This is a genomic window from Streptomyces sp. NPDC015532 (genome assembly GCF_043078065.1).
Taxonomy (GTDB): Bacteria; Actinomycetota; Actinomycetes; order Streptomycetales; family Streptomycetaceae; genus Streptomyces.
The window spans coordinates 1-57,671 of the sequence record NZ_JBIBSY010000001.1 but is presented as its reverse complement, the minus strand read 5'-3'; the positions used below and the strand labels follow the sequence as shown (position 1 = coordinate 57,671).

At 72.0% G+C, this 57,671-nt stretch carries 39 protein-coding genes (1 of these 39 running past the window's edge); 20 read left to right on the top strand and 19 right to left on the bottom strand.

All coding sequences use genetic code 11. The features are described 5' to 3' along the window. Both ftsX and ftsE read right to left on the bottom strand, forming a co-directional pair. Window positions 1-734, bottom strand: the 5' portion of a protein-coding gene (gene ftsX / locus ACF07B_RS00195; RefSeq protein WP_369486508.1) for a permease-like cell division protein FtsX. The gene continues 187 nt to the left of window position 1, outside the view; the window shows 734 of its 921 coding nt (coding positions 1-734); the start codon lies at window positions 732-734; the stop codon falls past the left edge of the window. A 33-nt stretch (window positions 735-767) separates the two neighbouring features. Further along, on the bottom strand, window positions 768-1,457 hold the full coding sequence (gene ftsE, locus ACF07B_RS00190) for a cell division ATP-binding protein FtsE (protein WP_362389590.1): 690 nt from the start codon (window positions 1,455-1,457) through the stop codon (window positions 768-770). A 301-nt stretch (window positions 1,458-1,758) separates the two neighbouring features. On the opposite strand from ftsE, the gene ACF07B_RS00185 reads away from it, so the two are divergent. Next, the gene (locus ACF07B_RS00185; protein ID WP_326787440.1) at window positions 1,759-1,950 is read left to right on the top strand and encodes a hypothetical protein; all 192 of its coding nucleotides are present in this window, start codon (window positions 1,759-1,761) and stop codon (window positions 1,948-1,950) included. Between the two features lie 96 nt (window positions 1,951-2,046). Here ACF07B_RS00185 and ACF07B_RS00180 read toward each other — a convergent pair whose 3' ends face one another. The 4 genes from ACF07B_RS00180 to ACF07B_RS00165 all read right to left on the bottom strand — a co-directional run bounded on the left by ACF07B_RS00180 (window position 2,047) and on the right by ACF07B_RS00165 (window position 7,416). Then, window positions 2,047-2,670: a hypothetical protein gene (locus ACF07B_RS00180; RefSeq protein WP_392177211.1), complete on the bottom strand. Its 624-nt coding sequence runs from the start codon at window positions 2,668-2,670 to the stop codon at window positions 2,047-2,049. Window positions 2,671-3,006: 336 nt separating this feature from the next. Further along, entirely contained in the window at window positions 3,007-4,113 is a 1,107-nt protein-coding gene (gene prfB / locus ACF07B_RS00175; protein ID WP_392177210.1) for a peptide chain release factor 2, read from the bottom strand. Window positions 4,114-4,366: 253 nt separating this feature from the next. Then, the gene (locus ACF07B_RS00170; protein WP_392177209.1) at window positions 4,367-5,608 is read right to left on the bottom strand and encodes a serine/threonine-protein kinase; all 1,242 of its coding nucleotides are present in this window, start codon (window positions 5,606-5,608) and stop codon (window positions 4,367-4,369) included. Window positions 5,609-5,745: 137 nt separating this feature from the next. Then, complete coding sequence (locus ACF07B_RS00165) at window positions 5,746-7,416, bottom strand: serine/threonine-protein kinase (RefSeq protein WP_392177208.1); 1,671 nt, start codon at window positions 7,414-7,416, stop codon at window positions 5,746-5,748. A gap of 502 nt (window positions 7,417-7,918) precedes the next feature. On the opposite strand from ACF07B_RS00165, the gene ACF07B_RS00160 reads away from it, so the two are divergent. The 9 genes from ACF07B_RS00160 (at window position 7,919) to ACF07B_RS00120 (ending at window position 26,105) form a co-directional block, all read left to right on the top strand. Then, window positions 7,919-11,878 (top strand): FHA domain-containing protein, encoded by a 3,960-nt coding sequence (locus ACF07B_RS00160; protein ID WP_392177207.1) that lies wholly within the window; start codon window positions 7,919-7,921, stop codon window positions 11,876-11,878. A 268-nt stretch (window positions 11,879-12,146) separates the two neighbouring features. After that, window positions 12,147-13,553, top strand: coding sequence for an ABC transporter substrate-binding protein (locus ACF07B_RS00155; RefSeq protein ID WP_392177206.1), 1,407 nt, complete (start codon window positions 12,147-12,149; stop codon window positions 13,551-13,553). Window positions 13,554-13,560: 7 nt separating this feature from the next. Beyond that, window positions 13,561-14,901 (top strand): carbohydrate ABC transporter permease, encoded by a 1,341-nt coding sequence (locus ACF07B_RS00150; RefSeq protein ID WP_369486122.1) that lies wholly within the window; start codon window positions 13,561-13,563, stop codon window positions 14,899-14,901. Window positions 14,902-14,989: 88 nt separating this feature from the next. Then, the gene (locus ACF07B_RS00145) at window positions 14,990-15,901 is read left to right on the top strand and encodes a carbohydrate ABC transporter permease (protein WP_369486123.1); all 912 of its coding nucleotides are present in this window, start codon (window positions 14,990-14,992) and stop codon (window positions 15,899-15,901) included. 151 nt (window positions 15,902-16,052) lie between these two features. Beyond that, window positions 16,053-18,335, top strand: a complete 2,283-nt coding sequence (locus tag ACF07B_RS00140; protein ID WP_392177205.1) for a CDP-glycerol glycerophosphotransferase family protein — start codon at window positions 16,053-16,055, stop codon at window positions 18,333-18,335. A gap of 123 nt (window positions 18,336-18,458) precedes the next feature. After that, window positions 18,459-20,618: a CDP-glycerol glycerophosphotransferase family protein gene (locus ACF07B_RS00135; protein ID WP_392177204.1), complete on the top strand. Its 2,160-nt coding sequence runs from the start codon at window positions 18,459-18,461 to the stop codon at window positions 20,616-20,618. A gap of 1 nt (window position 20,619) precedes the next feature. Continuing rightward, window positions 20,620-22,830, top strand: coding sequence for a CDP-glycerol glycerophosphotransferase family protein (locus ACF07B_RS00130; protein ID WP_392177203.1), 2,211 nt, complete (start codon window positions 20,620-20,622; stop codon window positions 22,828-22,830). Window positions 22,831-23,078: 248 nt separating this feature from the next. After that, window positions 23,079-24,335, top strand: coding sequence for a hypothetical protein (locus tag ACF07B_RS00125; RefSeq protein WP_369486651.1), 1,257 nt, complete (start codon window positions 23,079-23,081; stop codon window positions 24,333-24,335). 84 nt (window positions 24,336-24,419) lie between these two features. Further along, the gene (locus ACF07B_RS00120; RefSeq protein WP_392177202.1) at window positions 24,420-26,105 is read left to right on the top strand and encodes a hypothetical protein; all 1,686 of its coding nucleotides are present in this window, start codon (window positions 24,420-24,422) and stop codon (window positions 26,103-26,105) included. A gap of 33 nt (window positions 26,106-26,138) precedes the next feature. On the opposite strand, the gene ACF07B_RS00115 is transcribed toward ACF07B_RS00120, so the two are convergent. After that, the gene (locus ACF07B_RS00115) at window positions 26,139-26,552 is read right to left on the bottom strand and encodes an organic hydroperoxide resistance protein (RefSeq protein WP_261709466.1); all 414 of its coding nucleotides are present in this window, start codon (window positions 26,550-26,552) and stop codon (window positions 26,139-26,141) included. 123 nt (window positions 26,553-26,675) lie between these two features. On the opposite strand from ACF07B_RS00115, the gene ACF07B_RS00110 reads away from it, so the two are divergent. After that, complete coding sequence (locus tag ACF07B_RS00110) at window positions 26,676-27,173, top strand: MarR family winged helix-turn-helix transcriptional regulator (protein WP_384237065.1); 498 nt, start codon at window positions 26,676-26,678, stop codon at window positions 27,171-27,173. Here the strand turns inward: ACF07B_RS00110 and ACF07B_RS00105 are convergent. Further along, window positions 27,067-28,728, bottom strand: a complete 1,662-nt coding sequence (locus ACF07B_RS00105) for a hypothetical protein (RefSeq protein WP_392177201.1) — start codon at window positions 28,726-28,728, stop codon at window positions 27,067-27,069. The genes ACF07B_RS00110 and ACF07B_RS00105 overlap by 107 nt on opposite strands. Before the next feature lie 93 nt (window positions 28,729-28,821). Here ACF07B_RS00105 and ACF07B_RS00100 point away from each other — a divergent pair, with 93 nt between their 5' ends. From ACF07B_RS00100 to galE, 3 genes are all read left to right on the top strand, one after another. After that, the gene (locus ACF07B_RS00100) at window positions 28,822-30,090 is read left to right on the top strand and encodes a glycosyltransferase 87 family protein (protein WP_392177200.1); all 1,269 of its coding nucleotides are present in this window, start codon (window positions 28,822-28,824) and stop codon (window positions 30,088-30,090) included. 55 nt (window positions 30,091-30,145) lie between these two features. After that, a complete protein-coding gene (locus ACF07B_RS00095; protein ID WP_392177927.1) occupies window positions 30,146-31,741 on the top strand; it encodes a glycosyltransferase family 2 protein in 1,596 nt (531 codons plus the stop codon). A 118-nt stretch (window positions 31,742-31,859) separates the two neighbouring features. Then, window positions 31,860-32,840, top strand: coding sequence for a UDP-glucose 4-epimerase GalE (galE, locus tag ACF07B_RS00090; protein ID WP_392177199.1), 981 nt, complete (start codon window positions 31,860-31,862; stop codon window positions 32,838-32,840). A 141-nt stretch (window positions 32,841-32,981) separates the two neighbouring features. On the opposite strand, the gene ACF07B_RS00085 is transcribed toward galE, so the two are convergent. Continuing rightward, the gene (locus ACF07B_RS00085; RefSeq protein ID WP_384237055.1) at window positions 32,982-33,650 is read right to left on the bottom strand and encodes a TetR/AcrR family transcriptional regulator; all 669 of its coding nucleotides are present in this window, start codon (window positions 33,648-33,650) and stop codon (window positions 32,982-32,984) included. A 159-nt stretch (window positions 33,651-33,809) separates the two neighbouring features. Here ACF07B_RS00085 and ACF07B_RS00080 point away from each other — a divergent pair, with 159 nt between their 5' ends. Further along, window positions 33,810-34,730 (top strand): ABC transporter permease, encoded by a 921-nt coding sequence (locus tag ACF07B_RS00080; protein ID WP_392177198.1) that lies wholly within the window; start codon window positions 33,810-33,812, stop codon window positions 34,728-34,730. 76 nt (window positions 34,731-34,806) lie between these two features. Continuing rightward, window positions 34,807-35,568: an ABC transporter ATP-binding protein gene (locus tag ACF07B_RS00075; protein WP_392177926.1), complete on the top strand. Its 762-nt coding sequence runs from the start codon at window positions 34,807-34,809 to the stop codon at window positions 35,566-35,568. Between the two features lie 116 nt (window positions 35,569-35,684). Here ACF07B_RS00075 and ACF07B_RS00070 read toward each other — a convergent pair whose 3' ends face one another. The 4 genes from ACF07B_RS00070 to ACF07B_RS00055 all read right to left on the bottom strand — a co-directional run bounded on the left by ACF07B_RS00070 (window position 35,685) and on the right by ACF07B_RS00055 (window position 45,521). Next, window positions 35,685-36,836, bottom strand: coding sequence for a glycosyltransferase (locus ACF07B_RS00070; protein ID WP_369481810.1), 1,152 nt, complete (start codon window positions 36,834-36,836; stop codon window positions 35,685-35,687). After that, window positions 36,833-39,826 carry a CDP-glycerol glycerophosphotransferase family protein gene (locus ACF07B_RS00065; protein ID WP_392177197.1) on the bottom strand — a complete coding sequence of 998 codons (2,994 nt, stop codon included), beginning with the start codon at window positions 39,824-39,826 and terminating at the stop codon, window positions 36,833-36,835. The genes ACF07B_RS00070 and ACF07B_RS00065 overlap by 4 nt, the downstream gene beginning before the upstream one ends. A gap of 37 nt (window positions 39,827-39,863) precedes the next feature. Then, window positions 39,864-40,358, bottom strand: a complete 495-nt coding sequence (locus ACF07B_RS00060; RefSeq protein ID WP_392177196.1) for a GtrA family protein — start codon at window positions 40,356-40,358, stop codon at window positions 39,864-39,866. Between the two features lie 225 nt (window positions 40,359-40,583). Next, the gene (locus ACF07B_RS00055; RefSeq protein WP_392177195.1) at window positions 40,584-45,521 is read right to left on the bottom strand and encodes an NAD-glutamate dehydrogenase; all 4,938 of its coding nucleotides are present in this window, start codon (window positions 45,519-45,521) and stop codon (window positions 40,584-40,586) included. Window positions 45,522-46,169: 648 nt separating this feature from the next. Here ACF07B_RS00055 and ACF07B_RS00050 point away from each other — a divergent pair. After that, window positions 46,170-46,733 (top strand): DJ-1/PfpI family protein, encoded by a 564-nt coding sequence (locus tag ACF07B_RS00050; RefSeq protein ID WP_369481814.1) that lies wholly within the window; start codon window positions 46,170-46,172, stop codon window positions 46,731-46,733. Between the two features lie 49 nt (window positions 46,734-46,782). On the opposite strand, the gene ACF07B_RS00045 is transcribed toward ACF07B_RS00050, so the two are convergent. Together ACF07B_RS00045 and ACF07B_RS00040 are read right to left on the bottom strand one after the other, a co-directional pair. After that, a complete protein-coding gene (locus ACF07B_RS00045; protein ID WP_392177194.1) occupies window positions 46,783-47,448 on the bottom strand; it encodes an HAD family hydrolase in 666 nt (221 codons plus the stop codon). A 58-nt stretch (window positions 47,449-47,506) separates the two neighbouring features. Further along, window positions 47,507-48,022, bottom strand: coding sequence for a DUF6912 family protein (locus ACF07B_RS00040; RefSeq protein WP_369481816.1), 516 nt, complete (start codon window positions 48,020-48,022; stop codon window positions 47,507-47,509). Window positions 48,023-48,362: 340 nt separating this feature from the next. On the opposite strand from ACF07B_RS00040, the gene ACF07B_RS00035 reads away from it, so the two are divergent. After that, window positions 48,363-48,947, top strand: a complete 585-nt coding sequence (locus tag ACF07B_RS00035; protein ID WP_392177193.1) for an Rv3235 family protein — start codon at window positions 48,363-48,365, stop codon at window positions 48,945-48,947. 370 nt (window positions 48,948-49,317) lie between these two features. On the opposite strand, the gene secA is transcribed toward ACF07B_RS00035, so the two are convergent. Then, on the bottom strand, window positions 49,318-52,158 hold the full coding sequence (secA, locus tag ACF07B_RS00030) for a preprotein translocase subunit SecA (RefSeq protein WP_392177192.1): 2,841 nt from the start codon (window positions 52,156-52,158) through the stop codon (window positions 49,318-49,320). A 244-nt stretch (window positions 52,159-52,402) separates the two neighbouring features. Here secA and ACF07B_RS00025 point away from each other — a divergent pair, with 244 nt between their 5' ends. Together ACF07B_RS00025 and ACF07B_RS00020 are read left to right on the top strand one after the other, a co-directional pair. Further along, window positions 52,403-52,969, top strand: a complete 567-nt coding sequence (locus ACF07B_RS00025; RefSeq protein WP_369485728.1) for a GNAT family N-acetyltransferase — start codon at window positions 52,403-52,405, stop codon at window positions 52,967-52,969. 134 nt (window positions 52,970-53,103) lie between these two features. After that, window positions 53,104-54,357, top strand: coding sequence for a winged helix-turn-helix domain-containing protein (locus tag ACF07B_RS00020; protein WP_392177191.1), 1,254 nt, complete (start codon window positions 53,104-53,106; stop codon window positions 54,355-54,357). Between the two features lie 166 nt (window positions 54,358-54,523). On the opposite strand, the gene ACF07B_RS00015 is transcribed toward ACF07B_RS00020, so the two are convergent. The 3 genes from ACF07B_RS00015 to ACF07B_RS00005 all read right to left on the bottom strand — a co-directional run bounded on the left by ACF07B_RS00015 (window position 54,524) and on the right by ACF07B_RS00005 (window position 57,410). Continuing rightward, window positions 54,524-55,270, bottom strand: a complete 747-nt coding sequence (locus ACF07B_RS00015; protein WP_369485730.1) for a response regulator — start codon at window positions 55,268-55,270, stop codon at window positions 54,524-54,526. Window positions 55,271-55,475: 205 nt separating this feature from the next. Then, window positions 55,476-56,168, bottom strand: coding sequence for a ribosome hibernation-promoting factor, HPF/YfiA family (hpf, locus tag ACF07B_RS00010; protein ID WP_382790406.1), 693 nt, complete (start codon window positions 56,166-56,168; stop codon window positions 55,476-55,478). Window positions 56,169-56,483: 315 nt separating this feature from the next. After that, entirely contained in the window at window positions 56,484-57,410 is a 927-nt protein-coding gene (locus ACF07B_RS00005; RefSeq protein ID WP_392177190.1) for a ComF family protein, read from the bottom strand. Window positions 57,411-57,671 lie beyond the last annotated feature (261 nt).

Below are 57,671 nucleotides of genomic sequence, written 5' to 3'. Positions count from 1 at the left end.
CAGGCGACACCGCCGCCGATGAGTCCGGCGACCGCGGCCTCGGCGATGAACGGCGCCTGGATGTAGAAGCCGGAGGCGCCGACGAGCCGCATGATGCCGGTCTCGCGCCGCCGGCTGAAGGCCGAGACGCGCACCGTGTTGACGATCAGCATGAGGGCGACGACGAGCATCATCGCCATCACCGCGCGCGCGGCCCAGTTCATGCCGTTGAGCAGCCCGAACAGGTTGTCCAGGATGCCCTTCTGGTCCTGAACGGACTGCACGCCGTCACGGCCGTCGAAGGCGGTCGCGATGACCTGGTACTTCTCCGGGTCCTTCAGCTTGATCCGGTACGACTCCTGCATCTGGTCCGGCGTGAGGGAGCTGGCCAGCGGGGAGTCGCCGAACTGCTCCTTGTAGTGCTTGTACGCCTGGTCCGAGGACTCGTAGGTGACCTTCTGGACGACCGTGGACATCTTGTCCAGGTCGGCGATGATCTGCTTCTTCTGGTCACTGGTCACCGCGCCCCTGGCGCAGTGCGGGTCGGACTCGGCGTCGCTCTTGTTGCAGAGGAAGATCGAGACGTTGACCTTGTCGTACCAGTAGCCCTTCATGGTGTTCACCTGGTCGCTCATCAGGAGCGAGCCGCCGAACAGGGCGAGCGAGAGGGCGACCGAGACGACGACCGCGAAGGTCATGGTCAGGTTGCGGCGGAGACCGACACCGATCTCCGACAGAACGAACTGCGCGCGCATGGCGTCTTCCTCAGACCTTTCCGTGGACGATGATCAGTGCTGGTAGCCGTAGACGCCGCGCGCCTGGTCGCGGACGAGACGGCCCTTCTCCAGCTCGATGACGCGCTTGCGCATCTGGTCCACGATGTTCTGGTCGTGCGTCGCCATCAGGACCGTGGTGCCCGTCCGGTTGATCCGGTCGAGCAGTTTCATGATGCCCACGGAGGTCTGTGGGTCGAGGTTTCCGGTCGGCTCGTCGGCGATGAGGAGCTTGGGCCGGTTCACGAAGGCTCTCGCGATGGCCACACGCTGCTGCTCACCACCGGACAGCTCGCCGGGCATCCGGTCCTCCTTGCCGCCCAGGCCGACGAGGTCGAGCACCTGGGGCACGGACTTGCGGATCTCACCGCGGGACTTGCCGATGACCTCCTGGGCGAAGGCCACGTTCTCGGCGACCGTCTTGTTGGGCAGGAGGCGGAAGTCCTGGAACACGGTCCCCAGCTGGCGGCGCATCTGCGGCACCTTCCAGTTGGAGAGGCGCGCTAGGTCCTTGCCCAGAACGTGCACCTGGCCTTGGCTGGTCCGCTCCTCGCGGAGGATCAGCCGCAGGAAGGTGGACTTTCCGGAGCCGGAGGAGCCCACGAGGAACACGAATTCTCCGCGCTCGATCTCCAGGGAGACATCCCTGAGAGCGGGGCGGGTCTGCTTGGGGTAGACCTTGGAGACATTGTCGAATCGGATCACGGGTGCACCACGGGTCGCCGGGGGTAGGTGTGCGTGACCATACGCGAACCGGGTGTGCGAGCGCAGTCGGCGTACGGGGTTGCGCACGGCTTGCACGATTTGTCACGGATCCGGGGCGCGATTCACCCCCGGCCGGACGGGCTGAGGGTACTCCGGGCGGGGCAGGACAAGGAGGGCCGCGCCGAATTCCGCGGAACCTGGCACAGTGGTAGGGGAACGGTTGCGTTCGCCGCAGCGTTAAGGAAGCGATGTGTACGCGAGAGTGCTGCGTACGCGGAGACGTCGCAAGGAGGGCCGGCGCATGACGTACGACCGACTGGTATGCGCTAACTGCGCGGCACCCGTCAGCGAGGGCCGCTGCCGCGTCTGCCGCGCGAACCGGGAACGGCTCCAGCAGGAGAGCCCCTTCGCGGGACTCAACCCCATGGCACTGATCGCTCTGCTCGCGGTACTGATCGCAGCACTGGCGCTGGTGGCCCACCAGACGGTGTGAGAGCCACGGGGACGGTCCGGCACGGCCGCCGTCACACCTGAACACGGGAAGGGCCCGGAGCGAGCTGCTCCGGGCCCTTCGTCGCGTGGGCGCGCGTCAGGCGGCGGCACCGCCGCGGCCGCCGGACAGGCGCGGCAGCAGGCGGAAGCCGATACCACCGGCGATCATCGTGGCGGCACCGATGAGCAGGAACGCGGTCTGGCCGGCACCCGTCTCGGCCAGCGCGCCGTCCTTGCCCTGGGCCTGGGTGTCCGAACCGGTGTCGGTGAGGGCGGAGGAGCCCTCCTCCTGGGCGCTGGAACCACCGTTGGGGTCGGCGTCGTTGCCGCCGCTTCCGGTGCCGCCCGTGCCGCCCTCCGAGGGGGCGGAGGTGCCGGAGGTGGGCTCGCCGGTGGGCTCCGTGGGCTCCTCGGTGGGCTGGGTCGGCTCCTCGGTGGGCTCCGTGGGCTCCTCGGTGGGCTCGGTCGGCTCCTCCGTGGGCTCGGTCGGCTCCTCGGTGGGCTCGGTCGGCTCCTCCGTGGGCTGGGTCGGCTCCTCGGTGGGCTCGGTCGGGATGCCCGTCTCGGTGGGCGTCGGGGTCGGGTCGTCAGCGGTGGTCGCCGTGAGACCGACCTTGAGGTCGAGCGCCGAGGCGGCACCTGCCGCCGTCAGCGAGGCACCGGCGGCGATCACAGCGCAGGCGGCTATGCGCGCCACGCGGATCCGCGTCTTCTTGGTCATGTTCCTGCTACCCCCAGTAGCTGATCGTCAATGGAGCAGCGCCCGGAGCCACGGCGTCACAGGAGATTGCGTTCGACCCCCCGGTTCACATGCGCCCCGGTGATACGCATGCCACACGTCACCCTTCCCAGTTTTCAAAGCAGCGTCAAGGTCGTTGCGTACGCGATGTCCGGAACACCATCGTTTGCCTGGCCTGAGGACATGTGACTGTGACGGAAAACCCAGACAACCCCCACAACGAAGGCAACTGCCGTCCGATGGACGGCAGTTGCCTTGTCGACAAAGAGGTTTCAGCGGGGGCGGAGAAGGTCCGCCCGCACCGCTTCTGTCGTGTGCTTACTTCTCCTGCTGCTTGCGCCAGCGAATTCCGGCCTCCAGGAAGCCGTCGATCTCGCCCCCGAACACGGCCTCGGGGTTGCCGACTTCGTGCTCCGTGCGCAGGTCCTTGACCATCTGGTACGGGTGCAGGACGTACGAACGCATCTGGTTTCCCCAGGAGTTGCCGCCGTCGCCCTTGAGGGCGTCCATCGCGGCCTGTTCCTCCTGCCGGCGCCGCTCCAGGAGCTTGGCCTGCAGAACGTTCATGGCCGAGGCCTTGTTCTGGATCTGCGACCGCTCGTTCTGGCACGAGACGACGATGCCGGTGGGGAGGTGGGTCAGGCGCACCGCGGAGTCGGTGGTGTTGACGCCCTGGCCGCCGGGGCCCGACGAGCGGTACACGTCGATCCGGAGCTCGGACTCGTCGATCTCGATGTGGTCGGTCTGCTCGACGACCGGCAGGATCTCGACACCGGCGAAGGAGGTCTGGCGGCGCCCCTGGTTGTCGAAGGGCGAGATGCGCACCAGGCGGTGCGTGCCCTGCTCCACGGAGAGCGTGCCGTACGCGTACGGCACGTGGACGGCGAAGGTGGTGGACTTGATGCCCGCCTCTTCCGCGTACGAGGTCTCGTAGAGCTCCGTCTTGTAGCCGTGGCGCTCGGCCCAGCGCAGGTACATGCGCTGGAGCTTCTCGGCGAAGTCGGAGGCGTCGACGCCGCCGGCCTCGGCACGGATGGTGACGACGGCCTCACGGGAGTCGTACTCGCCGGACAGGAGCGTGCGGACCTCCATCTCGTCCAGCGCCTTCTTGACGGAGACGAGCTCGGCATCGGCCTCGGCACGGGTGTCCGGGTCGTCCTCCTCCTCGGCCATCTCGAAGAGCACGCTCAGATCGTCGATGCGCCCGCGGAGCGCCTCGGCCTTCCTGACCTCCGCCTGGAGGTGGCTCAGCTTGCTGGTGATCTTCTGCGCCTCGTCCGGGTCGTCCCACAGGGACGGCGCGGCCGCCTGCTCCTCGAGCACGGCGACATCTGCCCTCAGCTTGTCGAGGTCCAGGACGGCCTCGATCGACTCCATGGTCGAGGAGAGGGACTTGAGCTCTTCGGATACATCGACGACTGCCACGCCTCCAGCGTAACGGTTACGGCAACCGGGCCCGCCCTCGTCCCCTGGGGCCCGCACCGCGGTGACCGCCGAAGATCTTCCTCGCCCCCTCCGCCCCTTCCCGTCCCGAACCCGGGGCTCCGCCCCAGACCCCGCTCCTCAATCCCCGGAGGGGCTGATTCTCAGCGGGGGTCTGGGGGCGGCAGCCCCCAGGTACGGGACGGGTAGGGGCGGAGGGGGCGGAAAAAGGCCGTTCCCGGGGCGCCGGCCGGGGTCAGGGTGAGGCCGGGGCCGAGTTCTTCGTGTCCTGGGGGGCCGCGTCGTCGTCGCCGGAGGTGGCGAGCCAGGTACCGACACCCACCGCGGCCACGAGGGCGACCGCCGCCACCCCCAGGGTGATCCGCCGCCGCCGGGCGGAGGCCCGGTGCCGGGCGGACCCGGGACGGGGCGCGCCCGCGGCCCGGGGCGCGCGAGCCGTCCCCCGGGCCCCGCCGGCCAGCTCGTCGGGGGCCGGTACCCGCATCGAGGTGTGGGTGTCCCGGTTCGAGTCGGGCGCGGCCCCCGGCACGAGGGGCACGGCCCCGCGCCGCTCGCGCGCCGCGGCGGGCGCCGCCGGCTCCGCGCTCTCCTCGTACTCCTCGTCCCCGTCCGCGGAGTCCGCGTCCGGGGAGTCCACGTCCAGCGGCGGCATCCCGGCCAGCAGCGGGAGCTGCTCCCGCAGCCGCGCGCCCAGCTCGGAGGCCCGCAGCCGGGACGCGGGCGCCTTGGCCAGACACTGCACGAGCAGCTGCCAGAGCTCGTCCGGGATGCCCGGGAGCGGGACCACGGTCTCGGTGACATGGCGGCGCAGGACCGCGCCGGGGTGTCCGCCCCCGAAGGGCGTGAATCCGGCGAGCAGTTCGTAGAGCACGGTCGCCAGCGCGTAGATGTCGACGGCGGCCCGCGGCGGCAGGCCCTCGACGATCTCGGGCGCGAGGTAGTCCGGCGTGCCGATGATCTTCGTGACCCGGGTCCGGCGCGGCGAGTCGATGAGCTTGGCCACTCCGAAGTCGGTCAGGAGGGCCGGGTGGGAGCCGCCGGGGCCGAGCGGGCCCTGCATGTCGAGCAGGACGTTCTCGGGCTTCACGTCGCGGTGGACGACCCCGGCGGCGTGCGCGGCGGCGAGTCCGTCGGCCACGTCGGCGACGATCGCGACCGCGGCCTCCGGGGCGAGCCGGCGCTCCCGGTCGAGCCGGGTGCGCAGGTCGGTGCCCCGGACGAGGTCCATGACGAGGGCGAGGTCGTTGCCGTCCACCACCAGGTCGCGCACCGCCACCACGTGGGGGTGATCGAGGCCGAGCAGCGCGGTGCGCTCCTGCACGAAGCGCCCCACCAGCTCCTGGTCGGACGCGAGGTCCTCGCGCAGCAGCTTGATGGCGACGGGTCCCTCGGGACCCTCGCCCAGCCACACCGTGCCGGCGCTCCCCCGCCCCAGGATCTGGTGCGCGGTGTACCTGCTGCCGATCTTGCGTGCCAAGACTGCTCCTACAGACGCGTGTTGCCGCTTAAAGTACGCGCCCGCGGAGCCAACCTTCACGCCCGAGACCGAAATCACCCGTCAGATGTCGACAAGTCCCCAGAGTCGGCGTTCCGAGGGGGCCCGGATCAGCTGCCCTAGCCGCCCGTGGGGTCCTTCGAACCGAGATCCTCGATCCAGCCGCTGACTTGGTCGTACCAGTGGGTGATCTGGCCCCAGAAGCTCCTGGTCGATCCGATCCAGTCCTGGAGGGGGCTGAATTCCCAGATCAGCCAGCCGGCCACGAAGAAGATGACGATCGTGAACAGGCACCCCTTGAGGCAGCCGAGTCCCGGGATCTTCATCGGGTTGGCGCTGCCCTGGCGGGGCTCGCGCTGACGGGGGGCGGGCTGCTGGGGCCGCTGCGGTTCGGGCGCGTACCGCTGCGGCTGGGGCTGCTGCTGGGGCGCGGGGGCGTAGCGCTGCGGCTGCTGGTGCTGCGGCGCGTACTGCTGCGGCTGCCCGCCCTGCTGCGGATAGCCGTATCCGGGCGGCGGCTGCTGGCCCTGCTGCGGACGCTGCCGCTGGGGCTGCTGCGGCTGCTGCGGACGGGCGACCTGGCGCTGCGGGCGGCGGCGCAGCGGGTCCTCGTTCGGGTCGAGGTACTGGACCTGCGTCTGTTCGTTGCGGTCACGGGCCGCGCGCATCTGGCTCTGCCAGGGGTGCGGGTCGTCACCCTGGCCGGGCTGTCCGCCCGGCTGGTTGTGGGGCACGGGCGGCAGCACGGCGGTCGGGTCGGCGGCGCCGGAGGTGTGCGGGAGCACGCTGGTGGCGCCGTACGGGTCGTAGGAGCCCGCTCCCTGCGGCAGCACCTGGGTGGCGTCGGCCGCACCGGGGACGTCCGGGACAGGGGCCGGGGCCGGGTCGGGGGCGAGCAGGGCGCCGACGCCCTCGGCGGCGGTGATCTGCGCCGGTGAGGCGTGCACCCCGATGCCCGAGGCGACGGCACGCAGTCCGCGCGCGAGGTTCTCGGCGCTGGGCCGTTCGTCCGGGTTCTTGCGCAGGCAGCGCTCTATGACGGTCCACAGCGGGTCCGGGACGGTCGAGGGGCGGCGCGGCTCGGCGCTCAGGTGCTGGTGCAGCACTTCGAGGGCGGACCCGCCGGAGAAGGGCGGGCGCCCGGTGACCAACTCGTACATCAGGATGCCGGCGCCGTAGATGTCGACGGCGGACGTCTGGGGGCGTCCCTCGGCGGACTCCGGGGCGACGTACGCGGGCGTGCCGACGAATTCGTGGGTCCGGGTGAGGCCGGGGGAATCGGCCAGCCGCGCGATGCCGAAGTCGGTCAGCATCGGGTGCATCTGGCCGGCGTACTGCTTGAGCAGGACGTTCGCGGGCTTCAGATCGCGGTGCACGACGCCGTCGGCGTGGCTGGCGGCGAGCGCGTCGGCGATCTGGGCGGTGAGCAGCGAGGCCGCGACGGGCGAGAACGGTCCGTTCTCGCGCAGGTAGCGGTGCAGGTCGGGGCCGTCGACCAGGTCCATGACGAGGGCGAGGAGATCGCCTTCGACGACGAGGTCGCGCACGCGCACGATGTTCGGGTGGGTCAGGCGCAGCAGCACCGACCGTTCGCGGAGGAACCGCATCACGATGTCGGCGTCGCTCGCGAGCTCTTCCTTCAGGACCTTGATCGCCACGGTCTCGCCGGGCTGTCCCGCTACGGCCGCCTCGGCGCCCGCGGTCTCCCGCTGGCGGGCCCGCCAGACCGTGCCTGTGGCGCCGCGCCCCAGCGGCTCCTCAAGGAGGTACTTGCTCCCTACCGGCCGCACGTCATGCGCTCCCTGTTGCTTGCTTGCCTGGTCCGTCCACCGTGATCACCGTGGTACAGGAGTTTCCGACCCACTGTAGTGCCGCCCTGCCTGGCGAAGGGCTGTCCCGCCCGTGTGCTTTCCCATAGGTCCCGTGCGCACCTGTGGTTCGCATAAACGCTTACGTGGGCGCTCCCGTCCACGTTCGACAGAAAGTCGACGGAAAGTCGCTCGCATGTGTACGACGGAAAGACGCTCACTCCGGTCGCTTGGTTGCCGGGACCGGGCGTGAGCGATCTCAAGCCGACATCGGGCAGGCACGGGTCAGGAACTTTTACGGGCAGAGCCGACCAATCAAGATCACTTACAGGTGGGGGGCGGGCGTGTTGTCAGCGGCAGGTGCGAGGATGCCTCCAGTTACTGGCCGACGTGCCCGTGCGCGGTGGGGGGATCTGCGGTGGGGGACCGCAGCGCAGCCTCGTCCTCGTCGCGGACACCTGCGCGGAAGGGACCCCTGACGGCGATGCAGATCCGGCTGACCGTCGTAGACCCGCTGGGCCCGCCCTCGGAGCCGCGGGGGCGAGCCACGGCCTGCGATGTGCTGGTGACCGCGCCCGCCGGGACGGCGCTGGCAGCGGTCGCCTCGGGGCTGGCCTCGGCGGTCGGGGGAAGCGGGGGCACCTCCCAGGGGGAGCGGGGCCGTGAGTCGGGCGGGGGCCAGGTCGTGCTCTACGCGGGCGCGGAGCGGCTCGACGCCCAGCGCTGCACCCTCGGCGAGCCTCCGCTGACCGACGGCGCCGTGCTCTGTCTGGGCGCGCCCGCCGAGCCGGGTCCCGATCTGGACGGCGTCTCGGCCCAGCTCCATGTGGTCGCGGGGCCCGACGCCGGCGGGGTGCACCTGCTGCACGGCGGCCAGATCCGCATCGGGCGCTCCGCGGACGCCGACGTGCCCCTGGACGACCCCGACGTGTCCCGCCTGCACTGCGCGGTCACCGTCACCCCCGAGGGCCGTGTCTCGGTCGCCGACATCGGCTCCACGAACGGCACGACACTGGACGGCTCCCGGGTGGGCGGCCGGCCCGTCCCCTTCACCGCGGGCGCGCTGCTGCGCGTCGGCGAGTCCGCCCTGCGGCTCTCCCCTCCGGGCGGCCCGGACCTCGTGGAGACGGCACCGGACGGCGAGGGCCATGTGAGGGTGCGGACCGGGTCCCCCGGGGACGCCCCCTCCCGGGCCCGTGGCACCGACCGGCCCGGCGCTCCGGCCGCCTCCGGCGCCACCGCCCGGCGGGACACCTCCTCCGCGTCCGCCGGCGGCTTCGCGTCGGAGACCTCACCGGGCGCTTCGGCCACCGGAGCGGGCGCGGACTCCCCGGAGCCGCAGGATTCCCCGCAGAGCGCGTCGCACCCGCGCGGTGCCGTGCCCCACGCGCGCGGCGAGAGCCCCTCCTTCGCCCCGGGGAGCGTCGTGCCGCCCGCGGGCGAGACGCATCACGCCTACGGGACCGCCGAGTGGGGTGCCTCCGCCGGCGTCCCGGGGGCGCTGGAGTACGGACGGACGGTGCCCCCCGCCGTGCCGGAGCAGGGCGGGGCGCCCCGGAGCGAGAGCGGGCCGCGGGGCTCGACGACGGAGGGCCGCGGGTCCGGCACCGGCGCGTCCGCGCGCGAGGCGGGCCGCCCCGGCGGGCCCGGGAGGACGTCCGGCGACCGTGCCGGAACGCGGGCCGCGCGCGCGGAGACGTACGGCGCGGGGGCCGGACCGCGGGCCGTACGCCCCGAGACCTTCGGACCCGGCGCCGCCGACGCGGCCGGCACCCCCGGGGCGGACATCCCAGGCGCGCGCGCAGGCACCCCGGCCGCGGGCACGGACCTCCCGCCGGGGTCGCGCAGGCGGGGCGGTATCGGCGCGTGGGCCCGGCGTCTGGCCGGCGGCCGGGGAGGACCGTCCCCCGCCGCGCCAGAGGCGTACGAGGACGGAGCCGTCGCGGTGGAGGAGCTCCTTCCCGCCGTGCACCGCTCTCCCGAGAGCTGGCCCGACCCGGCGACCCTGCTGCTCACGGCGCTGGGCCCCGGCCCGCGGCTGTGGGAGCGCGGACCCGGCCACCCCGAGGCACTGACGGTACGGCTGGGCACGGCCGACCGGGCGGCACCGGACGGCTCGGGCCTGCTGCCCGCGGTGCCGGTGACCGCCGGACTGCGGGAGGCCGGCTCCCTGGGCCTGGCCGGACCGCGCGCGCGTCTGTCGGGGCTGGCCCGCGCGGTCGTCGCGCAGCTCGCCGCGCTGCACTCCCCCGACACCCTGGAGATCGTCCTCGTCAGCACCGACCGGGCCCGCCCGGTGGAGGAGCGCACCGCCGAGTGGTCCTGGCTCGGCTGGCTCCCCCATCTGCGTCCCGCGCACGGCCAGGACTGCCGTCTGCTGCTCGCGTACGACCGCGAGCAGGCGGCGGCGCGCACGGACGAGCTCCTGCGCCGTCTGGAGGACCACCTGGCGGAGGCGGAGGGCACGCCACGCGTCCGTGGTCCGCTGCCCGGGAGCGCCGGTGCCACGGTTCCGGCCGCCCGGTCCGCGACGCACGACGCCGACGCCGCACGCGTCGCCGCACCCGGCGGGAGCGGTGCGCGGGACACGCCGCGCAGGCCGTCCTGGGCGCGGGCGGACGACGCGTCCGACGGGTACGACGGCCCGTACACGGTGGTGATCGTGGACGGGGACCCCGGGGGCGCCGATGTCCGGGAGGCCTTGACGCGCCTCGCGCACGACGGCCCGCGGGCCGGAATCCATCTGCTGTGCCTCGCCGAGACCGCTGCCGCCTCGCCCGCGTCACCGGTGAGCGAGACCTACGAAGCGGCGTGCGAGGCGTCGCCGGCGTTCCGCGAGTGCGGGGCGGTGGCCCTGCTGAGCGGGGACGTGGCCACGGCCCTGCGGCTGCTGCGGGTGGCGCCGGGCGGCAGCGGCGAGCTCGCCCCGGACGGGGCCCGGCACGCCGGGTCGTCCCCGGCCGGCTCCCGGCACGGCGGACCCGACGAGGCCGGACGGGGATACCCCGGAGCCGCCCACACCTCACCGGCGCACTCCGGTCCCCACGACAGCGGAGCCACTCACACGGGCGTCCCGCGCCCCGCCTCCGGACGGCACGACGGCACGGGCGGGCGCGCCACCACCTCCCGTACGGGCCGGTTGCCGCGTGGGCCCCTGGGGCACGGCACCGTCGCCGCCGTGGACGCCGTGTCCCTGGCCTGGGCCGAGCGGTTCGCCCGGTCCCTCGCGCCCCTGCGGACGGACGGCGCGCTCGGGGACCGGCACACACGCGTGTCGGCGCCCCTGCCCCAGACGGCCCGTCTGCTCGACGAGTTGGGGCTGGCGCGGGCCACCCCCGCCTCCCTGATGGCACGTTGGGCGGACGCCGCGGACGACAGCGAGGCGTTCGGCGGCCGGGCGCGGGCGGTGCTCGGCGCGGGCCCGCGCGGACCCGTCTCCGTGGACCTGCCCGTCGAGGGCCCGCATCTGCTCATCGAGGGCCCGCCGGGCAGCGGCCGTACGGAACTGCTGCGCTCGCTCGCCGCGTCCCTCGCCGCCGCCGAACGGCCCGACCGGCTCGGGATCGTCCTGATGGACGGCCGCGACGGAACCGCGGCCCATGGCGGCGCGGGCGGCGGGGAGGGCCTTCAGGTCTGCACCGACCTGCCGCACGTCACCACGCACCTGACGGCCAACGACCCCGTGCGGATGCGGGAGTTCGCCCAGTCACTGAGCGCCGAGCTGAAGCGGCGTTCCGAACTGCTGGGGCGCCTCGGCTTCGCGGAGTGGCATGCCGGGAGGACGGTCCCCGGCCGGATCGTGGCCCAGCGCTCGGGCGGCAGCTCGTCGGGCGGGACCTCGTCCCTGGGGGCCTCTGACCTCGACACCCCGTCCAGCTCGACGCTGCGGCTGCGCCCCGCCGCCGCCCGCCGGCAGACCGAACCGGGGCCCGCGCTGGCCCGGTTGGTCGTGATCGTCGACGACCTGGACGCCCTGCTGGCACCGCCGCTGGGCTCCCCGGGACGCCCGGCGGCCGGTTCGGTCGTACGGGCGCTGGAGGCCGTCGTCCGGGAGGGCGACCGGCTCGGGGTGCACCTCGTGGCGGCGTCCGGCGCCGACGGCCGTACGGCGGCGTCGGAACTGGCGCGTTCCGCCGCGCTGCGCGTCACCCTCGACGCTCCGTCGCCCGGCCCCGAGGAACCCGCCCCCGGGCGCGGCCGGCTGCTGCTCCCGGACGGCCGGGAGACCTCGTTCCAGGGTGGACGGGTCACGGGCCGCATCCCCCGGACGGCGACACTGCGCCCCACGGTCGTTCCCCTGGAGTGGCACCGCATGGGCGACCCGCCGGCCCGGCGCCCGGTCCGCGAGCTGGGCAACGGGCCCACGGACCTGGCCCTGCTCGCCAGTGCCCTGGAGCGAGCCGCGCGTTCCGTCTCCGCCACCGAGACGCCCTCGCTCCTGTAGCCCGCGCCCGCGGTGCCCCCGCCGCTCCGGTCCGCTCCCGCGAACGGCCCTGGCCGCGCACGTCACCGGGGGTGGCGCCGCCCCGGCCCGGGGCGGCCGGGCGGCGTCGGCGTGCCCGGCGGGCCATGACGTGACGTCACGACCCCGTCACGATCGCGCACTTGACACCACCGGCGGTCTTGCCGCCCCCGAGTGGGCAGGCGTAGACCGGAGTGATCCGGGCAGCAGCCGCTTTGACGTTCGACGAAGAACGAAGAACGGGGCAGTGATGCGCAGCATTCCTCAGATACGAAGGTCGCCCGATCGCTTCACCCGCCACTCTCGCAGAGCCGCACAGGCCGCCGCGGCCGCGGTCGTCGCGGGTGCGCTCACGCTGACGGCATGCGGTGGCGGTGGCGACGACGACAAGGGAAGCGACGGCGGCAAGGCCACGGAGAGCGGCGGCGCGGGCTCCGTCACCCTGCCCAGGCTCGACGGGGCCACCCTGGAGGTGGCCGCCGTGTGGACCGGCGCGGAACAGGCCAACTTCAAGAAGGTGCTGGCGGAGTTCGAGAAGCGCACCGGCGCGAAGGTCACCTTCGTACCGGCGCAGGACCCGATCATCAACTTCCTCGGTTCGAAGATCGCGGGCGGCGCGCCCCCGGACGTGGCGCTGCTCCCCCAGGTCGGCGCGGTGCGGCAGGCCGTCGACAAGGGGTGGGCGAAGCCCGCCGGCCCGAACGCGCAGGCGCAGTTGACGAAGAACTACGCGCAGGGCTGGCAGGACCTCGGCAAGGTCGGCGGCAAGCAGTACGCCGTGTACTACAAGGCCGCCAACAAGTCGCTGGTCTGGTACAACACCAAGGTCTTCGAGAACGCGGGGGCCAAGGAGCCCAAGACCTGGAAGGAGTTCCTGGCCACCGCGCACACGGTCTACGACTCCGGTGTCACCCCCGTCTCGGTCGGCGGGGCCGACGGCTGGACGCTCACCGACTGGTTCGAGAACATCTACCTCTCCCAGGCGGGACCCGAGAAGTACGACCAGCTCGCCCAGCACAAGATCAAGTGGACGGATCCGTCCGTGAAGGACGCGCTGACCACGCTCGCCCAGCTCTGGGGCGACAAGAACCTCATCGCGGGCGGTCCGGACGGCGCGCTCCAGACGGAGTTCCCGGCCTCGGTCACCCAGACGTTCACCGGCGGCGACCAGCCGAAGGCGGGCATGGTCTTCGAGGGCGACTTCGTGGGCGTCAACATCGCGGAGACGAAGGCGAAGATCGGGACGGACGCGAAGGTGTTCCCGTTCCCGGCGGTCGGCGACAAGGCGCCGGTGGTCAGCGGCGGTGACGCGGCGGTCGTCCTGAAGGACTCGAAGGCGGCGCAGGCGCTGCTGGCCTTCCTCGCCTCGTCCGACGCGGCGACCGTCCAGGCCAAGCTCGGCGGCTATCTGTCGCCCAACAAGAACGTGGCCGGCTCCGCCTATCCGAACGCCGTCCAGCAGGCCATGGCCAAGGCGCTGATCGCGGCCGGCGACGACTTCCGCTTCGACATGTCCGACCAGGCCCCGCAGGCCTTCGGCGGGACGCCCGGCAAGGGCGAGTGGAAGGACCTCCAGGACTTCCTGAAGAACCCGAAGGACGTGGCGGGGACGCAGGCGAAGCTCGAATCGGACGCCGCAGCGGCCTACAAGGGCTGATCCGGCGATGACGTCCGCGACGGCCGGGGGCACCGCACCGGTGCCCCCGGCCCGTACACGCAAGAGCGTGACCGGGACCCGCAAGGCGGTGGTGGCGCTCTTCCTGCTGCCCGCCCTGGTGCTGCTCGGCGCGCTCGTGGTCTACCCCATCGGGTACTCGGTCGTGCGCAGCTTCTACGACCAGCAGGGCGACGGTTTCGCCGGGTTCGACAACTACAGGGCGCTGTTCACCGACGACGGCATCCGCACCGCGCTGAAGAACAACATCGTCTGGGTGGTGTTCGCCCCGACGGTCGCGACCGCGCTGGGGCTGGTCTTCGCCGTGCTCACCGAACGGGTGCGCTGGGGAACGGCGTTCAAACTGGTCGTCTTCATGCCGATGGCGATCTCGATGCTCGCCGCCGGCATCATCTTCCGGCTGGTGTACGACCAGGACCCGGACAAGGGCGTCGCGAACGCGGTGTGGGTGGGGGTGCACGACACCTTCGCCCCGGCGTCGGCGTTCCCGAAGGCCCACCCCGGGCGGGAGTCGCCCCTCACGGCCGAGAAGGGCGGGTTCATCACCCGGGACGCCGTGCGCGCCGGACAGTCCGTCGCCCTGCCGCTGGTGGGCGTCGCCCCGGACCAGATGCCGGGCAGCGCGAAGAAGGCGGTGCGGGCGGGCACGGATCCCGGCAAGGTCACCGGCACCGCCTGGCAGGACTTCACCCGGGGGAAGGGCGTGGGCAGGCTCGGCCAGGTCGACCCGAGCGAGCTGGGCTACTCCGGGATGACGATCGAGGCGGTCAAGGACGGCGAGGTCGTCGACTCGGCGACGGTGGGCGACGACGGTACGTTCTCGCTCTCGGGCAAGGCGGACGGAGCCCGGCTGCGGCTCCCGGCGGGCAACTTCGCGGAGCCGTACAACGGGGTCGACTGGCTCGGCCCGTCCCTGGTCACCCCCGCCATCATCGGCTCGTACGTCTGGATGTGGGCGGGCTTCGCGATGGTGCTGATCGCCGCGGGTCTGGCGGGGGTGCCGCGCGAACTCCTGGAGGCCGCACGGGTCGACGGGGCGAACGAGTGGCAGGTGTTCCGCCGGGTCACGGTGCCGCTCCTCGCGCCGGTGCTCGCGGTCGTGGCCGTGACCTTGATGATCAATGTGCTGAAGGTCTTCGACCTGGTGTTCATCATCGCGCCGGGCTCCTCCCAGGACGACGCGAACGTGCTGGCCCTGGAGCTGTACCGCAAGGGCTTCTCGGAGGGCCGCCCGGGCGTCGCGAGCGCGATCGCGGTGTTCCTCCTCCTGCTGGTGATCCCGGTGATGCTCTTCAATGTGCGCAGGCTCAGGCGGGAGGTGCGGCGATGAGCTCACGCCTGTCGTCCGGCCGGGGGTCCGGGGGTTGCCCCCCGGGACAACACAGCAACGTGCGCAGGCTCAGGCGGGAGGTGCGGCGATGACGGTCCATGCCGGAAGTCTCACGAAGACGGCGTCCGCGCCCGAGGTGAACACGGCCCGCCGGTCGCTCGGTTCACGGATCGCGGGCGTCGTCAGCGGTGGCGCGGTCCGCGTCCTCCTGCTGCTCGTCGGCCTGTTCTGGCTGGTGCCGACGATCGGGCTGCTGCTGTCCTCGCTGCGCAGCTCCGAGGACATGAACGGCAGCGGCTGGTGGAAGGTGTTCAGCGCGCCCTCGCAGCTCACCGTGGACAACTACCAGAAGCTGCTGGAGAACAGCGACATCACCGGCTCGCTGCTCAACACGGTGCTGATCACGGTCCCGGCGACGCTGCTGGTCGTCGTGATCGGCTCGCTCGCGGGCTACGCCTTCGCGTGGATGGAGTTCCCCGGCCGCGACTGGTGGTTCCTCGGCGTGGTCGGCCTGCTGGTCGTTCCGGTGCAGGTGGCCCTGATCCCGATCGCCGAACTCTTCGGAAAGCTCGGCCTCTTCGGGTCGGTGGCCGGCGTGGTCCTCTTCCACGTCGGATACGGCCTGCCCTTCGCGGTGTTCCTGCTGCGGAACTTCTTCGCGGAGATCCCGAGGGAACTCCTGGAGGCGGCCCGGCTGGACGGCGCGGGCGAACTGCGCCTGTTCGCCCGGGTCGTGATGCCGCTCGGCGGCCCCGCGATCGCCTCGCTGGGGATCTTCCAGTTCCTGTGGGTGTGGAACGACATGCTGGTCGCGCTGGTGTTCTCCGACTCGGGGAGCCAGCCCATCACGGTCGCGCTCCAGACGCAGGTACGCCAGTTCGGCAACAACATCGACGTGCTGGCGCCGGGCGCGTTCATCTCGATGGTGATCCCGCTGGCCGTGTTCTTCGCGTTCCAGCGGCAGTTCGTCTCCGGAGTGATGGCGGGCGCGGTCAAGTAGGCAGGTCGTGGGGGTGTTCGAGGGGCGGGCCGGTCACCGGCCCGCCCCTCGCCGTTCACCCCGCGTCCCCCGGATGCCACATCTGGCGTAACCAAGTCACCCCTTCGGCCGTTCCCGGGCAGGTATGCCCGCGCCGACCCATGGATGTCCCGTGCCCAGGTTCAGTGTCATCGTCCCCGTGTACAAGGTTCAGGCGTACCTGCACGAGTGCCTCGATTCCGTGCTCGGACAGTCCTGCCCGGACCTCGAACTCATCGCGGTCGACGACTGTTCACCCGACGGCTGCGGGGCGATCATCGACGAGTTCGCGGCCCGCGACGCCCGGGTGCTCGCCGTGCACCTCCCCGAGAACGTGGGACTCGGGCCCGCCCGCAACGCCGGTCTCGAACGCGCCACCGGCGACTACCTGATCTTCCTGGACAGCGACGACACGCTCACCCCGGACGCGCTGCGGGCGGTCGCCGACCGGCTCAAGGAGACCGGCGACCCGGACGTCCTGGTCTACGACTACGCCCGTACGTTCTGGTCGGGCGAGGTGGTACGCAACCAGGTCTCGGCGCAGCTCGCCGAGGAGGGCCCGGCGCCCTTCCGGCTGGACGAGCGGCCCGGACTGCTGCGGCTGCTGATGGTGGTGTGGAACAAGGCGTACCGCCGGGAGTTCGTCGAGCGGGCGGGCTTCCGCTTCCCGCCCGGCTACTACGAGGACACGCCCTGGACGTATCCGGCGCTGATGTCCGCCGAGACGATCGCGACCCTCGACCGGGTCTGCGTGCACTACCGCCAGCGGCGCCACGGCAGCATCCTCGGCACCAGCAGCCGCAAGCACTTCGACGTCTTCGAGCAGTACGACCGTGTCTTCGCGCATGTCGCCGCGCACCCGGAGCTCGACCGGTGGCGCCCGGTGCTGTTCCGGCGCATGATCGACCATCTCGCCACGGTGTTCGTGAAGCGGGGCCGGCTGCCGCGCGCCGCGCGGGCCGAGTTCCTGCGCAAGGCCCGCGCGTACTACCGCCGTTACCGCGTCCCGGGCGCGCCGGCCGACCCGCGCACCCGGCTGCGCCACGCGCTGGTCGGCCTCGGCACGCATCGCACGTACCGTCTGCTCTCCTTCCTGTCGCGGATCCGCAGGAGAGCCGTACGGCGGGCCGCCGGGCTGCGGCGCGCGGTGCGCGGGGCCGCGCTCCGGTTCCACTACCGCGTGCAGCTGCGTCTCCCGCTGCGCGCCGACCGTGCCGTCTTCTCCAGCTACGGGGGCCGCGGCCACGGCTGCAACCCGGGGGCCCTGGAGTCCGCGTTCCGCAGCTTCGCCCCGCACATCCGCACCGCGTGGATCGCGCACGCAGAACACCACCACTCGATCCCGGAGCGGACAGTGCGGCTGCGTCCCGGCACGGCGGGGTACTGGACGGCGCTCGCCCGCTCCAAGTACCTGGTGAACAACGTCGACTTCGACCGGCGCATGGTCAAGCGGCGCGGCCAGATCATGATCCAGACGCAGCGCGGGACACCGCTCAAGCGGATGGGGCTCGACCTCCAGGACCGCCCGGCCGCCGCGCGGGACACCGACTTCGCCGAGCTGCTGCGCGGTGCCGACACGTGGGACTACTGCCTGTCCGCCAACCGCCACTCCACCCTGGTCTGGGAGCGCGTCTTCCCCTCCTCGTACACGACGCTGGAGTACGGGCTGCCCCGCAACGACGTCTTCCATCACGCGACGCCGGCGGACGTGGACCGGCTGCGCGCGTCGCTCGGCATCCCCGCGGACACGGTCGCCGTGCTGTACGCGCCGACGTTCCGGGACTACCGGCGCACCCAGCCGCGCAGCCTGGACCTGGAGCGGGTGGTACGCCGGCTGGGCCCGCGCTTCGTCGTGCTGGCCCGTGCCCATCACCTCCACGGAGCACCGCTCGCCGAGGCGGCGGGCGGCCGGGTCATCGACGTGTCCGGCCATCCGAGCGTCGAGTCGCTGTGCCTCGCCTCGGACGCGCTGGTCACCGACTACTCGTCCCTGATGTTCGACTACGCGGTGCTCGACCGGCCGATCGTCGTCCTCGCGGACGACTGGGAGGCCTACGAGGCGGCCCGCGGCACCTATTTCGACCTGCGGGCCTTCCCGCCGGGCGCCCTCGCGCGCGGCGAGGACGAGCTGATCGACGTGTTCGCGACCGGACAGTGGCGCGGCGCGCGCTCGGCGGGGCTGCGGGCCGCGTTCCGCGAGCGGTTCTGCCCGTACGACGACGGCCGGGCCGCCGAACGGGTCGTCCGGCATGTGGTGCTCGGCGAGGGCGCCGGCCTGCCGCCGTTCGTCCCGTTCGCCGAGCGCCGGCCGGTCCCCTCGGCCGAGGCGGCCCTCGTGCTCGTCCCGGGCTCCGGCCGGCCGCTCGGGAGCGTGCCGGCGCCGGGTGCCGCCGTACCGCTCACCGAGACCCTCTGAACCGGAGTCCGCGTGCCCTCCAGTCCTTCGCGGCCCACGCCCACCCGGCCCTCCACCTGGCGGCCGGCCGGGCGCCCCGGACGATGAATCCCCCGTTCGGCGCCCCTTGAGAGAAAGAGCAGAATGCCCCGCTTCAGTGTCATCGTGCCCACCTTCGACGTCGCCGGGCACCTGGCCCGCGCGCTGGACTCGGTCCTGGCCCAGTCCTTCGGTGACGTCGAGCTGATCCCGGTCTGCGACGAGCCGGACTCCCCGGCCGCGGCGGTCGCCGCCGCGTACGCGGCCCGGGACTCCCGGGTGGTCCCGGTCCATTCGCCGCCGTCGGGCGGACTGAGCGCGGCGCGCAACGCCGGGATCGCGGCGGCGAGGGGCGCGTACCTGCTCTTCCTCGACGGCGACGACGATCTGGCGCCGGGCGCGCTGGACGCCCTGGACGCGAAGCTCTCGGCCGACGTGGACGTCCTGTACTTCGGGCATCAGCGGGTGCACTGGTGGGAGGGCGAGCCGAGCACGCCCCCGCTCGACAAGGCCCCGGAGGTACTGGGCGTACACGTTCCGGCGTGGAGCGCCGCGTACCGCCGCGACTTCGTCGCCGAGCACGAACTGACGTTTCCGGAGGGGCATTTCACGGACGCGGGCTGGGGCGGGCTGGTGACGGTTTCGGCCGAACGGGCGGCGGTGCTGCGTACGGTCTGCGTACGGCATCGTCTGCGGCGCCAGGGCAGCCGGCTCAACGCGCCGGGCGAGCACCACTTCGAACTCCTCGACCAGGTCGAGCGGGTCCTCGTCCTGGCCTCGGGGCGGACCCTGCCCGCGGCCCGGTCGAAGGCGCTGTTCGGCCAGCTCTTCTCGCTGGTCCTGAAGACGGCCTCGCACCCGGCCCGGGTGCCCGCGGGGCGCCGCCGGGCCTTCTTCCGCCGGGCGGGCAAGCTCTACCGGCGGCACCGTCCGGCCGGCTTCCGGGCTCCGGCGGGCAGTCTCGGTGTGCAGCACCGGCTGCTCGCGACGGGCGCGTACAGCGCGTTCCGCGCGCTGCGCGGCACGAACCGGGCCGTCTCCGGTGTGCTCCGGCGGATGCCGCGCGGGCGGACCCTGCGCACCCGCGTGCGCTACGCCCTCCAGCTCCGTCGTCCCCTCGACGAGAACCTCGCGGTGTACTGCGCCTACTGGGGCCGGGGGTACGCCTGCAATCCGGCGGCGATCCACGCCAAGGCCCGTGAACTCGCCCCGCACATCCGCTCGGTGTTCCTGGTCGAGCCGGAGGCGGTGGACGCGCTGCCGAAGGACGTCGAGCACGCGGTGATCGGCAGCCGGCGCGGCTGGGAGGTGCTGGCCCGCGCCAAGTACCTCGTCAACAACGCCAACTTCGCGGACGGTGTGGTCAAACGGCCCGGCAGCGTGCACCTCCAGACCCAGCACGGCACCCCGCTGAAGAAGATGGGCGTGGACCAGTCGACGTTCCCGGTGGTGGCCGCGGCGACCGGCAGCTTCACCAAGCTGCTGGCCCGGGTGGACCGCTGGGACTACAACCTGTCCTCCAACCGGCACTCCACCCAGATGTGGGAACGGGCCTTCCCGGGCGGCTACGAGGCCCTGGAGTACGGCTATCCGCGCAACGACGTCTACTGCACGGCGACTGCCCAGGACGTGGCCCGGGTCCGCGAACGGCTCGGGGTGCCCGAAGGCAGGACGGCGCTGCTGTACGCGCCCACGCACCGCGACCACAGCACCGGTTTCGAGTCCCGGCTCGACCTGGAGGCCTTCTGCGAGGCGATCGGCGAGCAGTTCGTCGTCCTGCTGCGCGCCCACTACTTCTACGACGAGGGCCGCGGGCGCGGCAGCGGGCGGATCATCGACGTGACCGGGCACCGGTCCTCCGAGGACGTCTGTCTGGCCGCCGACGCGCTGATCACGGACTACTCGTCGATCATGTTCGACTACGCCAACCTCGACCGCCCGGTCGTCGTGTACGCGGACGACTGGGAGGTCTACCGGGAGACCCGGGGCGTCTATTTCGACGTGCTGGAGGAGCCGCCGGGCCGGGTGGCACGCACCCCGGACGAACTGGCCGCGCTGTTCGCCGACGGCTCATACGCGGATGCGGACGCCGCCGCGCTGCGGGCCCGCTTCCGTGAGCGCTTCTGCCAGTTCGACGACGGCCGGGCGGCCGAGCGGGTCGTGCGCCGGGTGCTGCTGGGCGAGTCCGCCGAGACGATCCCGCCCGTCCTGCCGCTCGCCGAACGCGTCCCGGCTCCCGCCGCGTCCACCCTCGTAAGGAGCTGACGTGCCCCGCTTCAGCATCATCGTCCCCGTCTTCAAGGTGCAGGGCTTTCTGCGCGAGTGTCTCGACTCGGTCCTGGAGCAGTCGTACACGGACCTGGAGGTCATCGCCGTCGACGACTGTTCCCCGGACGGCTGCGGCGCGATCCTCGACGAGTACGCGGAGCGCGATCCCCGGGTGCGGGTGCTGCATCTGCCGGAGAACGTGGGACTCGGCCGGGCCCGCAACGCCGGGATGCCGCTCGCCGGCGGGGACTACCTCTTCTTCCTCGACAGCGACGACACCCTCACGCCGGGCGCGCTGCGCGCCGTCGCCGACCGTCTGGACGAGACCGCCGACCCGGATGTGCTGGTCTTCGACTACGCGCGCACCTACTGGTGGGGCGGCACCCGCAGGAACGTGCTCGCGCGGGTCCTCGCGGAGGCCGGACCCGGCACCTTCACGGCGGCCGAACACCCGGAGATCCTCGATCTGCTGATGGTGGTGTGGAACAAGGTCTACCGCCGTACGTTCGTCGAGCGGGAGGGTTTCGCCTTCCCGCCCGGGTACTACGAGGACACGCCCTGGACGTTCCCGGTGATGCTCAGCGCGGAGCGGATCGCGGCGCTGGACCGGATCTGCCTGGCCTACCGCCAGCGGCGGCAGGGCAACATCCTGTCCACCACCAGCCGCAAGCACTTCGACATCCACGACCAGTACGAGCGGGTCTTCGCGTTCGTCGACTCCCGCCCGGAGCTGTCGAGCTGGCGGCCTTTCCTGCACGGCAAGATGGGCGAGCACTGCCTCGACATCCTCTCCAAGGAGGACCGGCTGCCGCAGGAGGACAAGGCCGAGTTCTTCCGGCTGACGGCCGCGCTCTTCCGCAAGCACAAGGCGGGTCCCGTACCGCCCGAACTGCGTGTCCTGGAGGGCGGTTTCACCCGCTACCGGGTACGGCGCCAGGCGGACCGCGCGGGCCGGGAACTGGGCCGGCGCGGACAGCAGGCCCGCCGGATCGTCGCCGCGCGGGTCAAGCGCGGCTGGTCCGCGGTGCACGGACACCGGCCGCTGGACCCGCACCTGGCGGTGTACTCGGCGTTCTCGCACCGGGGGGTCCTCGGCGATCCCGCGGCGGTCTACACCGCGGCCCGCGAACTCGCCCCGCATCTGCGCGGGGTGTGGGTGGTGCGCGACGAGGAGCAGGCGGCGCTGCTCCCGCCGGACACCGAGCACGTCCTGCTCGACTCCACGCGCTACCGCCATGTCACCGCGCGGGCCACGTACTTCGTGAACAACGTCAACTGGCCCGGTTCGCTGGTCAAGCGCCCCGGCAGCGTCCACATCCACACCCATCAGGGCACCCCGCTGAAGTACATGGCCGCGGACCTGCTGCACAAGCCGGGCGCGCGGCACGGCCTCGACGTGCCGCAGATGCTGCGGCGCGCCGACCGCTGGGACTACAGCCTGGTCGCCAACCGGCACTCGGAGCTGGTCTGGGACCGCGCCTATCCCTGCCACTTCACCTCGCTGCGCAGCGGCAGCCCCCGCAACGACGTCCTGGTGCGGGCCCGGCCCGAGGACGGGGCGGCGGCCCGCGCGCGCCTCGGGATCCCGGCCGGGAACCGCGTGGTGCTGTACGCGCCGACGCGCCGCGAGTACGTCCGCGGCGGGCATGCCGAGCGTCTGGACCTGGCCGCGTTCGCGGAGGACCTCGGCGCGGACCACACCCTGGTCGTACGGCTGCATCCCTCGCTCGCGGAGGGTCCGGCGCGTGGGATGGGGCTGGCCGAACTGCACCGGCGCGGTGTCGTTCTCGACGCGACGGACGTGCCCTGCGTCGAGGACGTGATGCTCGCCGCCGACGCCCTGGTGACCGACTACTCGGCCCTCATGTTCGACTACGCCAACCTCGACCGGCCGATCGTGCTGTTCGCCGACGACTGGGGCGCGTACGCGGCGAGCCGGGGCGCCTACTTCGACATCACGGCCGACGCTCCGGGTCATGTGGCGGGCTCTCAGCGGGAGTTGGCGTGGCTGTTCGCGTCGGGGGCCTGGCGGGACGGGGAGTCGGAGCGGCTGCGGGCCGGATTCCGTGAGCGGTTCTGCGAGTTCGACGACGGCCGGGCAGCCGAGCGGGTGGTGCGGACGCTGATGCTCGGCGAGCCGCTCGTGCCGCCGTCGACGATCGCCCCCCTGCCCGCCCAGGCGGGCCACGACGTCCTCGCGACCTCATGACCGGCCCCACGACCGGCCCTTCGGACGGCCCCGCGCCGGGATCCGCGAACGCACCCGCGAAGGGCCCGGCGCCGGCACCGGCGGACAGCCCGGCCCGGGGACCCGTGAACGGATCCGCGGACCGCCCCGCGCGAGGCTCCGCGAACGGCAGCACGGCGGTCGGCGCCCCGGGCGGCTCCGGTGGTGCGCCCGGGGCCGCGCGCTCCCGCCGGTTCCGGGTGCGCGCGCCGCGTTCGGCCCGTGCCCGGGTGATCCTGATCGCCGTCGTCTTCGCCGTCCTCCAGCTCGCCAACGTCACCAACCGGGACACCCCCGACACCAAGAACTACCTCACGTACGCGCTGGACCTGAGCGGCCACAGCAAGGAGCAGGCCGCCGCGCTGACGATCGACTACGTCTGTGCGGGCAAGGCGTCCGTCGCCCGGCGCAACCAGGCCGTCGACGTGGTGCGCTTCCACCGCCCGAGTCCGACCCGCCGGGTCCTCGCCGAGTGCCGGCGCGAGCAGTGGCGGGGCGTGTCCGCGCGGCTGGCGGCGGAACGGACGACGGGACACACCGTGCCGTTCATGCCGCCCCGCTTCATGCGGATCTTCGAGGCGCGGCCGGGGTATCCGGTGCTGCTGGTGCCTTTCGTCACGCTGCTGGGGGTGACCTGGGGCCTGTGGGCCTCGGCCGTCACCGTCACGGTGGCCGGGGGCGTCCTCGTGTTCCTCCTCCTGCGCACCCTGCGCGCCTCCACCGGCGCGGCCCTGACCGGGCAGGCCCTCTACTACGTCCTGCCGTGCGGTACGACGGCGATGCGCCCGATGACCGAGGGCCTGATGATGGCCGTGACCCTCGCGGCCCTGTGGGGCTGCGCGCTGGTCCTGGAGGGCCGCGCGCGGGCCGGTACCTGGCTGGTCGGCGGCTGTCTGGCGGTCCTCTTCACGGTGAAGCACTCGCAGGCGCTGTTCCTCGGGCTGTGCCTGGGCGCTTCGTGCGTGGTGCTGCTCGCACGCAGGCGCCGGTGGGACGGGCCGCTGCGGACCCTGGGCGTGGTGGCGGGCTGCGGCGTGCTGGCCACCGTGCTGCTCGCGAAGGCACTGCACTACCCGTCCCAGTCGGAGAGCGTGCAGGATCTGCTCACCGGGCATTACGCACGTCCGGACCGCGTCCATCCGTGGCCGGAGTTCCTCCATCTGGAGGCCGCCTTCTGGATCGAGTGGACGCGCCGCCAGTTGTGGGAGCCCTTGTTCCTCGCGGCCGTGGTGGCGGCCGGGTGGGGAGCGCTGCGCGGACATCGGGCCTTCGGCGTCTTCCTCGTGGCGGCGGCGGGCACCGGAGTGCTCAACCAGGCCGCGCACCCCGACATCAACGTCTGGGGCGACCGGCTGATCGTGCTGCTGTGGCTGCTGCCCGCGGTGGGTCTTCCGCTGCTCGTCGACACGGTCGTCCGGCGGGGCGCGCGGACGCCGGGCAGCCTGGTTCCGGGGCCGTCGCGCAGGGAGTCCGAGGTCGCCCGATGAGGTGATCCCTGGCTAGGCGGCCGTTCGGGGCGGGCATATAGGGCAGATGCCGGAAACCGCCGATCCCTGCTCCCCCACCGCCCGATGAGCGCCGATGTCGTCACGCGGCGGGAGGCCGTCCGCGGCGCGACCGCGCTGCGCGGCCGGGGCTCCTGGCGTCCGACGCCGTACCAGGTGTGGGGCGGCCTGTTCTGGCTGGTGATGACGCTCGCCTACTGGCGGATCCCGTTGTGCTGCGACGCGGGCCAGCACGCGGCGGTCGTCGAGCGCCTGCGGGCGGACCTGCTGCACCCGCGGCATCCCATGGCGGACCTGCCGGGCGCGGGCAGCCCGTACTACTCGCCGTACGCGGTGGCCCAGGGCGCCTTGGCCCGGCTGACCGGACTCGGCGGCTGGGCGCTGGTGCGGCTGTCGGGGCCCGTCAACCTGCTGGTGCTGCTGACCGGCATCGGCCGCTTCACCCGTGTGCTGACACCCCGTCGTTCGGCGCCGGTCCTCTGCCTGTTCGCGATGGTGCTGCTGTGGGGCACGGAGCGGGCCTGGTGGAGCGGCTACCTCGGGCTGATGTCGATGACCGGCAGCCTGGGCTATCCCTCGACGTTCGCCATCGGGCTGGCCTTCTGGGCCTGGGCGTTCACGGGCCGGCGCGCGGCGGGCACCGGCGGCCTCGTCCGGTTCGTGGGCCCGGGCGGTCTCGGGAGCCGGTGGGGGTACGCGGCCCTCGGCGCCCTGTACGGACTGATCCTGCTCGTGCATCCGATCACGTCCATCGCGGCGGTGCTCGGCGGGGTGGCGTTCGTGGCGGGCGGGCAGCGCGGATGGCGTCCGGCGGTGGCGGGCCGGTGGCTGCTCGCGGGCGCGGTGGCGCTTCTCGTCGCCTACTACTGGCCGTACTTCGACGTCTTCGCGCTGACCGGGGACCGCAGTGTGGACGCCATGCACGAGCGGCTGTACGAGGGGATGCCCGGACACTTCTGGCTGGCCCTGACCGGGGCGCCCGCGCTGTGGCTGCGGGCCCGGCGTGTCCGGCGGGGCGGGGGGCACGGGTGGCGCGATCCGCTGGTGCTGATGTTCGCGCTGGAGTGCGCGGTGGTGGCGTACGGCTGGGTGAGCGGGCACTACACGTACGGCAGGATCCTCGGGCTCACGCTGGTGCCGCCGCAGTTCGCGCTCGGCGTGGAGCTGGCGGAGCCGCGGCCGTGGGGGCCGTGGCGGCGGCTGCTGGGCGGGGCCGCGGCCGCGGCCGCCCTGACCGGGTTCCTGACCGTGCACGCGGGGGCGGTGGTGCCGCGCTCGCTCGACCCGGTCGGCTTCGACCAGCCGCCGCGCTGGCCGACGTACGACTGGGCGGCGCGGCACATCCGGCCCGGCGAGGCGGTCATCGCGGACGGGTACTACTCGGTCCATCTGCTCGCGGGCTACGGCCCGGATCTCGTGGCCCCCGCCTGGCCCGACCCCGCTCTCGCCGAGAGCGAGCGGCTGCGCAGGCTCGCGGCGGTCCGCGCCTTTCTGGACCCGTCCTCGACCCGGGCCGAACGCGCCGTCGTCGCCCGCCGGTACCACGCCCGCTGGCTGCTGCTGACGCGCTGGCGGCAGGTGCCCGAGGAGGCGACGGTGGTGGCGTGGAGCGCGGAGACCGGGGAGGTGCTGGCCCGGATCGGCCGGGGGCCCGGCACCCGCACCGGTGCGGCGGCCGGTGCAGGAGCCGGCGCGAAGGGCGGTGCGGGTACCGGGGTGAAGGCCGGTGCGGTGGTCCGCGCCGCTCGATGACGAACCGCCCGGCACCGGCCCGCTCGATGCCGGTTACTCGATGACGAGCTCGACGGGGATGTTGCCGCGGGTGGCGTTGGAGTAGGGGCAGACCTGGTGGGCCTGCTCGACCAGCTTGCGGCCGGTCGCCTCGTCCACGGTGTCGGGCAGCTCGACGCGCAGGGTGACGGCCAGGCCGAAGCCCTCGCCCTGCTTGCCGATGCCCACCTCGCCGGTCACCGCGGCCTGGGTGACGTCGACCTTCGCGGCGCGGCCGACCAGGCCGAGGGCGCTCGCGAAACAGGCCGCGTACCCGGCGGCGAACAGCTGCTCGGGGTTGGTCCCCTGGCCGCTGCCGCCCATCTCCACCGGAATGCCCAGCTGGAGGTCGAGCGTGCCGTCGGAGCTGACGGCACGGCCCTCGCGGCCGTGGGTGGCGGTGGCGACAGCGGTGTAGAGCGCGTCCATGGGGACCATCCCTCTCAAGTCGGAATCCTGGCGGGGCCGCCGGTCCGGCGGCCTCACGACAGAATTAGAGCACACAATTCAGTTGTGCACAACTAAATTGCTCGCTAGAGCTATCCTGAGAGCATGACCGCAACACCCGCACCGAGCCCCGAGGCCCCCGCCACGACGGACTTCCTCCGCCTCGACGAGCAGATCTGCTTCTCGCTGAACGCCGCCTCGCGCGCCTTCGGCGGCGTCTACCGCGTCCTGCTGAGGGACCTCGGACTCACCTACCCGCAGTACCTGGTGATGCTCGTGCTGTGGGAGCACGGCGAGCTGCCCGTGAAGAAGGTCGGCGAGCATCTGCGGCTCGACTCGGGCACCCTGTCGCCGCTGCTGAAGCGGCTGGAGGCGGCCGGGCTTGTACGGCGGGAACGCAGCGCGCGGGACGAGCGGTCCGTTCGGGTGCGGCTCACCGAGGAGGGGTCCGCGCTGCGCGAGCGCGCGCTGGACGTGCCGCGCCGGATCGCGGCCGCTACCGGGGCGGACCTGGAGGAGATCCGAGAGCTCCGGGCCCGGCTCGACCGACTGACGGCGGCACTGGACGAGGCGGCCCTGTCCGAGGCGCCGGGATGTATGTAGGCCGGCGCACGTAGAGGCGCAGCGTCACACCTTTGCGGACGACCCGCTCCACCGGCACGAACTGCTCGCCGATCACGGCGAGCTTGAGGCGCTCGGTCGCCTCGGCCGGGTACCAGGCCCGGCGCGTCGCGAACGGCGCGACCACCAGCCACACCCGGTCGAGCCGGTCGAGCCTCCGGCGCAGTTCACCGGGGTCGGCCTCGCGCCCGTACAGGGTTCCCGAGGCGGGCGCGGGGACGCTCAGCGCGATGTCGCGGATCCCGCGGAAGCCCTTCGGGTACGCCAGTGCCGCGCGCCGCGCGAGGGACGGCAGGAACAGCACCGGGTCGCCGGGACGCAGTTCGCGGTGGGCGACGGCGGAGACGGCGGCCAGGTTGTCGGGGCGGCGGTCGGCACCGCGGTCCGCGCGCAGCAGCGGGAGCTGGACGGCGAGGACGAGGGACACGGCGAGGACGCCGGTGAGGGCCGCGTGGGGCAGCAGCCGCGGCAGCCTCGTCGCGAGGTGGTCGGCTCCGGCGGCCGCGAGCAGCGGGGCCCCGGCGAGGGCGTACAGGACGTAACGCTCGTCGTAGAGCGGCCGCCAGTGGGACACCGTCAGCAGCACGCCCGGGGGCACGGCCACCAGGGGCAGGGCGACGGCCGGGAGGGAGAAGGTGCCGCGCGGTGTCCGCTCCGGCCGGAAGGCGAGGGCGACGAGGACCAGGTAGGGCACGATCACGAGCCGGGCCGGTCCGGTGAACAGCCCGAGCAGCCGCTCCACGCTCGCGAGGCCGGTGCGCGGCAGCCAGGCGACCTGCGCGGACTGGCCGTGGGAGACCAGGACGAGGGGCGCCAGCGCCAGCGCCACGCCCCCGGCGGCGAGGGCCCAGGCCCGCCACACCGGCGCCGGCACACGGGCGAGCGCCAGTGTCGTGGCGTGGGCGAGGAGCAGGAGCAGGGCCATCTCGTGCAGCAGGCAGGTCGCGGCGGCCGTCGCCGCGTAGGCGAGCCAGGGGCCGGGCCGGGTGGACCGGGCGGCCCGGACCAGCAGCAGGGTCGCTCCGGTCGCCCCGGCCGCGACGAGCGCGTAGGAGCGGCCCTCCTGGGCGAAGTGGCCGGTCATAGGGGTGACGGCGTACAGCAGGCCCGCCCACAGGCCGACGCGCGGACGGCTCAGACGGACACCGAGTGCGGCCACGAGCCCGGCGGTCGCGGCGGCGCCGCAGACGGAGGGCAGCCGCAGGGCGATCTCGCTCGGGTGCGCGGCGAGGACGGGGTGCATGAGGAGGTAGTACAGGCCGTGCACGGCGTCCACGGTGTGCAGCAGGTGCCGGATCTGGGGCACCGAGCGCTGCGCGACCTGGAACGTCACGGCCTCGTCGCGCCACATGCCGCCGCGGTCGAGCCCCCACAGGCCGATCACGAACATGACCAGGGCGGGCACGAGGACGGCCAGGGCCGCGGCCGCCGCCTCCCGGCGCCGGGAGGCCCGGCGCCGGGCGGGCGGATGCCCGGCCACCGGATGCCGGGCCACCGGGCGCGGAGCCGTCGAGGGCCTCATCCACGCATACACCATGGGGGCGATTTTTTGCTATTAAACAACCTTTGTCTCGTATTGACGGCGTATCAGACGGTATGACCCATCCATGCGGCTTACGATCCGGGCTTGATGAGCGCCATCCGGAACCACCGCCCGCTTGCCGTCGCCGCCGCCTGGCTCGCCACCCGCGTCCTGATGCTGTGGCTCCTCGCCCACGACCGGCTCGCCCCGCTCGGCAGGGGCGGGGTGTCCCGCGAGGTGGGTCATCTGTACTTCCACTGGTACGGCGTGCTGTCCCGGGGCGCGTTCCCGGCGGGCGACCGGCTGTGGCAGTACCCGCCGGGCGCCGGCCCGGTGCTGCTGGCGCCCGGACTGCTGCCGTGGCTGACGTACTTCACCGCGTTCGTGGCCTGCACGCTCGCCGCCGACGCGGTGATCGCCGTCGCCCTCACCCGCGCGGGGATGCGGTCCGGCCGCAGCGCGCGCGGCGCCTGGCTGTGGGTGCTGGGCCTGCCGCTCCTGCTGCACATCCCGCTCGCCCGGTACGACGTACAGGTCACCGCCTTCGCCGTCGTCTCCCTGCTGGCGCTCGCGCGCCGCCCGCGCGTGTCCGGCGCGTTCGCCGCGATGGGGGCGCTGGTCAAGGTCTGGCCCGCGCTGGCGCTGATCGGAACACCCCGGGGCCGCACCACCCGGGAGGTGTGGACGTCGGCGGCGGTCACCGCGGCCGCGCTGCTCGCCGTCCTCGCGGCCGCCTTCAGCGGCTCCTTCGACTTCCTGCGCCAGCAGAGCGGCCGGGGTGTCCAGATCGAGTCCCTCGGCGGCACGGTCCTGGGCTTCGCGCGCCACGCCGGCTGGCCGGGGGCGGCCCGCTACCAGTACGGCGCGATGGAGTTCGTCGGCCCGTACACCGGCGCGGTCGCGGCCTGCTCGCTCGCCCTGACGGTCGGCGCGTTCGCGCTCGTGCTGCTGTGGCGGGTCCGCGCGCGGTGCTGGACGACGGCCACCCCGTACGACGCCGCGCTCACGGCCGTCCTGCTGTTCACCGTGACGAGCCGGGTGATCAGCCCCCAGTACATGGTGTGGCTGCTGGGCCTCGCCGCCGTCTGCCTGACCTCTCGGCACACCACACAGCGCCCGGTCGCCGCGCTGATCGTGGCGGCGACGGCGGTCAGTTCGGTCGTCTACCCGATGCTGTACGGCGACGTGGTGCGCAGCACCTGGACCGGCTGCCTGCTGATGCTCCTGCGCAACGGCCTGCTGGCGACGGCGGCGGGAGTGTCGTTCGTACGACTGTGGCGGTCGGGTCTGCCCGCGGCCGCCCCGCACCGGGCCGCGCCGGCCGGGCGGGAGCGGAGCGCACACCGGATTCCCGCCGGGCTCCGAACGCGACAGTGAGCGCCGCTTGACGGAGAATTACCCGCAATCCCTACGATTCCGGCCCATGGATCACATGAACCCTCACGAGGCGAAGGTCAGCGTCGTCGTCATCGGGTACGACGACGCCGCCCATGTGGCGGACGCCGTGCGCTCCGCGCTCGCGCAGGGTCCGGCCGTGCGCGAGGTGATCGCCGTCGACGACCGCTCGACGGACGGCAGCCCCGCCCTCCTCGACGCGCTCGCCGAACGGGAGCCACGCCTTCGGGTGATCCACCGGGCGGCCAACAGCGGCGGCTGCGGCAGCCCCCGCAACGACGGCATCGACGCGGCCGCGGCCCCCTACCTGATGTTCCTGGACAGCGACGACGTCCTGCCTCCCGGCGCGGTGGACGCGCTGCTCGCCGCCGCCGAGGAACACCACGTCCAGGTCGCGGCCGGGCTGTGCGTACGCCGCGAACTGCCCTCGGGCCGCGAGGTCCCCTGGGAACGCGCGCTCTACGCGCGCCCCGCCCTGATATCCCGCCCCTCGCGCCGCCTCCGTCTCGCCCACGACACCCTCTGCGTCAACAAGCTGTACCGCACCGGCTTCCTGCGCGAACACGGCATCCGCTTCCCCGAAGGCCACTACCCCTACGAGGACTTCGTGTTCACCGCACGGGTGCTGGCCGCCGCTCCGCGCGTCGCGCTGATCCCCGACACGGTGTACATCTGGCACGTGCGGCGCACCGCGGAGCACCTGTCCATCTCGCTGGACCGCGCCGGCATCGGCAACTGGCGGGCACGGACCGAGGCGAACCGGGCGGCGCACGAGATCCTGCTGCGCGCCGGGGAGAAGCAGCTCGCGCGGGCCGTGCGCGCCAAGTTCCTCGACCACGAACTGCGGATGTACACGCGCGAACTGGAACTGCGCGCTCCCGGCTACCGCAGCGCCTGGTGGGACCTCACGCGGGCGTACCTGTCGACGTTCGACGCGGCCGACTTCAGCGTCAATCCGGCCGCCCCCGGCCGCCTCGTCGCCCGCGTGATCCTCGCCTGCCCCGCGCCGCGCGACCTGCCCCGCCTGAGGGAACTCGCGGCCCGCCCGGCCCGGCTGCTCCCGCCCTACACCCGCGACGGCGACGGCACCCCCGTGTGGTCCGCCGACCTGCCCGAGGTGACCCTGGAGCACTTCCTGGGCAGACCCGCCCATCTGCTGCCCGCCGCCGTCGACGCGGAACTGCGCCCCGGCGCGCGGGGCACCCGGCTGCGGCTGCGCCTGCACGAGCTGTACGGGCGGATGGCCGCGGCCGGTCCCGCCTCGGTGGACCTGGAGTTCGTCCACCGGGAGGAGGGGCGGGTGGGCCTGAGGGGCACGGCGGCCCTGGTGGCCGACCGGCACGGCGACTCCTGGTGCGCGGAGACGCCCGTGGAGCTGTCGGCACTGGGCGCGGGCACCTGGGATCTGCGCCTGGCCGTGCGCTTTCACGACGGTACGAGCCGGGAGGTGTCGGCGCACGCCCGCGGCGGACCCGGTCTGCTGCGCCGCCGCGCGGTCGCGGACGCTCACCACGGCGTTCTCCTCGTCCAGCCGTACCGGACGCACGCGGGAGCGCTGGGCCTGCGGACGGCGTCCGGTTGGCGAGGAATGACCGGAGTGGTGTCCCGGAGGCTCCGTCGCCTGCTTGACTGATACGCGGACGCGGAGACGCGAGGCGCGGAGGCGGACACCGTCACGCGGGACCGCCCCTCCCCGGCCGCAGGCACACGGTCCGGCACCACGGACGCACTCATGAGGGGAACGGCCGCACATGACCTGGCTGATCACCGGCGGAGCCGGCTACATCGGGGCGCACGTCGTCCGCGCGCTGCGCGAGGCGGGCGAACAGGCCGTGGTCTACGACGACCTGTCCACGGGGATCGCCGAGCGGGTGCCGTCGGACGTTCCGCTGGTGGTCGGCTCGACCCTGGACGGCGACCTGCTGGCCCGCACGCTCACGGAGCACTCCGTCACCGGTGTCGTCCACCTGGCGGCGAAGAAGCAGGTCGGCGAGTCCGTGGAGCTGCCCCTGCACTACTACCGGGAGAACGTCGAGGGCCTGCGCGTCCTGCTGGAGGCGGCGACGGCGGCCTCGGTGACCGCGTTCGTCTTCTCGTCCTCGGCCGCGGTGTACGGGATGCCGGACGTGGACCTGGTGACGGAGGAGACACCGTGCGCGCCGCTGAGCCCGTACGGCGAGACGAAGCTGGCGGGCGAGTGGCTGGTGCGGGCGACCGGCGGCGCGACGGGGCTGTCCACGGCCTGTCTGCGCTACTTCAACGTGGCCGGCGCGGCGACCCCCGAGCTGGCCGACGTGGGGGTCTTCAACCTCGTCCCCATGGTCTTCGAGAGGCTGACGGACAACGCCCCGCCGCGCGTCTTCGGCGACGACTACCCGACGCCGGACGGCACCTGCGTGCGCGACTACATCCACGTGGTCGACCTGGCCGAGGCGCATGTGGCGGCGGCCCGCGCCCTCAAGGCCTCCCCCGGTGCCGCTCTGACCCTCAACATCGGCCGCGGCGAGGGCGTCTCGGTGCGCGAGATGATCGACCGCATCAACGCGCTCACCGGCCACGACCGGCCCCCTGTCACCACCCCGCGCCGCCCCGGCGACCCCGCCCGCGTCGTCGCCTCCGCCGACCGCATCGCCGACGAACTGGGCTGGAAGGCCCGCTACGACGTCGAGGACATGATCACCTCCGCCTGGTCCGGCTGGCTCCGCCGCCACCCGGGCGCAAGCCGGATCTAGCTCCGCCCCCTGCCCGGAACTCCCCCACCGGCCCCACCGACTCGGCCTCACCGGCCCCACCGGCTCTGCCCCGACGGCCCCCTCGGAACTCCGCTTCCCGGAGAGAGCGCCGCGCGCCGGACCCGACCGGGCGCCGTCGGCTCAGAGCGCCTTGAGCGCCGCCGCCGTCGCGCGGGCCAGGCTGGCCAGGTAGCCCTTGGGAACCTTGGGGCCGCGGACGACCACCGCGCGCCAGTACAGCGGCCCCGACATCAGGTCCAGCGCGAGTTCGACGTCGACGCCCTCCCGGATCTCGCCCCGCGCGACGGCCGACGCGACGATCCCGCTCGCCACGGACTGCTGGCCCTCCCGCAGCGCCGCCTGCATGGCGTCCGCGATCTCGGGGTTGCGGGCCGCCTCGGCCTGGAGGTCGGGGATGATCTGGCCGGCCACCGGATGCCGCAGCGCGCGCGAGGTGACCTCGTACAGCAGCCGCAGGTCGCCCTCCAGGGAACCGGTGTCCGGCGCGGGAAGCCCCTGGACCGCGATCGCCGAGACCAGGTCGAGCACGAGATGGAGCTTGGAGCGCCAGCGCCGGTACACCGCGGTCTTGCCGACGCCCGCACGGCGGGCGATGCCCTCGATGGACATCCTGGCGTAGCCGACGGACGCGAGTTCCTCGAAGACGGCGGCACGGATCGCCTCGGTGACGTCCTCGCGCAGGACGGCCGCACCGGCGGGAGCCCGGCGCCGCCGGGGCTTTCCGTCGGCAGGCGCGGGCGTGGCGGCACTCGCGGCTGGGTCGGCGTTCGTCGTCATACGGACCAGCATAGGGCGTTACGACGAAACGGTTGCGTTCCGACGTCGAGTGGGCCTACTCTCGCGTTACGACGATACGGTCCCGTTCCGACGTAAGAAAACGGCAGGAAAACCCGTCGGAAACGTTTCGGGGCCGACCGCACCCCCACCCCCCGAGCGAAAGCAACGGATGTGAGCCAGGTCCTCAACACACCGCCCACGACAGCGTCACCGGTCGCCCCCGCCGAGGACGCCGCGGCCCTCGCCGCCCGGTACGGTCTCACCGTCAGCGGCGCGCGCCCGAGCCTGCCCGCGTACGTCCGCCAGTTGTGGGCACGGCGCCACTTCATCACCGCCTTCGCCACCGCCAAGCTCACCTCGCAGTACAGCCAGGCCAAGCTGGGCCAGGTGTGGCAGGTGATGACCCCGCTGCTGAACGCGGCGGTCTACTACTTCATCTTCGGCATCCTGCTCGGCACCAAGCACGGCGTGCCGGACTACGTCCCGTTCCTGGTCACCGGCGTCTTCGTCTGGACCTTCACCCAGAGCTCGATCATGGCGGGCACCCGGGCGATCTCCGGCAACCTCGGCCTGGTCCGCGCCCTGCACTTCCCGCGCGCCGCGCTGCCGGTGTCGTTCGCCCTCCAGCAGCTTCAGCAGCTGCTGTTCTCCATGGCCGCGCTGGTCGTCATCCTGCTGTGCTTCGGAGTCCCGGTCAGCGTCTCGTGGCTGCTCGCGGTGCCCGTGCTGGTGCTCCAGTTCACGTTCAACGCGGGTGTCGCGATGATCGTGGCCCGGATGGGCGCCAAGACGCCGGACATCGCGCAGCTCATGCCCTTCCTGCTGCGCACCTGGATGTACGTCTCCGGTGTCATGTGGAGCATCGACAAGGTGCTCAGCAGCGACAAGCTGCCGCACTGGGCGATGGTCCTGCTGGAGAGCAACCCGGCGGCCGTCTACATCGACCTGATGCGCTTCTCGCTGATCGACAGCTTCCACGCGCACCAGCTCCCGCACCATGTCTGGGCGCTCGCGGTCGGCTGGGCGCTGGTCGCCGGCGTCGGCGGCTTCATCTACTTCTGGAAGGCTGAGGAGACGTACGGCCGTGGCTGACATCATCACGCAGGACACCCGGCCGCGGAACGCCGCGAGCGCTGCCCAAGCCGCCCCCGCGGACGACGCCGGGCGCATCCCGACCGTCATCGCGGACCACGTCGACATCGTGTACCGGGTCAACGGCACCGGCGCCGGACGGGGCAGCGCCACCGCCGCCCTCAACCGCATCCTGCGCCGCGAGAAGTCCGAGAAGGCGTCGGGCGTCCGCAAGGTCCACGCGGTCAAGCGCGTCTCCTTCACCGCCTACCGCGGCGAGGCCATCGGCCTGATCGGCACCAACGGCTCCGGCAAGTCCACGCTGCTCAAGGCGGTCGCGGGCCTCCTCCCGGTGGAGAACGGCAAGATCTACACCGACGGCCAGCCCTCGCTGCTCGGCGTGAACGCGGCCCTGATGAACGACCTGACCGGCGAGCGGAACGTCTACCTCGGCGGCCTCGCCATGGGCATGTCCCGTGATCAGGTCAGGGAGCGCTACCAGGAGATCGTCGACTTCTCGGGCATCAACGAGAAGGGCGACTTCATCACCCTGCCGATGCGGACGTACTCCTCCGGCATGGCGGCCCGGCTGCGCTTCTCGATCGCGGCGGCCAAGGACCACGACGTGCTGATGATCGACGAGGCCCTCGCGACCGGTGACCGCTCCTTCCAGAAGCGGTCCGAGGCGCGCATCCGCGAGCTGCGCAAGAGCGCGGGCACGGTGTTCCTGGTCAGCCACAACAACAAGTCGATCCGTGACACCTGCGACCGCGTGCTGTGGCTGGAGCGCGGCGAGCTGCGCATGGACGGCCCGACCGCGGACGTCCTCAAGGAGTACGAGAAGTTCACCGGCAAGTAGGCACCGGCACAGGGGTGCGTACGCGTGTGCCGCGTCAGCGGTGACCGGGGCGGGGCCGCCGACGGCCCCGCCCCGGCCCTCGTACGCACCCCCGCGAACTCGGCGCCCCGGCCCGCTCAGCGTTCGAGGAACGCGAACAGTTCCTCCCACCTGCGGACGACCTCGTCCGTCGTGAAGCGCCGGACGTTCGCGCGCGCCGCCTCGCCCATGGAGTCCCGCAGCGCCTTGTCGGACATCAGCGTGTCGAGCCGGCGGGCCAGTTCACCGGTGTTGCCGAGGGTGGCCAGCAGGCCGTCCTCGCCGTCCCGGACGATCTCGTGGACGCCGGGCGCGCAGTCGAAGGCGGCGCACGGCAGACCGGCGGCCATCGCTTCCATGAGGGCGAGCGGGAAGCCCTCGCCGCGCGAGGAGAGCACGAAGACCGAGCCGCCGCGCAGCGCGCCCGGGACATCATTCGTCCGTCCCATCCAGTCGACCGAGTCGTCGAGCCCGAGCGCGGTGCACTGCTTCCTCAGGATCTCCTCGTCCTCGCCTGAGCCGTAGACCCGCAGCCGCCAGTCGGGGTGGAGCGGGGCGACCTCGGCCCAGGCGTCGAGGAGCATGTCGATGCCCTTCTGGTCGTGCAGCCGGCCCACGCTGACGACGGCGTTCCCGGTGCGCGGCGAGGGCACCTCGGGCATGAACGGCAGGGGGTTCGGCATGAAAGAGGCGTTGTTCATGCCCTGCCCGATCCACAGGTCGGCGTCCTCACGGGTGAGCGCCAGCATCCGGTCGACGTCCTTGTAGTGCTTCAGGACCCGCCGGAACCGCGAGGTCGTCCGGCTGTACTCGTAGGACTCGTGGCTCATCCCGATGACGGTCAGACCGCCGGTGTCGGCGAGCCCCACCCATTCCATGGCCCACACCTGGGTGACGATCACGACCGCACCGGGGCGCGCGGCCCGGAACAGCGCGGTCAGTTCGGCGGCCTTCTCCCGCATGCCCGCCGCCCGCTCGGCCCGCAGTCTGTGCCCGGCGACGTCGAGCCGCCCCCTGAGGCCGCGCGCCGGTCCGACCCGGGGCGGGTGGATGTCGTACAACGTCGTGGTGGGGTACGGGAGTTCGCCCAGCTCCTGGGGAACGGCGGGCTCGGCGACGCCCACGACGTGCACGCGGTGACCGCGCTCGGTGAAGAGCCGGGCCATCTGGTGCGACCAGGTCGTCACGCCTCCCAGTTCGTCGACGCTGTTGGAGACGAAGAAGATGTCCCGCTGCGCAGGGCCGGTCATCCACGCCTCCAGTGCCCGAAGAACTGGTCGACGACGCTGCGGGCCGCCGTCCCCTTGTCGTACTCGCCGAAGTCGGCGAGGAACTGCTCGCGCCGGGGCGCGTACTTGACGCTCTGTTCCTCCAGCGAGCCGAGCACCGTGTGCAGTTCGTCCTCGGTCCGCACCACGGGTCCCGGCGCCCGCTCCAGCAGGTCGAAGTAGGTTCCGCGGTCCTCGTGCACATAGGCGTCGTAGTCGTACGCGAAGAAGAACATCGGGCGGTCGAGGAGGGCGTAGTCGAACATCACGGACGAGTAGTCGGTGATCAGCCCGTCGGCGAGGGCGAGCAGCGGGGTCACGTCGTGGTGGGCGGTGACGTCGATGACCCGGCCGCGCACGGACGGCGGGAGCACGACGTGGTTCAGGTAGTGGGAGCGGACCAGGAGGACGTAGCGGTCGCCGAAGGTCTCGGCGAAGCGCTCGACGTCGAAGGGCAGCTCGAACCGCCGCTGTCCGCTGCCGCGGCGGCGGAAGGTCGGGGCGTACAGGAGGATCTGCCGGTCCTCGGGGATGCCCAACTCCGCCGCCAGGGACCCGCGTTCGCGCCCACCGCCGGTCGCCTCCCGCTGTCTGGCCCGCACGAGCGCGTCGTTGCGCGGGTAACCGACCCGCAGCAGGGTCCGCTCCTGGAGCCGGAACGCCCGCGCGAGGGTGCGCACATCGTGCTCGGAGCGGATGAGGAACCGGTCGAAACGGTCCAGTGTCTTCTGCTGTTCGGCCTGCGCCTCACGGGACTTGAGCTTCCAGTCGGCCTCGTCGAAGCCCATCCGTTTGAGCGCGGAGCCGTGCCAGGTCTGGATGTACGTCGTGTCCGGCCGCTTGGTCAGCTTCAGCGGGTAGCTCTGGTTGTCGACCCAGAACTCGGCCTGCGCGAGGGCCCTGAGATACGGCAGCGACCAGCGGCGTACGAGGGTGGCGTCGTCCGGGAAGCCGGCCGGGCTGCCGCTGTGCGCCCAGACCGGCTCGAACTCCAGCCCCTGGCGGCGCATCTCCTCGTAGATCGCCCGGGGGCTGTCGCTGTACTGGCGGCCCAGGTGGCTCTCGAAGACGACGAGCCCCGTACGGACGGGCAGCCGGCTGAACACCTCGTGGTAGAGACGGATCTTGGTCGGGCCGGAGGTGAGTTCCTTGCGCAGGGAACGGGCCTTGCGGTAGCCGGTCTTGGCGAGCGTTCCGGCCCGGCCGTGCACCCCGCGCCGCACGAGAACGTTGGCCTTCTTGTCGGGGACCAGCCGGAAGGACAGATGCCCGCGCGAGGAGACGACCGGTTCCATGCGGTCGGCGACCAGCCGGGTGAGCCGGGGCCGGACGGGTACCCGCCCGGTGGCCAGACCGGGTTCGGCCGCGGTGAGCCGCGTGCTGGTGCGCACGCCGTCGACGTCGAGGTGGAGCCGTACGTCCCACACGGCGTCCACGATGCCCAGCGGCCGTACGGCCATCAGGTTCGCCGTGCCCTCCCAGGCGACGGTCTCGCCCGCGTGCCACACGTTCCTCACGGGGAAGCGGAAGGTCTGGAAGCGCACTCCGGGGCGGCGGGCGTAGAACTCCAGCTCGCCGGCGAGCCGGGCGCCGGGCGGGATCACACCGAGCGGGTTGGTGACGCGCCCGGCGAGCCGGACGGTCGCGCCGGCGCTCTCGTACGAGGTCAGCGCGTTGCGCAGGAACATCCGGTCGACCGGCTTGATGTGGTGGCCGAGGTCGGTGACGTCCAGGACGTGCCGCCCGAAGGGGTCGTCGAGATGCTCGGCACACCAGTACACGCGGCCGTCGCGCTCGACGAGCGGCGAGGAGATCTTGTCGCGGTTGGTGAGGGTGTCCACGGCGGGCAGCAGGTTGTCCCAGTCGCTCACCTGGAGGAGGTAGGCACAGATGGCCTGGACGGGTTCGGCCTCGTCGAAGGCGGCGCGGTCGATCGACTCCAGGTACCGCCGGGCGATCGCGGCGAACTCCTCACGGAAGGCGGCGTCACGGAAGGGCAGTTCGCGCAGGTGCAGCACGAGGTCGTGCTTGAGGAACTTGACGTCCTTGGCGAACTTCAGCTCCAGGAGCCCCTTGTCCGCGAGGAGTTGGTCGACCCTACGGTGGATCTCCATGCGGTGCGTGAAGTTGGCGATCTCGTCGCGCCGGTTGCTGATGGACTTCGCCGCCGCCTGGTCGGAGACCCGCCAGTCGTACACCCGGTTGGGGATGAGGGTGATGCGGCGGGCGGTGGCGTAGGCCTGGGCGGAGAAGAGCAGGTCCTCGTAGTGGATGCCGACCGGGAAGCGCAGCCCCTCGTCGAGCAGGAACCGCCTGCGGTAGCACTTGTTGGTCGACAGGGTGTCGAAGACCAGCAGGTCGGGCAGTTCGGAGATCGACTCCAGGGTCCGGGTGCGCCCGTACAGCCAGGGGTACCACTTGACCTCCTTGCGGGTGCGCGCGTCGACGTGCACGCGCACGCACAGCCCGGAGACCAGGTCGGCGCCGGTGGCCTCGGCGGCCTCCAGCATGTTGCGGCAGGCGTTGCGCTCCAGGACGTCGTCGCTGTCGAGGAAGACCACGTAGGTGCCGCGGGCCTCGGCGATGCCGCGGTTGCGGGGGGCGCCGCAGCCGCCGCTGTTCTCGGCCAGCCGGCAGGCGCGGACCCGGTCGGGGTGCGCCGCGGCCAGTCCCCGCGCCACCTCGTACGAGCCGTCGGCGCTCCGGTCGTCGACGACGATCACCTCGACGTCGTGCAGCGTCTGGTCCAGGACGGAGCGCACGGCCGTGGGCAGCCGGGCGGCGTCGTTGTAGACGATGACGACCACGGAGACGGCGGGCTTGCCCGGCCCGGACCCGGTGGCCCCGGCCGGGGAGGCGGCGGACCTTGCCCCGTGCTCGGCAGACCTTGTCCCGTGCCCGGCGGACACTGTCCCGTGCTCGGCGGGTTCTGCCCCCTGCGTGGCGGACGAGCGAGGTTGATCCACATTCATCCTATTAATCGTAGACACCGCGGCCCCTTTTGGGGCGTTATCGGCCATTCCTCGCGTGTTGGAACACCCACGTCCGGTACACCACGAAGCGGAACGCCGAGGCCAGGACGATCGACAGCGCCTTGGCGATGTTGGAGCCGAGCGGTCCGCTCATCCCCAGGCCGTGGTAGCCGGCGTAGAACAGGACGCTCTCCATGGCGACGCCGAGCCCGCTGAACGCGAAGAAGAGAGCGATCTGGCGCCGCGTGCGCGAGGCCCGGTCCCGGTAGGCGAAGTAGCGGAAGCCGAGGTAGTTCGTCCCCATGGCGACACAGCTCGCGGCCACCGTGGCGACCATCGGGGCCCACGTCAGGCCGTGCAACGCCAGGTTGAAGAAGAGGATGTTGACGACGACCCCACTGCCGCCGACGACGGAGAACCGGGCCACCTCCAGGGCGAGCCGGCGGACCCTCGGGACGCTCGGGACAGGACGGGGGCGGACCACGGGCAGGGTCGCGACGGGCGCGGGGCGCTCGGAGAGGTGCACTGTCACGGGTCCGGATCCTCCACAGGTCTGTCCGTCGGTCGAGCCCACCCTAAGCTAAATGTCCTATTTACCAGGTATAGGTAAATCGCGAGCCGGAATTTCGTCGCGCGAGGCCGGAATGTGGTCGGAGAGCACCTGAGACAGGCAAGGAGACCGGGGCGCGCCTCTCGCACACGAAACGGGGGCGCCCCGAGCCGTCACCGGCTCGGGGCGCCCCCGTTCGCGTACAGATCAGGAATGCGAGCGCAGCAGGGTCCGCATCGTCCGCATCGCCACCGACAGGTTGGCGAGGTCGAACGAGTCCGAGCCCTGGATCTCGTCCAGGGTGGTGCGGGCCCGCCCGAGGATCGCCGCGTTCTTCTCCTCCCAGGCCTCGAAGCGCTGCTCGGGAGTGGAGGCCCCGTTGCCCACCGCCAGGACGTCGGCGGTCAGGGCCGCGTGGGCCGCGTACAGGTCCTCGCGGATCGACGCGCGGGCCATGGACTGCCAGCGGTCGGCACGCGGCAGCTCGATGATGCGGTCCATGAGCTGGGTGATCCCGAGACGGTCGGCGAGGTCGTAGTAGACCTCGGCGACGGCCATCGGGTCCTGGCCCGTGCGGTCGGCCACCGAGACGATGTCCAGCGCCGGGAAGGCGGAGGAGAACCCGGCCACACGGGTGGCGAGTTCGTCCGGCACACCGGCGTCCGACAGCTCGTCGTAGATCTGCTGGTACCACTCCAGGTCCGCGCCGCGGACCAGCTTGGGCAGCTCCGACCACACCTGCTCGACACCGTCGGTGAAGAAGCTGATCGTCTCGGCGAGCTGGAGCGGCTGCGGCCGGTTGTTGAGCAGCCAGCGGGTGCCGCGCTCGACGAGACGGCGCGAGTGCAGCCGGATCCGGGTCTGCACGTCGGCGGCGACGACATTGTCGAGCGCCTCCACCGCGTCCCACACCGCGCTGGAGTTGAAGATCGCGCGGGCCGCGGTCTGCGCCCGGACGATCTCCTCCAGCGAGGCACCCGTCTCCTCGCGCAGGCGGTGCAGGAAGCTCGTACCGCCCGTGTTGACCGTGTCGTTGACCAGGACGGTCGTCACGATCTCCCGGCTCAGCGCGTGCCCCTCGATCTGCTCACGGAACCGGTCGCGCAGCGCCGACGGGAAGTAGGCGAGCAGCAGGTTCTGCAGGTACGGGTCGTCGGGCAGCGAGGTGGCGAGCAGGTCGACGGAGACCGTGATCTTCGTGTACGCGAGCAGGACCGCCGTCTCGGGACCGGTCAGGCCCTGGCCGGCGTTGAGCCGCTCGCGGATCTGCCGCTCCGTGGGCAGGAACTCCAGGGCCCGGTCGAGGTGCCCCTCACGGACCAGATGGCGCAGGAACCGCTGCTGGGCGTGGAGCATGCTCGGGGACTGGGCCAGCGCGTTGGCGATCGCCGTGTTCTGCGCGTAGTTGTTGCGCAGCACCAGGGCGCCGACCTCGTCGGTCATCTCGGCGAGCAGCTTGTTGCGCTGCTTGACGGTCAGATCGCCGTTGGCCACCACCGCGTTGAGCAGGATCTTGATGTTCACCTCGTGGTCGGAGGTGTCCACGCCCGCGCTGTTGTCGATGGCGTCCGTGTTGATCTTGCCGCCGTGCTGGGCGAACTCGATCCGGCCGAGCTGGGTCAGACCCAGGTTGCCGCCCTCGCCCACGACCTTGACGCGCAGGTCGGCGCCGTCGACGCGGATCGCGTCGTTGGCCTTGTCGCCGACCTCGGCGTTCGACTCGGCGGACGACTTCACGTACGTGCCGATACCGCCGTTCCACAGCAGGTCGACGGGCGCCTGGAGGATCGCCCGCATCAGGTCGGCCGGCGTCATCTTCGCGACGTTCGACTCGATGCCGAGGGCCTCGCGGATGTGCGCGTTGACCGGGATGGCCTTGGCGCTGCGCGGGAAGACACCGCCACCGGCCGAGATCAGCTCGGTGTCGTAGTCGGCCCACGAGGAGCGCGGCAGCTCGAAGAGGCGGCGGCGCTCGGCGTAGGAGGTCTCCGCGTCCGGGGTCGGGTCGATGAAGATGTGCCGGTGGTCGAACGCGGCGACCAGGCGGATGTGCTCGGAGAGCAGCATGCCGTTGCCGAACACGTCGCCGGACATGTCGCCGACGCCGACCACGGTGAAGTCCTGCGTCTGGGTGTTGACGCCGAGCTCCCGGAAGTGCCGCTTCACGGACTCCCAGGCACCGCGGGCGGTGATGCCCATCTTCTTGTGGTCGTACCCGGCGGAGCCGCCGGAGGCGAACGCGTCGCCGAGCCAGAAGTCGTAGCTCTCCGCGACCTCGTTGGCGATGTCCGAGAACGTCGCCGTGCCCTTGTCGGCGGCGACCACGAGGTAGGTGTCGTCCTCGTCGTGCCGCACGACGTCGGCGGGCGGGACGATCTCGCCGGCCACCATGTTGTCGGTGATGTCGAGCAGCGCGGAGATGAAGGTCCGGTAGCTGCGGATGCCCTCGGCCAGCCACGCGTCACGGTCCACGGACGGGTCGGGAAGCTGCTTGGCGACGAAGCCGCCCTTGGCGCCCACCGGCACGATGACGGTGTTCTTCACCATCTGCGCCTTGACCAGGCCGAGGATCTCCGTACGGAAGTCCTCGCGCCGGTCGGACCAGCGCAGACCACCGCGCGCGACCTTGCCGAAGCGCAGGTGCACACCCTCGACGCGCGGCGAGTACACCCAGATCTCGAACGCCGGGCGGGGCGCCGGCAGGTCCGGGATGGCCGTCGGGTCGAACTTCATGGAGACGTACTCGTGCGGCGTGCCGCCGACCGCCTGCTGGAAGAAGTTCGTGCGCAGGGTCGCCTTGATCAGGTGGAGGAAGGACCGCAGGATCCGGTCCTCGTCCAGCGAGGCCACCTGGTCGAGGGCCGCGTCCAGCTCCTCCAGCAGGGCGTCGGTCAGCTCGAGACCGGCGCGCTGGCGCTCCGGCGACATCCGCGCCTCGAACAGCGAGACGAGCAGCCGGGTGGTGTGGACGTTGTTGCGGAGGGTGTCCTCCATGTAGTCCTGGCTGAAGGTGGAACCGGCCTGGCGCAGGTACTTCGCGTAGGCGCGCAGCACCATCGACTGCCGCCAGGTGAGCCCGGCGCTCAGCACGAGGGCGTTGAAGCCGTCGATCTCGGCCTGTCCGGTCCAGGTGGCGGCGAAGGCCTCCTGGAACCGCTCGCGGCCGTCGTCGCCGAGGTGGTCGCCGTTGCCGTTGAGGGACTTGGGCAGGCGCAGCCCGAAGTCGTAGATCCACGCCGTCGTACGGTCCGAGCAGCGCAGTTCGTACGGGCGCTCGTCGGTGACCTCGACGCCCATGCGGTTCAGGGCCGGCAGGACCGCCGAGAGCGACACCTGCTCGCCGGTGCGGTAGATCTTGAAGCGGCGCTCGCCGGGTACCGCGCCCACCGGCTCGTACAGGCTGAGCGCGAAGTCCTTGCTCGCCTCCTGCCCGAGTGCCTGGAGGTGGACCAGGTCGGCGACGGCGGAGCGCGGGGAGTGGTCGGCCTTGTAGCCCTCGGGGAAGGCGTTGCCGTAGCGGCGCAGCAGTTCGGCAGCGCGCTCCTCACCGCACTCGGCGGTCAGCGCCTCCGCGAAGCCGTCGGCCCAGGAGCGGGCGGCCTCGACGAGGCGCGCCTCGATGCGCTCCTTGTCGGAGTCGGAGAGCTGCGGCAGCTCGGTGCCGGGCTCGACCCGGACCACGAAGTGCAGCCGGGACAGGATCGACTCGGTGTTCCAGGCCGTGAAGTCGACGCTGGTGCCGTTGAGCTCTTCCTTGAGGATGTCGATGATCCGCAGGCGCACACCGGTGGTGTAGCGGTCGCGCGGGAGGTAGACGAGGGCCGAGTAGTAGCGCCCGTACTCGTCCTGGCGCAGGTAGAGCCGCAGCCGGCGGCGTTCCTGGAGGTACAGGACGGACGTGACGATCGCCCGGAGCTCGTCGGCGGGGGTCTGGAACAGCTCGTCGCGCGGGTAGGTCTCCAGGATCTGGAGCAGGTCGCGTCCGTCGTGGCTGTTGGGCGAGAACCCGGCGCCGCGCAGCACCTCGTCGACCTTGCGGCGGACGACCGGCACCCGGCGCACGGACTCGGTGTACGCGGCGGAGGAGAACAGGCCCAGGAAGCGGCGCTCCCCGACGACCTCGCCGTTCTCGTCGAACTTCTTGACCCCGACGTAGTCCAGGTACGACGGCCGGTGCACGGTGGCGCGGCTGTTCGCCTTGGTCAGGACCAGCAGCTTGTGCTCGCGGGCTTTGGCCCGGGCGTCGGCGGGCAGCCGCTCGAAGGACGGGCTGACCGGGTGGCTGTCCTCGCCGTGCTGCGGGTCGGAGCGCAGGATGCCGAGCCCGGTGCCGGGGACGGCGGCCAGCGAGTCGTCCTCGCGGAGCTGGTACTCGCGGTACCCGAGGAAGGTGAAGTGGTCGCCGGAGAGCCAGCGCAGCAGCTCGCGGGCCTCCTCGACCTCCTGGTCGCGCAGATCGTCGGCGGTGGGCTCCTTGGGGAGCTCCTCGGCGATCCGCAGCGCCGCGTCGCGCATCTTCTCCCAGTCCTCGACGGCCTCACGGACGTCAGACAGGACGCGCAGCAGATCGGCGGTGATCTGCTTCAGGTCGGCGCGGTCGGTCTCGCGGTCGATCTCGACGTGGATCCAGGACTCGACGTGCGCGTCGTGCGGGAGGTCCTCGGCGGAGGGCCGCGTGGGCAGCACCTCGATGAGCTTGCCGGTGAGGTCGCGCCGTACGACGAACTGCGGGTGGATGACGACGTGGATGCCGCGTCCCTGGCGGGACAGCTCGTTGGTCACCGAGTCGACGAGGAAGGGCATATCGTCCATGACCACCTCGACGACGGAGTGGCTGCAGGTCCAGCCGTTCTCCTCGACGGTGGGCGTGTGCACACGGACGTTGGCCGTGCCCTGCGGCCGCGCCTCGGCCAGTCTGTAGTGGGAGAAGGCCGCTCCGAAGACATCGACCGGGTCGCGGTCGGTGAGGTCCTCCGGGGCCGTGTGCAGGTAGTAGCGCTGGAGGAACGCGAGCACGGTGTCCCGGTCGGGGGTGCCCTCGCCCGTCGTCCCAGTCGGTAGGTGCCCCCCGACCGGGCTGTTCTCAGCTACCCGGGCGGCCCGTTCGAGCAGCTCGGCCTTGGCTTCGTCCAGCTTGGTCTGCATTGTCCTCTGGCTCCTGTCGCGCGCCGTTGCGTGACGTTGAAGGAAATACGGTCTCGTCGCTTCCGACGCAACGCCGCGACGCGGGGTGTCCGGTCTGGTTCGACGCTATGCCGCAAGGGGAGACGGGCGGGGGGGTATCGGTCATTCTGGACCGCCCCGGAGTGTGTGACGCCGCTCTCGGTGACGTCCGTTCCCCGGGTTCCGTCGACCTACGCGGTGCGTTGCCGTCGACGTACAAGCCGCGTCGCCGTCGGCGCTCATCGCGTTTCCGCTCGCGCCTACGGCCGTCGCCATGGTCCCGTCCCGCCCGTGGAGATCAGCGATTGCCGCCCGGTCACGGATGTCGTCCGTGCGCTCCGGGCGCGGGGCAGGGGCGACGATGCCCCCGCGAGATATCGCGCTGATCACGCCACCAGGCTATCGCCCCCGACCGGGGAGTCGTCATGAGCCGTATGTGTACAAAAGCAGGGGGGCAACTTTGACACTATGCACAGGGGCGGAGAGGGCGACGGCATGCAGTGCGGGCCGACTGCGGGCTACCGTCGTCCTACGGACCGTGTTCTGCCCCTTGGCAAGCGCCTCCCCCGGAGGCAGGTTGACCGGGACGGCGAACGCGACGCGCAGGACGGCCGACGGGAGCGCAGCACCATGGCGAAGATCCTCATTGTCACCGGCGACGCGGCGGAGTCGCTGGAAGTCCTCTACCCCTATCAGCGGCTGCGTGAGGAGGGGTACGAGGTGCACATCGCGGCCCCCACCCGCAAGAAGCTGCGGTTCGTGATCCACGACTTCGAGCCCGGCTTCGACACGTACACCGAGAAGCCCGGCTACACCTGGCCGGCGGACCTCGCGTTCGCCGAGGTCGACCCCGGGGCGTACGTCGCCCTGGTCATTCCCGGAGGGCGCGCCCCGGAGTACCTCCGCAACGACCTCGAACTCCGCAAGATCCTGAAGTCGTTCTTCGACGCGGACAAGCCGGTGGCCCAGATCTGTCACGGCCCGCTGCTGACCGCGTCCGTGGACAGCCTGAGCGGGCGCCGCGTCACGGCCTATCCCGCGCTGGAACTCGACATGCAGGCGGCGGGTGCGACCTTCCAGGACGCGGAGGCCGTCGTCGACGGCAACCTGGTCTCCGCCCGCGCCTGGCCGGATCACTCCGCCTGGATGCGTGAGTTCCTCAAGGTGCTGCGCTCGAAGGCCCCGGTGAACTGACGGTCCCGGCTTTCCCGCGAGCCGCCTGTCCGGGAGGCGGGCAGGAGCCTCAGGCCGCCAGCCTGCCGGCCTCCTCGACCGCCTCCTCCAGGCTGTCCACCACGGGAACGCCGGCCGCCTCCAGGCTGGTGCGGCTGTGGGAGCCCCCGGTGTAGAGCACGGCCCCGGCGCCGACGTGCCGTGCGGCCGTCGCGTCGTCCACCGCGTCGCCGATCACCACCACGCCGGCCGGTTCGACACCCACGAGGGCGCCCAGGTGGCGCACCATGTGCTCGGCCTTGCTGCCGCCCGAGGGTCCGGTCCTTCCGTCGACCCGGACGAAGTGCGGCTCGATCCCGAAGCCCCGCACCAGCGGGACCAGGTCCTCGTGCCCGTACATGCTCAGGAGGGACTGGCTGCGGCCGGCCGCCTCCCACCCGGCGAGCAGCGCGGGCACTCCGGCGGTCAGCCCGCACGCCCTGCGGTGCTCGGCGTAGTACCGGTGGAAGGTGTCGTCCATGATCTGCCACTCGATGTCCGTGGGCAGCCGGCCCATCAGCCGCTCGTAGAACTTCGGCACGGGCACGCAGTACATCGCCCGGTACCGCTCCAGGGTGATCGGCTCAAGACCCAGCTCGGCGAAGGCCGCGTTCGTCGCCCCGATGATCGCGTCATTGTCGTGGAACAGCGTGCCGTTCCAGTCCCAGACAATGTGCGCGTTTCCTTGCTTCCCCATACCGAGAAAAGTACCCGCCGCCACCGACAACCTCTCATCGTGGGGGGAATCCGGGCGGCTACTCCCCGAGTCCGACCAGGCCGGGGATCTCCTGCGTGGCGAACCACAGCAGCTCGTGGTCCTCGGCCCCGTCGACGACGAACTGGGCGTCGTCGTCCCCGGCGTCGGCCGCGCCCAGCGCCGCCGCGGCCGCCCTCACGTCCGCCTCGGCGTCGGCCGCGTCGACGTGCACGGCGGCCGCCTTGGCCAGGGTCACGTCCTGGGAGACCCGCAGCTCGCCGAGCGCCGCGGGATCGAGACCCCGGTCGGGGTCGGCGGCCGCGGCCCGGTCCGGAACGTCGACCGCGACGACGACCCGGCGCCGCACGGCCTCCGGATCGGCCGCCAGGAGCCGCAGCGAGGCCAGCGCGGCACGGCTCAGCGCCGCGTACTCCAGTTCCTCGATGTCGTCGGAGAGATACCACTCGCGCAGGGCGGGCGTGACGGCGTACGCGACGAACGGTCCCGTCTCCAGCTCTCCCGACTTGTACGCCTCGGCGAGACCGGAGAGGGTCAGGGGGACGTAGACGCGCATGGCTGGCCGCTTTCGTGGTCGGGGCTCCGAGGGTCACGCGGTGCACTCCGGGGAGGGCGCTCCCACGCCTCGGGGAGGGCCTTCAGGATACGTGCGGGCGTCCCCTTTCGAGGTCCTGGCCGCACCCTCCGCGGCGTCCACTCCACGCCCGCGATTCACCCGGTAATCCCCTTGCCCGCCAAGGGTTCCACCCCTCCCCGTCCCCCTGATAGGTGAACTCTCCCGCGGGCTCGGCGTTCGCCCGCCGTCCTTGCGCGGGCCCCTTCCCGGCTCGTACAAGATCCCCGACACGAAAGTTACCGATCGGTATGCCGGTCCGGACGACGAGCGGGGACGACGCATGAACAAGGTGATGACCAGGATCAGGCGCCACCCGGGCACCCGCCCGCCCGGCCGTCAGGACTCCCGCCGTCCCGGCGGCGCCCCACCGCGCACCCCGGGCACGGGCACCCCCGCCCGGCGGCCGGGAGGCAGCCCGCCGCAGGACACGAGTCCGCCCCCCGCCCCCTCCGCGGGCACCCCGTCGCCCGGCGAGGCCCGGCTGCTCGCCACGACGGCCTCCGAAGCACCCACAGGGCCCGCGCCACGGCCCCGCCCCACCGATGTCTTCGCCGAGCGTCTGCTGGCCGTGCTGAGCGGCGCCCGCCCCGTCCACTGCATGCTGCGCCACACCGCGGGCCGGGCCTACGACGAACTGGTCCGGCTCGCCGAACGCGGCCCCCTGCGCACCCGCGGCACCCGCCCCGTCGTCCGGGACATCGGCTACTACGTCGCACGCCCCGGCGCCGTCGAGGCCTTCGCCCGCATCGGCGCCGGCGACCAGCTCCGCGCCATGGCCTTCCGGCTGGAGCAGGGCCCGGACCTCCGCTGGCGCTGCACCGCGATCGAACTCGGCGGCCCCCGCACACCCCGCGCGACCGACTGAACGCCACCGGGACATCGGGACACTGGGGCGCCGGAACACTGGGGCGCTGGGGCGCTGGGGCGCTGGGGCGCTGGGACGCCGGGGCACCGGGACACCGGGGCGCCGGAACACTGCGGCACCGGGACACCGCGACGCCGGAACACCGGGACGCCGGAACACCGGGGCACCGGGGCACCGGGGCACCGCGACGCCGGAACACCGAGGCACCGGAACACCGGAACACCGAGGCACCGGGACAGCGGGGCGCCGGGACAGTGGGGCGCCGGGGCGCCGGCATCCGGGCCCGAGACACGGCAGGGGCCGGACACCTGGTGTCCGGCCCCTGCCGTGTCATCGGTCGCGCGCGGCGGCGGTCACCCGCCGCCCTCACTCACTTCTTGCGGCGGCGCACGCCACCCTTCTGCGCCTTGCGGCGCTCCGCGCGCGTGAGGCCGTCCGCTTCGGACCGCACCGGCTCGTCGTTGGCGAAGTCGCCCTCGACGATGCCGCCCTCGCCGTCCACGGTCGGCGCGGAGAAGTGCAGCCGGTCCGGACGCTGCGGGGCGTCGAGGCCCTTGGCGCGGATCTCGGGGCGGCCGGCGCCCGCGGGAACGGCTTCCTGCTTGGCCAGGGACGGCGCGGAGTCCTCGACCAGGACCTCCTCGACCTGCTGCTCGACCTGGACCTCCAGGTTGAACAGGTAGCCGACGGACTCCTCCTTGATGCCGTCCATCATGGCGCTGAACATGTCGAAGCCCTCGCGCTGGTACTCGACCAGCGGGTCCTTCTGGGCCATCGCACGCAGGCCGATGCCCTCCTGGAGATAGTCCATCTCGTAGAGGTGCTCACGCCACTTGCGGTCCAGGACCGACAGCACGACCCGGCGCTCCAGCTCACGCATGATCTCGGAGCCGAGCTGCTCCTCGCGGGCCGCGTACTGGTCGTGGATGTCGTCCTTGATGGACTCGGAGATGAACTCGGCGGTCAGACCGGCGCGGTCGCCGGCCTCCTCCTCCATCTCGTCGACGGTGACCTTCACCGGGTAGAGCTGCTTGAACGCGCCCCACAGCCGGTCGAGGTCCCACTCCTCGGCGAAGCCCTCGGCGGTCTCGGCGCCGATGTAGGCGTCGATGGTGTCGTCCATGAAGTGCTGGATCTGCTCCTGGAGGTCCTCGCCCTCCAGGACGCGACGGCGCTCGCCGTAGATGACCTCGCGCTGCCGGTTGAGCACCTCGTCGTACTTCAGGACGTTCTTACGGGTCTCGAAGTTCTGCTGCTCGACCTGCGACTGGGCGGACGCGATCGCGCGCGTGACCATCTTGTTCTCGATCGGCACGTCGTCCGGGACGTTCGCCATCGACATGACGCGCTCGACCATCTGCGCCTTGAACAGGCGCATCAGGTCGTCACCCAGGGAGAGGTAGAAGCGGGACTCGCCCGGGTCGCCCTGTCGGCCGGAACGACCGCGCAGCTGGTTGTCGATACGCCGGGACTCGTGGCGCTCCGTGCCGAGGACGTAGAGCCCGCCGAGGTCCTTGACCTCCTCGAACTCCGCCTTCACGGCCTTCTCGGCACGCTCCAGGGCGGCGGGCAGGGCGTGCGCCCACTCCTCGATGTGCTCCTCGGGGTCGAGGCCGCGCTGGCGCAGCTCCGCCTCGGCGAGGTCGTCGGGGTTGCCGCCGAGCTTGATGTCCGTACCACGGCCGGCCATGTTCGTGGCGACCGTGACGGCACCCCTGCGGCCGGCCTGGGCGACGATCGTCGCCTCCCGGTCGTGCTGCTTGGCGTTCAGCACCTCGTGCTGGATGCCGCGCTTGGAGAGCTGCTGCGAGAGGTACTCGGACTTCTCGACCGAGGTGGTGCCGACCAGGATCGGCTGGCCCTTCTCGTGCTTCTCGGCGATGTCGTCGACGACCGCCTCGAACTTGGCGACCTCGGTGCGGTAGATCAGGTCGGACTGGTCCTTGCGGACCATCGGCCTGTTGGTCGGGATCGGGACGACGCCGAGCTTGTAGATCTGGTGGAACTCGGCGGCCTCGGTCATCGCCGTACCGGTCATGCCGGAGAGACCGGGCATTTCCTTGCCGCTGTGGTCGTGACGCTTGTAGAGGCGGAAGAAGTTCTGGAGGGTGATCGTGGCGAGCGTCTGGTTCTCGTCCTTGATGTCCACCCCTTCCTTCGCCTCGATCGCCTGGTGCATGCCCTCGTTGTAGCGGCGGCCGGCGAGGATACGGCCGGTGTGCTCGTCAACGATCATGACTTCGCCGTCCATGACGACGTAGTCCTTGTCCTTCTTGAACAGTTCCTTGGCCTTGATGGCGTTGTTCAGATAACCGACGAGCGGGGTGTTCACCGACTCGTAGAGGTTGTCGATGCCAAGCCAGTCCTCGACCTTGGCGACGCCGGGCTCGTGGATGGCGACGGTGCGCTTCTTCTCGTCGACCTCGTAGTCGCCGGTCTCCTCGATGCCCTTCAGGGGGTTGCCGGGCTCGCCCTTCTTCAGGCGGGTGACCAGCTTGGCGAAGTCGCCGTACCACTTGGTGGCCTGGTCGGCCGGGCCGGAGATGATCAGCGGCGTACGGGCCTCGTCGACGAGGATCGAGTCGACCTCGTCGACGATCGCGAAGTTGTGGCCGCGCTGGACGAGCTCGTCCTGGGACCACGCCATGTTGTCGCGCAGGTAGTCGAAGCCGAACTCGTTGTTCGTGCCGTACGTGATGTCGCACGCGTACTGCTCGCGGCGCTGGGCCGGAGTCATGTTGGCGAGGATGCAGCCGACCTCGAGCCCGAGGAACTTGTGGACGCGGCCCATCATTTCGGAGTCGCGCTCGGCCAGGTAGTCGTTGACCGTGATGAGGTGGACGCCCTTGCCGGAGAGGGCGTTCAGATAAGCGGGCAGGGTGCCGACGAGCGTCTTGCCCTCACCGGTCTTCATCTCCGCCACATAGCCGAGGTGGAGCGCGGCGCCACCCATCATCTGCACGTCGTAGTGACGCTGGCCAAGGGCACGCTTGGCAGCCTCGCGGACGGTCGCGAAGGCCTCGGGCAGCAGGTCGTCGAGGCTCTCGCCGTCGGTGTACCGCTGCTTGTACTCATCGGTGAGGGCCCTCAGCTCGGCGTCGGAGAGGTCGACGAAGTCCTCTTCGATGGAGTTGACCTGGTCCGCGATGCGGTGCAGTTTGCGCAGGATCTTGCCTTCGCCTGCACGCATGATCTTCGAGAGGACGGACACGGGGGTTTGTCTCCTTGCCGGTCGGGCCTGGGACGGTCGGTTTCAATGACAGTTTCAAATCACAGCTTGAGCAACGGCCATCGTAAGCGAGGACCACACCGCGCCGGGAGGTCTGCCGGTGACAGCCACCAGGACAACGGACAGGGGTCGCCTAAGGTGCCGCGTTCGCTCAGCGAAAAGTAGCGAACCGGTCACCCAGGGCAAAGGAATGGCGTCCTTCCGATTGCCCGAGCAGAATCGGCCGATGGACCCCGTCACGCTGACCACCGATCGTCTCGTCCTGCGCGCCGTGGGCGTGGACGACACCGACGCCGTCTTCGAGGCCGCCCAGGATCCCGACATCCAGCGCTGGACGACGATCCCGTCGCCCTATCTGCGTGAGCACGCGTCAGGCTTCACGGACCAGATCGTGCCCGAGGGCTGGGTGGACGGATCGGCCTTCGCCTTCGGTGTCTTCCTCCCCTCCGGGGAGCTGGTGGGCATGCTCTCCATCACCATGCGCTCCCTCGGCGTCGGCGAGGTGGGTTACTGGGCGACGAAGGAGCACCGCGGCAACGGCTACATCGCCGAGGCCACCGTCGCCGCCTCCCGCTGGGCCTTCACCGACCTGTCCGTCGACCGCGTCGAATGGCGCGCCGAGGTCGGCAACACCGGATCCCGCGCGGTCGCCGAGCGCGCCGGCTTCGTCATCGAGGGGACCCTCCGCTCCGCCGTCAACAACAAGGGTGTGCGCAGGGACTGTTGGGTGGGCTCGCTGCTCCCCTCGGACCTGGGCCTGCCGTCGACGGCGCCGTACCTGCCGGCCAGGTGAACGCCGTGGCGGGTCCCGGAACGGACCTCGCGCCGGCTCCCGTGCGCGGGTCCCGGGCGCGGGTCGCGCGCCCGCGCCGCCGCGGTCCGTCCGGGGACGCCCCCGTTGTCAGTGGCAGCGCCTAACGTGTGGGCATGACGAGTCTCCCGCGTCCCACCACCGAACTCTCCGCGGACGAAGCCCGCCGCATCGCTCTGCGGGCGCAGGGTCTCCTGGGCGCCCCGGACCGCAGGGCGGGCGTCCGCGGAGTCCTGCGGCATCTCGGCGCGGTCCAGCTCGACACGATCTCCGTCCTCGCCCGCTCCCACGAACTGATCCCGTACGCCCGGCTCGGCGCCGTCGGCCGCAAGACCGTCGAGCAGGCGTACTGGACGTCGGCACCGCCCTCCGACACTCCCCCGGCACCGCACGCCTTCGAGTACTGGTCCCACGCGGCCTGCATCCTGCCCGTGGAGGAGTGGCCCCACTTCGCGTTCCGCCGCCGCGCCTACCGCGCCCGCCCGCACTGGAACCACGACCTGCCCGACGGCGCCTACGACCAGGTCCTCAAGCAGTTGCGTGCCGAAGGCCCCCTGACGGCCACGGACTTGGGCGGGGCGAAGAAGACCAGCGAGTGGTGGGACTGGTCGGGCACGAAGGTGGCCGTCGAACGCGCACTGATGTACGGCGAGGTGGTGTGCGTGGAGCGGCGCGGCTGGAAGCGGGTCTACGACCTCGCCGAGCGTGCCATCCCCAAGTCGCTGCTGCACGACGAGCTGGACGACAGGGAGTGCCTGCGCCGCCTCGTCCGCCTGGCCGGACAGTCCCTCGGTGTCGGCACGCGCGCGGACATCGCCGACTACCACCGCCTCAAGCTGGACCAGGTCGACGCGGTGATCGGGGACTCGGGTCTGGTCCCCGTGACGGTGGAGGGCTGGGGCAGGGCTGTGGCCGGGAAGGGCGGCGCGGGGAGTCCGGGGCCACGGCCGGCCGGAGACGCGTGGGCGGACCCGGCGGCACTGGAGACGGTCCCGCGCGGCCGTCACCGCACGACGCTGCTGTCACCGTTCGACTCGCTGATCTGGGAGCGGGCGCGCACGGAGCGAATCTTCGATTTCACGCATCGTCTGGAGGCGTACACGCCGAAGCCGAAGCGGGTGCACGGCTATTTCGCGATGCCGGTCCTGGCCGGTGGCCGGCTCGTCGGCCGGGTCGACCCGGCGCGCGAGGGCCGCACGCTGGTCGCCAGACAGGTCACCCTGGACGACGCGAAGGCGGTCCCGGCGGTGGCGCAGGCCCTGGCGGAGGCCGCGGGCTGGGTGGACTGCACGGATGTCCGGGTCGAGCGGGTGGACGCCCCGGAGCTACGCGAACCGCTGGCCGCGGAGCTCGTACGCATCCTGGGGTGACACCCGGCGGAGTGCGTCGGATGACGTCCGGCGCAGTGGTCGGACCGCGTTTGACGCAGCCGTCGGACAGAACCCGGCCAAGCCGTCGGACGGCACCCGGCGAAGCCGCCTGGCGTCACCCGGCAAGTCGTCGGGCGGGCACCCGGCGGCGCCCCGGGGACGGCCCTCAGCGGATCTCGAGGATCTTCTCGCGCATCGCGTACACCACGGCCTCCATCCTGGAGTGCAGTTGCAGCTTCTCCAGGATGTTGCGCACGTGGTTCTTCACGGTGTTCTCGGAGATGAACAGTTCCTTGGCGATGTCACGGTTGTTCATCCCCGTGGCCACCAGCTTGAGGACCTCCAGCTCGCGGTCGGTGAGCCGCGGCGCGGGCACCAGCCGGCGCTCGTCCGTGCGCTGGATCATCGACTTGAACTCGGTGAGGAGTTTCGACGCCATCGACGGACTGATCTGCGACTGCCCGTCGGCGACCGCGCGGATGGCCGTGGCCACCTCGTCCGTGGAGATCTCCTTGAGGAGGTACCCGGTCGCCCCCGCCTTGATCGCGTCGTAGAGGTCGGCCTCCTCGTCGCTGATCGTCAGCATGATGATCTTCGCGCTGGGGGCCACCTCCTTGATGGAGGTGCACGCCTCGATACCGCCGCGCTTGGGCATCCGTACGTCCATCAGCACGATGTCGGGCAGCAGGTCGGCGGCCTTGTCGACCGCCTCCGCGCCGTCCCCCGCCTCACCGACGACCTGGATGTCCTCCTCGGCGGCGAGGACGATCTCCAGACCGCGGCGGAAGAGAGCGTGGTCGTCCACGACAAGGACCCTGATGGGCTCCTCGCGTGACGAGCCCCCGTCCGGGCCGGAGGCGGCGACTCCGCCGTCGGTGTCGCGCGCACGCATCGGTCCGAAGCTGTCCGCCATCGTTCCTCCCCCTGAAGGCCGTGGCCTGTGTTTCCGCGGCATCGCCAACCCAAGGCAACGACCCACCGGTTGGGCCGGTGCGGCCATGATTCCATGTCCGGACGGCGGCGGGGTGACGGAGCGGGGCGTGAAGTGGTCGCACACCGGTGCCCCTGGGGGCGCACTCGCGCTCCAGGGGCACCGGCTCATCCGTCACCGGGGACGGTCAGCCGCCGAGCGCGCCGCCCGGCGCGTCCGCCCCGCCCTGGGTGACCATCGGGTCCGTGCTGAGGTGGATGACCCCGTAGTCGTACGCATGGCGCCGGTACACGACGCTGGGCTCCTTGGTCTCGGAGTCGACGAAGAGGTAGAAGTCGTGCCCGACCAGCTCCATTTCGTAGAGCGCCTGGTCGAGTGTCATCGGTGCGGCCACATGGGTCTTCTCGCGGACGACGCAGGGGCCTTCGCCCATGATCTCGAGCGAGCCGATCTTCTTGGTGGGTACGGCGTCCGGCTCCTCGTCGTGGACGACGTCACCGCTGCCGTTCAGGGTCGCGGCCCCCGGGACGACGTCGGCGACCTCGGCCGCCGAGATCCTTCCGTTGCCACGGCGGGTGTAGCGCTTGTCGTGCTGCTTGCGCAGCCGGGCCTCGAGCTTGTCCGCGGCCAGGTCGAGTGCTGCATACGCGTCGCTTGCCGCCGCCTCCGCCCGGATCACCGGTCCGCGGGAGTGGAGCGTGATCTCCACCCGGTCACTGCGGTCGGCCTGTCGGGGGTTGGGCTCCTTGGACACCTCGACGTCGAGGCTGATCACCTTGCCATCGAGCTTCTGGATCTTCTCCAGCTTCAGCTTCTCGGCCACGTGCTTGCGGAACCGCTCGGGCACCTCGGTCTTGCGGCCCTTGACGACGATGTCCACGCAGAACTCCGTTCCCGGATAGCCCCGCTCCACTGGCGGAGCATCTCCCTTTTGCACCAGGCTCCGGTGAGCCCCGGAACCTCGGACTCGGTGACTTTCACCTCCTCCTCCCCCAAGGACAAGATCTCCACCCCACCGATGCGGGTGATTGCCGGAAAGTGACGCTTCGGCACTCGGACGCGCGAGGTACGGCCTGCGCCATTGCCTCACAACCGAACATATCTCGCCCGGACGGATGTCGTCACCCTCTACTGATACGTACCTCCGTTCAGGTGAATTGACCCTCTTATTACCTGCAACGATGCAAGTTGTCGGTCAGTTCCGGTTTATTTCGAAGGCGTCCGGCGGTGCCGCGATCACGGCCGAGCGGACCGTTGCACCATTCGTTCCTCCGGCCTGCTCCCTACCCGGGATTCGCCCGTACACCTCCCCCCGTCCCGTCCTCTCACCCGTCCATCGCAGCGCCCGCGCACCCGACTGCGCCGTCCGCACCGCCCGCGCCGCCTCCGCCAACGACGCCCCGGTGGTCATCAGGTCGTCCACCAGCACCACCCGCCCTCCTTCGGCCAGCATCGGTCCGCCACCGGCGACGACCTCCAGGGCGCCGGCCAGATTCACGGCCCGCTGGCGGGAGTTCAGCCCCGACTGGTCGGCCACGGCACGCCGCTGCCGCAGCACAACGAGCACCCGGGCCGGCGTTCCGGTACGCCGCAGCTCCCCCGCCGCCGCGAGCGCGATCCGCCGGACCGGATCGTGCCCCCGCGCCCGAACCGCCCGCCGCGCCGACGGCACGGGCACGAGCAGCACGGGCCCGTGCCCCGCCCCGGCCGCCCGGACCGCCGTTCCAACGGTGTCCGCGCCGTCCCGCTCTCCCCGCACGTCCCCCTTCCCGAACCTCTGACGCCCCTGCGAAGCCATGGGCCGCCCCGCCGGACCAGGACGTCCCGCAGGCTCCAGGCCTGCCCGCACAGCCCCCGCGAGGGCCACGCCCAGGGGTGCCGCCAGTGCCAGCGCACCCCGTTCCTTGTGGGCGAGGAGCATGGCCCGCACCTCGTCCCCGTAGGGAGCCGCCGCGTGCACCACGGACAGCCCCGCCGGTTCGGGCACCGGTCGCACCCGGCACGGAGCGGCCCCTGTCAGGGCGGCACGGCACTCGGGACAGAGCACCACGCGAGGCCTCCCGCAGCCTCCGCACTCGGCCGGCAGCACCAGATCCGTGAGGTCCCGCCACCACCCCCGCATGGCCTCCACTGTGCCAACGGCCGGCCCACTCGGCCACCCCTGTGGAAAACCCTGGACACCGACGGACAACCGCCTGTGGACGGTTCCCGAAACGCCTGTGGCCGGCTCTTGGAACGGCGGTGGGCCGACGTGGGCCGGCCCCACTCCCGAAACGGCGGTGGGGGCCCCCCCGCCCCCCCCCCGCCCCCCCCCGGCCCCCGGCGGGGGGCCCCGGGGAAACCCGCGCCCGCCCCGGCGGGGGCCCCCACCGCCCCCGCAAGG

What these genes read in the sequence shown, in the direction of transcription:
- ACF07B_RS00070 (WP_369481810.1), bottom strand. Translation starts at nt 36,836, where the DNA reads ATGACCGGCCCTGCGCAGCGGGACATCTTCTTCGTCTCCAACAGCGTC.
- ACF07B_RS00050 (WP_369481814.1), top strand. Translation starts at nt 46,170, where the DNA reads ATGGCGAAGATCCTCATTGTCACCGGCGACGCGGCGGAGTCGCTGGAA.
- ACF07B_RS00095 (WP_392177927.1), top strand. Translation starts at nt 30,146, where the DNA reads ATGAACCCTCACGAGGCGAAGGTCAGCGTCGTCGTCATCGGGTACGAC.
- ACF07B_RS00180 (WP_392177211.1), bottom strand. Translation starts at nt 2,670, where the DNA reads ATGACCAAGAAGACGCGGATCCGCGTGGCGCGCATAGCCGCCTGCGCT.
- ACF07B_RS00150 (WP_369486122.1), top strand. Translation starts at nt 13,561, where the DNA reads ATGACGTCCGCGACGGCCGGGGGCACCGCACCGGTGCCCCCGGCCCGT.
- ACF07B_RS00100 (WP_392177200.1), top strand. Translation starts at nt 28,822, where the DNA reads ATGAGCGCCATCCGGAACCACCGCCCGCTTGCCGTCGCCGCCGCCTGG.
- ACF07B_RS00155 (WP_392177206.1), top strand. Translation starts at nt 12,147, where the DNA reads ATGCGCAGCATTCCTCAGATACGAAGGTCGCCCGATCGCTTCACCCGC.
- ACF07B_RS00120 (WP_392177202.1), top strand. Translation starts at nt 24,420, where the DNA reads ATGAGCGCCGATGTCGTCACGCGGCGGGAGGCCGTCCGCGGCGCGACC.
- ACF07B_RS00055 (WP_392177195.1), bottom strand. Translation starts at nt 45,521, where the DNA reads ATGCAGACCAAGCTGGACGAAGCCAAGGCCGAGCTGCTCGAACGGGCC.
- ACF07B_RS00135 (WP_392177204.1), top strand. Translation starts at nt 18,459, where the DNA reads ATGCCCCGCTTCAGTGTCATCGTGCCCACCTTCGACGTCGCCGGGCAC.
- ACF07B_RS00105 (WP_392177201.1), bottom strand. Translation starts at nt 28,728, where the DNA reads ATGGTGTATGCGTGGATGAGGCCCTCGACGGCTCCGCGCCCGGTGGCC.
- ACF07B_RS00045 (WP_392177194.1), bottom strand. Translation starts at nt 47,448, where the DNA reads ATGGGGAAGCAAGGAAACGCGCACATTGTCTGGGACTGGAACGGCACG.
- galE (WP_392177199.1), top strand. Translation starts at nt 31,860, where the DNA reads ATGACCTGGCTGATCACCGGCGGAGCCGGCTACATCGGGGCGCACGTC.
- ACF07B_RS00015 (WP_369485730.1), bottom strand. Translation starts at nt 55,270, where the DNA reads ATGGCGGACAGCTTCGGACCGATGCGTGCGCGCGACACCGACGGCGGA.
- ACF07B_RS00185 (WP_326787440.1), top strand. Translation starts at nt 1,759, where the DNA reads ATGACGTACGACCGACTGGTATGCGCTAACTGCGCGGCACCCGTCAGC.
- ACF07B_RS00025 (WP_369485728.1), top strand. Translation starts at nt 52,403, where the DNA reads ATGGACCCCGTCACGCTGACCACCGATCGTCTCGTCCTGCGCGCCGTG.
- ACF07B_RS00145 (WP_369486123.1), top strand. Translation starts at nt 14,990, where the DNA reads ATGACGGTCCATGCCGGAAGTCTCACGAAGACGGCGTCCGCGCCCGAG.
- ACF07B_RS00040 (WP_369481816.1), bottom strand. Translation starts at nt 48,022, where the DNA reads ATGCGCGTCTACGTCCCCCTGACCCTCTCCGGTCTCGCCGAGGCGTAC.
- ACF07B_RS00005 (WP_392177190.1), bottom strand. Translation starts at nt 57,410, where the DNA reads ATGCGGGGGTGGTGGCGGGACCTCACGGATCTGGTGCTGCCGGCCGAG.
- ACF07B_RS00160 (WP_392177207.1), top strand. Translation starts at nt 7,919, where the DNA reads ATGCAGATCCGGCTGACCGTCGTAGACCCGCTGGGCCCGCCCTCGGAG.
- ACF07B_RS00085 (WP_384237055.1), bottom strand. Translation starts at nt 33,650, where the DNA reads ATGCTGGTCCGTATGACGACGAACGCCGACCCAGCCGCGAGTGCCGCC.
- ACF07B_RS00035 (WP_392177193.1), top strand. Translation starts at nt 48,363, where the DNA reads ATGAACAAGGTGATGACCAGGATCAGGCGCCACCCGGGCACCCGCCCG.
- ACF07B_RS00115 (WP_261709466.1), bottom strand. Translation starts at nt 26,552, where the DNA reads ATGGACGCGCTCTACACCGCTGTCGCCACCGCCACCCACGGCCGCGAG.
- ACF07B_RS00110 (WP_384237065.1), top strand. Translation starts at nt 26,676, where the DNA reads ATGACCGCAACACCCGCACCGAGCCCCGAGGCCCCCGCCACGACGGAC.
- ACF07B_RS00020 (WP_392177191.1), top strand. Translation starts at nt 53,104, where the DNA reads ATGACGAGTCTCCCGCGTCCCACCACCGAACTCTCCGCGGACGAAGCC.
- ACF07B_RS00065 (WP_392177197.1), bottom strand. Translation starts at nt 39,826, where the DNA reads ATGAATGTGGATCAACCTCGCTCGTCCGCCACGCAGGGGGCAGAACCC.